57 protein-coding genes and 1 pseudogene (1 of these 58 only partly in view) are annotated in these 53373 nt (G+C 72.1%); 26 read left to right on the top strand and 32 right to left on the bottom strand.

Going from position 1 to position 53373, the window contains the following annotated elements:
• Positions 1 to 1323 carry the 5' portion of an AMP-binding protein gene (locus tag ACFVTR_RS08710; protein ID WP_387036508.1) on the bottom strand. 267 nt of this gene lie to the left of the window's left edge, so the window shows 1323 of its 1590 coding nt (coding positions 1-1323); it begins with the start codon at positions 1321 to 1323; its stop codon lies beyond the left edge, outside the window.
• A 76-nt stretch (positions 1324 to 1399) separates the two neighbouring features.
• Positions 1400 to 2098 (bottom strand): DUF1345 domain-containing protein, encoded by a 699-nt coding sequence (locus tag ACFVTR_RS08705; protein ID WP_387036506.1) that lies wholly within the window; start codon positions 2096 to 2098, stop codon positions 1400 to 1402.
• A gap of 129 nt (positions 2099 to 2227) precedes the next feature.
• On the opposite strand from ACFVTR_RS08705, the gene ACFVTR_RS08700 reads away from it, so the two are divergent.
• Positions 2228 to 2668, top strand: coding sequence for a Fur family transcriptional regulator (locus tag ACFVTR_RS08700; protein ID WP_387036504.1), 441 nt, complete (start codon positions 2228 to 2230; stop codon positions 2666 to 2668).
• Positions 2669 to 2800: 132 nt separating this feature from the next.
• The gene (locus ACFVTR_RS08695) at positions 2801 to 4270 is read left to right on the top strand and encodes a catalase (protein WP_387036503.1); all 1470 of its coding nucleotides are present in this window, start codon (positions 2801 to 2803) and stop codon (positions 4268 to 4270) included.
• 181 nt (positions 4271 to 4451) lie between these two features.
• On the opposite strand, the gene ACFVTR_RS08690 is transcribed toward ACFVTR_RS08695, so the two are convergent.
• Together ACFVTR_RS08690 and ACFVTR_RS08685 are read right to left on the bottom strand one after the other, a co-directional pair.
• Positions 4452 to 6095 carry a glycerol-3-phosphate dehydrogenase/oxidase gene (locus ACFVTR_RS08690; RefSeq protein ID WP_387036502.1) on the bottom strand — a complete coding sequence of 548 codons (1644 nt, stop codon included), beginning with the start codon at positions 6093 to 6095 and terminating at the stop codon, positions 4452 to 4454.
• Entirely contained in the window at positions 6062 to 6658 is a 597-nt protein-coding gene (locus ACFVTR_RS08685) for a TetR/AcrR family transcriptional regulator (protein WP_387036500.1), read from the bottom strand. Before ACFVTR_RS08685 ends, ACFVTR_RS08690 begins: the two co-directional genes overlap by 34 nt.
• Before the next feature lie 20 nt (positions 6659 to 6678).
• Here ACFVTR_RS08685 and ACFVTR_RS08680 point away from each other — a divergent pair, with 20 nt between their 5' ends.
• From ACFVTR_RS08680 to ACFVTR_RS08670, 3 genes are read left to right on the top strand one after another with little or no spacing between them, the layout of a single operon-like run.
• Complete coding sequence (locus ACFVTR_RS08680; protein ID WP_387036499.1) at positions 6679 to 8346, top strand: FAD-binding oxidoreductase; 1668 nt, start codon at positions 6679 to 6681, stop codon at positions 8344 to 8346.
• A gap of 1 nt (position 8347) precedes the next feature.
• Complete coding sequence (locus ACFVTR_RS08675; protein ID WP_387036496.1) at positions 8348 to 9316, top strand: YegS/Rv2252/BmrU family lipid kinase; 969 nt, start codon at positions 8348 to 8350, stop codon at positions 9314 to 9316.
• Positions 9313 to 10950, top strand: coding sequence for a GMC oxidoreductase (locus ACFVTR_RS08670; protein WP_387036494.1), 1638 nt, complete (start codon positions 9313 to 9315; stop codon positions 10948 to 10950). Before ACFVTR_RS08675 ends, ACFVTR_RS08670 begins: the two co-directional genes overlap by 4 nt.
• Before the next feature lie 81 nt (positions 10951 to 11031).
• Here the strand turns inward: ACFVTR_RS08670 and ACFVTR_RS08665 are convergent, their stop codons facing one another.
• Positions 11032 to 11577: an OsmC family protein gene (locus ACFVTR_RS08665; protein WP_376943372.1), complete on the bottom strand. Its 546-nt coding sequence runs from the start codon at positions 11575 to 11577 to the stop codon at positions 11032 to 11034.
• Positions 11578 to 11722: 145 nt separating this feature from the next.
• Here ACFVTR_RS08665 and ACFVTR_RS08660 point away from each other — a divergent pair, with 145 nt between their 5' ends.
• Together ACFVTR_RS08660 and ACFVTR_RS08655 are read left to right on the top strand one after the other, a co-directional pair.
• On the top strand, positions 11723 to 12442 hold the full coding sequence (locus ACFVTR_RS08660) for a flavodoxin family protein (protein ID WP_387036491.1): 720 nt from the start codon (positions 11723 to 11725) through the stop codon (positions 12440 to 12442).
• A gap of 215 nt (positions 12443 to 12657) precedes the next feature.
• On the top strand, positions 12658 to 13806 hold the full coding sequence (locus ACFVTR_RS08655) for a M14 family zinc carboxypeptidase (protein ID WP_387036490.1): 1149 nt from the start codon (positions 12658 to 12660) through the stop codon (positions 13804 to 13806).
• Between the two features lie 118 nt (positions 13807 to 13924).
• On the opposite strand, the gene ACFVTR_RS08650 is transcribed toward ACFVTR_RS08655, so the two are convergent.
• The 3 genes and pseudogenes from ACFVTR_RS08650 to purS form a co-directional block, all read right to left on the bottom strand.
• The gene (locus tag ACFVTR_RS08650) at positions 13925 to 14440 is read right to left on the bottom strand and encodes a tetratricopeptide repeat protein (protein ID WP_387036488.1); all 516 of its coding nucleotides are present in this window, start codon (positions 14438 to 14440) and stop codon (positions 13925 to 13927) included.
• A gap of 68 nt (positions 14441 to 14508) precedes the next feature.
• Entirely contained in the window at positions 14509 to 15207 is a 699-nt protein-coding gene (purQ, locus tag ACFVTR_RS08645) for a phosphoribosylformylglycinamidine synthase subunit PurQ (RefSeq protein WP_376943395.1), read from the bottom strand.
• 116 nt (positions 15208 to 15323) lie between these two features.
• Positions 15324 to 15557, bottom strand: a pseudogene (gene purS / locus ACFVTR_RS08640) (phosphoribosylformylglycinamidine synthase subunit PurS); the annotation flags it as partial.
• 143 nt (positions 15558 to 15700) lie between these two features.
• On the opposite strand from purS, the gene ACFVTR_RS08635 reads away from it, so the two are divergent.
• A complete protein-coding gene (locus tag ACFVTR_RS08635) occupies positions 15701 to 16117 on the top strand; it encodes a DUF1304 family protein (RefSeq protein ID WP_387036486.1) in 417 nt (138 codons plus the stop codon).
• Positions 16118 to 16187: 70 nt separating this feature from the next.
• Here the strand turns inward: ACFVTR_RS08635 and ACFVTR_RS08630 are convergent, their stop codons facing one another.
• Complete coding sequence (locus ACFVTR_RS08630) at positions 16188 to 16571, bottom strand: hypothetical protein (RefSeq protein WP_387036484.1); 384 nt, start codon at positions 16569 to 16571, stop codon at positions 16188 to 16190.
• Positions 16572 to 16765: 194 nt separating this feature from the next.
• Here ACFVTR_RS08630 and ACFVTR_RS08625 point away from each other — a divergent pair, with 194 nt between their 5' ends.
• Together ACFVTR_RS08625 and ACFVTR_RS08620 are read left to right on the top strand one after the other, a co-directional pair.
• Positions 16766 to 17338, top strand: a complete 573-nt coding sequence (locus ACFVTR_RS08625) for a PadR family transcriptional regulator (protein ID WP_387036483.1) — start codon at positions 16766 to 16768, stop codon at positions 17336 to 17338.
• Between the two features lie 37 nt (positions 17339 to 17375).
• Positions 17376 to 18920 (top strand): DHA2 family efflux MFS transporter permease subunit, encoded by a 1545-nt coding sequence (locus tag ACFVTR_RS08620; protein ID WP_387036480.1) that lies wholly within the window; start codon positions 17376 to 17378, stop codon positions 18918 to 18920.
• Positions 18921 to 18953: 33 nt separating this feature from the next.
• Here the strand turns inward: ACFVTR_RS08620 and ACFVTR_RS08615 are convergent, their stop codons facing one another.
• From ACFVTR_RS08615 to kynA, 3 genes are read right to left on the bottom strand one after another with little or no spacing between them, the layout of a single operon-like run.
• On the bottom strand, positions 18954 to 20177 hold the full coding sequence (locus ACFVTR_RS08615) for a kynureninase (protein ID WP_387036609.1): 1224 nt from the start codon (positions 20175 to 20177) through the stop codon (positions 18954 to 18956).
• Between the two features lie 32 nt (positions 20178 to 20209).
• Positions 20210 to 21250 carry a hypothetical protein gene (locus ACFVTR_RS08610; protein WP_387036477.1) on the bottom strand — a complete coding sequence of 347 codons (1041 nt, stop codon included), beginning with the start codon at positions 21248 to 21250 and terminating at the stop codon, positions 20210 to 20212.
• Between the two features lies 1 nt (position 21251).
• Entirely contained in the window at positions 21252 to 22130 is an 879-nt protein-coding gene (kynA, locus tag ACFVTR_RS08605) for a tryptophan 2,3-dioxygenase (protein WP_387036474.1), read from the bottom strand.
• A gap of 198 nt (positions 22131 to 22328) precedes the next feature.
• Here kynA and ACFVTR_RS08600 point away from each other — a divergent pair, with 198 nt between their 5' ends.
• On the top strand, positions 22329 to 22979 hold the full coding sequence (locus ACFVTR_RS08600; RefSeq protein ID WP_387036471.1) for a TetR/AcrR family transcriptional regulator: 651 nt from the start codon (positions 22329 to 22331) through the stop codon (positions 22977 to 22979).
• Between the two features lie 18 nt (positions 22980 to 22997).
• Here ACFVTR_RS08600 and ACFVTR_RS08595 read toward each other — a convergent pair whose 3' ends face one another.
• The 3 genes from ACFVTR_RS08595 to ACFVTR_RS08585 all read right to left on the bottom strand — a co-directional run bounded on the left by ACFVTR_RS08595 (position 22998) and on the right by ACFVTR_RS08585 (position 25238).
• The gene (locus tag ACFVTR_RS08595) at positions 22998 to 23579 is read right to left on the bottom strand and encodes a response regulator transcription factor (RefSeq protein WP_387036468.1); all 582 of its coding nucleotides are present in this window, start codon (positions 23577 to 23579) and stop codon (positions 22998 to 23000) included.
• Positions 23580 to 23676: 97 nt separating this feature from the next.
• Positions 23677 to 24369, bottom strand: a complete 693-nt coding sequence (locus ACFVTR_RS08590; RefSeq protein ID WP_387036466.1) for an MOSC domain-containing protein — start codon at positions 24367 to 24369, stop codon at positions 23677 to 23679.
• A 26-nt stretch (positions 24370 to 24395) separates the two neighbouring features.
• The gene (locus ACFVTR_RS08585; RefSeq protein WP_387036608.1) at positions 24396 to 25238 is read right to left on the bottom strand and encodes a VOC family protein; all 843 of its coding nucleotides are present in this window, start codon (positions 25236 to 25238) and stop codon (positions 24396 to 24398) included.
• 126 nt (positions 25239 to 25364) lie between these two features.
• On the opposite strand from ACFVTR_RS08585, the gene ACFVTR_RS08580 reads away from it, so the two are divergent.
• Together ACFVTR_RS08580 and ACFVTR_RS08575 are read left to right on the top strand one after the other, a co-directional pair.
• Positions 25365 to 25970 (top strand): helix-turn-helix domain-containing protein, encoded by a 606-nt coding sequence (locus ACFVTR_RS08580; protein WP_387036463.1) that lies wholly within the window; start codon positions 25365 to 25367, stop codon positions 25968 to 25970.
• 47 nt (positions 25971 to 26017) lie between these two features.
• Positions 26018 to 26857 carry a DMT family transporter gene (locus ACFVTR_RS08575; RefSeq protein ID WP_387036607.1) on the top strand — a complete coding sequence of 280 codons (840 nt, stop codon included), beginning with the start codon at positions 26018 to 26020 and terminating at the stop codon, positions 26855 to 26857.
• A 412-nt stretch (positions 26858 to 27269) separates the two neighbouring features.
• On the opposite strand, the gene ACFVTR_RS08570 is transcribed toward ACFVTR_RS08575, so the two are convergent.
• From ACFVTR_RS08570 to purD, 4 genes are all read right to left on the bottom strand, one after another.
• Positions 27270 to 27683 (bottom strand): VOC family protein, encoded by a 414-nt coding sequence (locus ACFVTR_RS08570; protein WP_387036461.1) that lies wholly within the window; start codon positions 27681 to 27683, stop codon positions 27270 to 27272.
• 10 nt (positions 27684 to 27693) lie between these two features.
• Positions 27694 to 28068 (bottom strand): helix-turn-helix transcriptional regulator, encoded by a 375-nt coding sequence (locus ACFVTR_RS08565; protein ID WP_376944625.1) that lies wholly within the window; start codon positions 28066 to 28068, stop codon positions 27694 to 27696.
• Positions 28069 to 28159: 91 nt separating this feature from the next.
• Complete coding sequence (locus tag ACFVTR_RS08560) at positions 28160 to 29116, bottom strand: phosphoribosylaminoimidazolesuccinocarboxamide synthase (protein WP_387036459.1); 957 nt, start codon at positions 29114 to 29116, stop codon at positions 28160 to 28162.
• A gap of 19 nt (positions 29117 to 29135) precedes the next feature.
• Positions 29136 to 30479 (bottom strand): phosphoribosylamine--glycine ligase, encoded by a 1344-nt coding sequence (purD, locus tag ACFVTR_RS08555; protein ID WP_387036457.1) that lies wholly within the window; start codon positions 30477 to 30479, stop codon positions 29136 to 29138.
• Between the two features lie 61 nt (positions 30480 to 30540).
• Here purD and ACFVTR_RS08550 point away from each other — a divergent pair, with 61 nt between their 5' ends.
• From ACFVTR_RS08550 to ACFVTR_RS08540, 3 genes are read left to right on the top strand one after another with little or no spacing between them, the layout of a single operon-like run.
• Complete coding sequence (locus ACFVTR_RS08550; protein ID WP_387036456.1) at positions 30541 to 30921, top strand: sterol carrier family protein; 381 nt, start codon at positions 30541 to 30543, stop codon at positions 30919 to 30921.
• Between the two features lie 30 nt (positions 30922 to 30951).
• On the top strand, positions 30952 to 32025 hold the full coding sequence (locus ACFVTR_RS08545; RefSeq protein ID WP_387036454.1) for an epoxide hydrolase family protein: 1074 nt from the start codon (positions 30952 to 30954) through the stop codon (positions 32023 to 32025).
• A gap of 57 nt (positions 32026 to 32082) precedes the next feature.
• A complete protein-coding gene (locus ACFVTR_RS08540) occupies positions 32083 to 32508 on the top strand; it encodes a hypothetical protein (RefSeq protein WP_376943435.1) in 426 nt (141 codons plus the stop codon).
• Between the two features lie 115 nt (positions 32509 to 32623).
• Here the strand turns inward: ACFVTR_RS08540 and purF are convergent, their stop codons facing one another.
• Both purF and ACFVTR_RS08530 read right to left on the bottom strand, forming a co-directional pair.
• Positions 32624 to 34081 carry an amidophosphoribosyltransferase gene (gene purF, locus ACFVTR_RS08535; protein WP_376943437.1) on the bottom strand — a complete coding sequence of 486 codons (1458 nt, stop codon included), beginning with the start codon at positions 34079 to 34081 and terminating at the stop codon, positions 32624 to 32626.
• A 100-nt stretch (positions 34082 to 34181) separates the two neighbouring features.
• Entirely contained in the window at positions 34182 to 34691 is a 510-nt protein-coding gene (locus tag ACFVTR_RS08530; protein WP_387036451.1) for a carboxymuconolactone decarboxylase family protein, read from the bottom strand.
• A 47-nt stretch (positions 34692 to 34738) separates the two neighbouring features.
• Here ACFVTR_RS08530 and ACFVTR_RS08525 point away from each other — a divergent pair, with 47 nt between their 5' ends.
• Positions 34739 to 36157, top strand: coding sequence for a PLP-dependent aminotransferase family protein (locus tag ACFVTR_RS08525; RefSeq protein ID WP_387036449.1), 1419 nt, complete (start codon positions 34739 to 34741; stop codon positions 36155 to 36157).
• Between the two features lie 49 nt (positions 36158 to 36206).
• Here the strand turns inward: ACFVTR_RS08525 and ACFVTR_RS08520 are convergent, their stop codons facing one another.
• Both ACFVTR_RS08520 and ACFVTR_RS08515 read right to left on the bottom strand, forming a co-directional pair.
• Entirely contained in the window at positions 36207 to 36641 is a 435-nt protein-coding gene (locus ACFVTR_RS08520; protein WP_387036448.1) for a PaaI family thioesterase, read from the bottom strand.
• A gap of 29 nt (positions 36642 to 36670) precedes the next feature.
• Positions 36671 to 37282, bottom strand: a complete 612-nt coding sequence (locus ACFVTR_RS08515) for a zinc-binding alcohol dehydrogenase (RefSeq protein WP_387036446.1) — start codon at positions 37280 to 37282, stop codon at positions 36671 to 36673.
• A gap of 85 nt (positions 37283 to 37367) precedes the next feature.
• Here ACFVTR_RS08515 and purM point away from each other — a divergent pair, with 85 nt between their 5' ends.
• Together purM and ACFVTR_RS08505 are read left to right on the top strand one after the other, a co-directional pair.
• Positions 37368 to 38480: a phosphoribosylformylglycinamidine cyclo-ligase gene (gene purM / locus ACFVTR_RS08510; RefSeq protein ID WP_387036445.1), complete on the top strand. Its 1113-nt coding sequence runs from the start codon at positions 37368 to 37370 to the stop codon at positions 38478 to 38480.
• Positions 38481 to 38488: 8 nt separating this feature from the next.
• Positions 38489 to 39295 carry an LLM class flavin-dependent oxidoreductase gene (locus ACFVTR_RS08505; protein WP_387036443.1) on the top strand — a complete coding sequence of 269 codons (807 nt, stop codon included), beginning with the start codon at positions 38489 to 38491 and terminating at the stop codon, positions 39293 to 39295.
• 41 nt (positions 39296 to 39336) lie between these two features.
• Here ACFVTR_RS08505 and ACFVTR_RS08500 read toward each other — a convergent pair whose 3' ends face one another.
• Positions 39337 to 39546: a DUF3073 domain-containing protein gene (locus tag ACFVTR_RS08500; protein WP_386942265.1), complete on the bottom strand. Its 210-nt coding sequence runs from the start codon at positions 39544 to 39546 to the stop codon at positions 39337 to 39339.
• A gap of 188 nt (positions 39547 to 39734) precedes the next feature.
• On the opposite strand from ACFVTR_RS08500, the gene ACFVTR_RS08495 reads away from it, so the two are divergent.
• Entirely contained in the window at positions 39735 to 40910 is a 1176-nt protein-coding gene (locus ACFVTR_RS08495; protein ID WP_387036441.1) for an FAD-dependent oxidoreductase, read from the top strand.
• Positions 40911 to 40932: 22 nt separating this feature from the next.
• On the opposite strand, the gene ACFVTR_RS08490 is transcribed toward ACFVTR_RS08495, so the two are convergent.
• Positions 40933 to 41349, bottom strand: coding sequence for a DUF1801 domain-containing protein (locus ACFVTR_RS08490; RefSeq protein WP_387036440.1), 417 nt, complete (start codon positions 41347 to 41349; stop codon positions 40933 to 40935).
• A gap of 9 nt (positions 41350 to 41358) precedes the next feature.
• The gene (locus ACFVTR_RS08485; RefSeq protein WP_387036438.1) at positions 41359 to 43485 is read right to left on the bottom strand and encodes an APC family permease; all 2127 of its coding nucleotides are present in this window, start codon (positions 43483 to 43485) and stop codon (positions 41359 to 41361) included.
• Positions 43486 to 43579: 94 nt separating this feature from the next.
• Between ACFVTR_RS08485 and ACFVTR_RS08480 the strand changes: the two genes are divergently transcribed.
• The 4 genes from ACFVTR_RS08480 (at position 43580) to ACFVTR_RS08465 (ending at position 46787) form a co-directional block, all read left to right on the top strand.
• Positions 43580 to 44203 carry a hypothetical protein gene (locus ACFVTR_RS08480; RefSeq protein WP_387036436.1) on the top strand — a complete coding sequence of 208 codons (624 nt, stop codon included), beginning with the start codon at positions 43580 to 43582 and terminating at the stop codon, positions 44201 to 44203.
• Positions 44204 to 44309: 106 nt separating this feature from the next.
• The gene (locus tag ACFVTR_RS08475; protein ID WP_387036434.1) at positions 44310 to 44981 is read left to right on the top strand and encodes a copper resistance protein CopC; all 672 of its coding nucleotides are present in this window, start codon (positions 44310 to 44312) and stop codon (positions 44979 to 44981) included.
• A gap of 16 nt (positions 44982 to 44997) precedes the next feature.
• Positions 44998 to 45531 carry a copper chaperone PCu(A)C gene (locus tag ACFVTR_RS08470; protein ID WP_387036432.1) on the top strand — a complete coding sequence of 178 codons (534 nt, stop codon included), beginning with the start codon at positions 44998 to 45000 and terminating at the stop codon, positions 45529 to 45531.
• A complete protein-coding gene (locus ACFVTR_RS08465; RefSeq protein WP_387036431.1) occupies positions 45531 to 46787 on the top strand; it encodes a Dyp-type peroxidase in 1257 nt (418 codons plus the stop codon). The genes ACFVTR_RS08470 and ACFVTR_RS08465 overlap by 1 nt, the downstream gene beginning before the upstream one ends.
• 125 nt (positions 46788 to 46912) lie before the next feature.
• Here the strand turns inward: ACFVTR_RS08465 and crcB are convergent, their stop codons facing one another.
• The 5 genes from crcB to ACFVTR_RS08440 form a co-directional block, all read right to left on the bottom strand.
• Positions 46913 to 47293: a fluoride efflux transporter CrcB gene (gene crcB / locus ACFVTR_RS08460; RefSeq protein WP_387036430.1), complete on the bottom strand. Its 381-nt coding sequence runs from the start codon at positions 47291 to 47293 to the stop codon at positions 46913 to 46915.
• Entirely contained in the window at positions 47290 to 47724 is a 435-nt protein-coding gene (locus tag ACFVTR_RS08455; RefSeq protein WP_387036428.1) for a CrcB family protein, read from the bottom strand. Before ACFVTR_RS08455 ends, crcB begins: the two co-directional genes overlap by 4 nt.
• A gap of 9 nt (positions 47725 to 47733) precedes the next feature.
• A complete protein-coding gene (locus ACFVTR_RS08450; protein ID WP_387036426.1) occupies positions 47734 to 48270 on the bottom strand; it encodes a GNAT family N-acetyltransferase in 537 nt (178 codons plus the stop codon).
• 185 nt (positions 48271 to 48455) lie between these two features.
• Positions 48456 to 49142 carry a PadR family transcriptional regulator gene (locus ACFVTR_RS08445; RefSeq protein WP_387036425.1) on the bottom strand — a complete coding sequence of 229 codons (687 nt, stop codon included), beginning with the start codon at positions 49140 to 49142 and terminating at the stop codon, positions 48456 to 48458.
• Complete coding sequence (locus ACFVTR_RS08440) at positions 49139 to 50041, bottom strand: DUF4097 domain-containing protein (protein WP_387036423.1); 903 nt, start codon at positions 50039 to 50041, stop codon at positions 49139 to 49141. The genes ACFVTR_RS08445 and ACFVTR_RS08440 overlap by 4 nt, the downstream gene beginning before the upstream one ends.
• Before the next feature lie 200 nt (positions 50042 to 50241).
• Here ACFVTR_RS08440 and ACFVTR_RS08435 point away from each other — a divergent pair, with 200 nt between their 5' ends.
• Entirely contained in the window at positions 50242 to 51000 is a 759-nt protein-coding gene (locus tag ACFVTR_RS08435; protein ID WP_387036421.1) for a MerR family transcriptional regulator, read from the top strand.
• A gap of 64 nt (positions 51001 to 51064) precedes the next feature.
• Here the strand turns inward: ACFVTR_RS08435 and ACFVTR_RS08430 are convergent, their stop codons facing one another.
• Entirely contained in the window at positions 51065 to 51703 is a 639-nt protein-coding gene (locus ACFVTR_RS08430) for a YitT family protein (RefSeq protein ID WP_387036419.1), read from the bottom strand.
• 62 nt (positions 51704 to 51765) lie between these two features.
• Between ACFVTR_RS08430 and ACFVTR_RS08425 the strand changes: the two genes are divergently transcribed.
• A complete protein-coding gene (locus ACFVTR_RS08425) occupies positions 51766 to 53223 on the top strand; it encodes a PLP-dependent aminotransferase family protein (protein WP_387036417.1) in 1458 nt (485 codons plus the stop codon).
• Positions 53224 to 53373: the final 150 nt, after the last annotated feature.

Raw genomic sequence — 53373 nt, 5'->3', positions numbered from 1 at the left:
GAGCACGGCCGGCGCGACCTGGTAGCCCTTGTACTTGATGAGCTCCTTGAGGCGGTCGACGATGCGGAACACCCCGTCGGCCGTCACCGTCGCGACGTCGCCCGTGTGCAGCCAGCCGTCGGCGTCGAGCATCTCGGCCGTCGCGTCGGGCCGGTTGAGGTAGCCCGCCATGACCTGCGGCCCGCGGATGAGCAGCTCGCCCGGCGCGCTCGCCTCGTCGCCCGCCGGCACCGCGACGTCCTGCCCCGACTCGTCGAGGAGGCGCGCCTCCGTGTTCGCGAGCAGCAGGCCGATCGTCGACCGGTCGAGATCGTCTCGGTCGATCGGGATGACATGCGTGACGGGGCTCGTCTCGGTCATGCCGTAGCCCTGGCACACGATGCAGCCGAGCCGCTTCGCGACGAGTTCGGCGAGCGCCCCGTCGAGCGGGGCGGCCCCCGAGAACACGACCTTCACGCTCGACAGGTCGTACTGGTCGACGAGGGGATGCTTCGCGAGCGCCACCGCGATCGGCGGCGCGATGAACACCCAGCTCGCCCGGTGCTCGCTCACCACCCGGAGGAACTCGGTGAGGTCGAACCTCGGCATCGTGACGAGCGCGGCGCGCTGGCGCAGCGCGAAGTTGAGCAGCACCGTCATGCCGTAGATGTGGAAGAACGGCAGCACGGCGAGCACGCGGTCGCCGTCGGTGAGTGAGATCGTGTCACGGCACTGCGCGACGTTCGCGACGAGGTTGCGGTGGGTGAGCATGACGCCCTTCGGCCGCCCCGTCGTGCCGGAGGAGTACGGCAGCACGGCGAGGTGCGTCGCCGGGTCGAAGCTCACCTCGGGCGCGAGGCGCCCCTCGCCGAGCAGTTCGGCGAGCGAGGGATGCCCCGGCGCGCCGTCGAGCACGATGATCTGCTCGCTCGGGATGCCGAGCCCCGTCGCCGCGGCGGCCGCACCCGGCAGCAGCGGGCTCACCGTCACGATCCACCGCGCGCCTGCATCGGCGAGCTGGTTCGAGATCTCGTCGGGGGTGTAGAGCGAGTTGATCGTGGTCGCCGTCGCGCCCGCCTTGAGGATGCCGTGGAACACCGTCGCGAAGGCCGGCACGTTCGGGCAGAGCACGCCGACGACGTCGCCGACGCCGATGCCGCGTGCCGCCAGCGCGCCCGCGAAGAGGCCGATGTGGGCGACGAGCTGCCGGTAGGTCGTCGTCTGCCCGTTCGATCCGTCGATGATCGCGATCTCGTCGAGCCGCGATTCGTCGAGCGCTCCGAAGAGGTAGTCGTACACGGGGACATCCGGAATGACGACGTCGGGCCGGGCGCTCGAAACCATGCGATCTCCTTCGATCAACGGGTGGCACCCATCATGCCCCGCCGGGGGCCGCAGCGACAGTGGCGGGCGAGGCGGATCAGTCGATCAGCGCAGGGTCGACCTGGATGCCGGTGATGGTGTTGATCGCGAGCACGATGATGAGCGCGTTGAAGAAGAAGCTGAGGGTGGTGTGCCAGACGACGCTCCACCGCATCCGGGTGGTCGTGACGACGACGTCGGAGACCGAGAAGTTCGTGGCGTTGGTGAAGGCGAAGTACACGAAGTCGATCAGCGTGGGCTCGGGCGTGCGCGGGAACTCGAGCGGCGCCCGGCCCTCCGCGGTGTGCTGGCGGGAGTAGTAGATGCGCGCCCAGCCCCAGTGGAACAGGCACCAGGCCACCAGCATGGCCCACACCGCGAACAGCTCGACGAACGGACCCCACTCGGGGTCGTTGCGCAGCACGATGAGCTCGATCGCGGCGAACACGCCGACGGTGCTCGACGAGAACATGAGCACGCTCGCGACCGTGCGCATCACGGGGTGGGCGAGGAACCGCCGGGTGCGCCGGCGACCGGCGAGCCGTGGACGGCGCACCGCGAGATTGAGGGCGAGCATCGTGGCGCCGAGGTAGGTGGTGCCGATGAGGCACCAGGCGACGAGCGCATCGACGTTCTCGTCGTCGACGATGAACCAGATGCCGAGCGTCACGAGCCCCAGCTGGACGGCGAGCCCGATCGACTCGGCGACGATCGCGACGACGTCGTGCGCGCGCTCGTCGGTGGATGCCTTCGTCACGGTCCCTCCCGTCCGCGCGACCTGCGATGCCCTCAGCATGCCAGAGCGCTCGGCGGGAACGTCGGCACGAGCCGCCCGACTCGCCGCAGTTGATTTGAATCATTCAAAACAACTCGCTACGGTCGAAGCATGGACACCGCGACCGAGCACGACGCCGCTGCGCGCATCCGCGCCGCCGGGCTCAAGGTGACCGCACCGCGGCTCGCCGTGCTCGAGGCGCTCTCGGGCCACGGCCACCTCGACGCCGAGACCGTCTTCGAGCGGGTGCGCGGCGACCTGCCGACGACCTCGCTGCAGGCCGTCTACGGGGTGCTCGCGGCGCTCTCGGGTGCGGGTCTGCTGCGCCGCATCGAGCCCGCCGGGTCGCCCGCGCTCTACGAGGGCCGCACGGGCGACAACCACCACCACCTCGTGTGCACGAGGTGCCACACCGTCGCCGACGTCGACTGCGTCGTCGGGCAGCCGCCCTGCCTCGAGCCGGGCGACGCCGGCGGCTTCGCGATCCACACCGCCGAGGTCACGTTCTGGGGCCTCTGCGCCGACTGCCGATCATCGGAGCCGGCGGCCTAGCCGCGGCATCCCACCACCGCTTCCGCCGGCCCTACCCGGCGGAAGGCGAACGCGCACCCTCGGGGCGCGCTCGTCGCCGCGCCCTGCCGCGGCATCGTCACCCGCCCGCCACCGAAACAGAAGGACGAACGAATGACGAACACCACCACCACCCAGACCGGAACCCCGGTCGCGAGCGACGCCCACTCGCTCACCGTCGGCGCCGACGGTGCGACGGTGCTGCACGACCGCTACCTCGTCGAGAAGCTCGCGCAGTTCAACCGCGAGCGCATCCCCGAGCGCATCGTGCACGCGAAGGGCGGCGGCGCGTTCGGTCGCTTCGAGGTCACGGCGGATGTCTCTCGCTATACCCGCGCCGCGCTCTTCCAGCCCGGAGCGAGCGTCGAGACGCTGCTGCGCTTCTCGTCGGTGGCCGGCGAGCAGGGCTCGCCCGACACCTGGCGCGACGTGCGCGGCTTCTCGCTGAAGTTCTACACGTCCGAGGGCAACTACGACCTCGTCGGCAACAACACCCCGGTGTTCTTCATCCGCGACGGCATCAAGTTCCCCGACTTCATCCACTCGCAGAAGCGCCTGCCGGGCTCGGGCCTCCGCGACGCCGACATGCAGTGGGACTTCTGGACCCTCTCGCCCGAGTCGGCCCACCAGGTGACCTACCTCATGGGCGACCGCGGCCTGCCGACGTCGTGGCGCGAGATGCAGGGCTACGGCTCGCACACCTACCAGTGGATCAACGCCGAGGGCGAGCGGTTCTGGGTCAAGTACCACTTCCGTTCGCGGCAGGGCGACCTGCACCTCGACGCCGCCGAGGCCGAGGCGATCGCCGGGGCCGACGCCGACTACTACCGTCGCGACCTCCACGAGGCGATCGAGCGCGGCGACTTCCCGCAGTGGGACGTGTTCGTGCAGGTCATGCCCTACGAGGAGGCGAAGAGCTACCGCTTCAACCCCTTCGACCTCACGAAGGTGTGGCCGCACGCCGACTACCCGCTCATCGAGGTGGGTGTGCTCACGCTCGACCGCAACCCGCAGAACTTCTTCGCCGAGATCGAGCAGGCGGCGTTCTCGCCGGCGAACACGGTGCCGGGCATCGGCATCAGCCCGGACAAGATGCTGATGGCGCGTGTGTTCAGCTACCCCGACGCGCAGCGCTACCGGGTCGGCACGAACTACAACCAGCTGCCGGTGAACGCCCCGCACGCCGCCCCCGTCGCGAACTACTCGCAGGACGGCGCGCAGCGCCATCACTACAACGCGCCGTCAGTGCCGGTGTACGCGCCGAACTCCTTCGGCGGGCCGACCGCTTCGGCCGACGCCGCAGGCGAGGGCTCGTGGGAGGACGACGGCGAGCTCGTGCGCACGGCGTACACGCTGCGCGCCGACGACAGCGACTTCGGTCAGGCCGGCACCCTCTACCGCGACGTCTACTCGGTCGAGGCGAAGCAGCGCCTGCAGGCGACCCTGCTCGGCCAGGCGCAGGCGATCACGGTCGACGAGATCCGCGAGCGCTTCTTCCAGTACTGGACGAACGTCGACGCCGGGCTCGGCGAGGCGCTCCGCGCGGCGTATGCGACGGTCGCCGCGGACGGCGCGGCCGCCTAACCCGCCTCACCGCGAACACGAAGGCGGATGCCTCGGGGTCGGCCCCGAGGCATCCGCTCGTTCGTGCTGAGGGCCGTCGAACCGTCGCGAATCGCGACGTCGGGGCCGGGAGGTCGACAGTCGCGACGGTTCGACGGCGCCTGGGCGGCGACTGGGCGCGCGGGGATGACGGGAGCTGCGGTCAGGCGAGGCGGGCGAGGCCCTCGTCGACGAGCTCGGCGACCGCGTTCTGCGCGCGCTCGCGGTCGGCGGTCACGAGGCCGATGCGGGTGCGGCGGTCGAGCACGTCGTCGACGTCGAGCGCGCCCTCGGCGCGCACCGCGAACTCGATCTCGGCGCGGGTCACGTCGAGGCCGTCGGCGATCTGCGCGGCCGGGTCGACGCAGCGCGCGAGACCGAGCACGGTGGATGCCTCGGCCCCGAAGCGGGCCGTGAGCGAGGCGGGCGGCTCGTGGTCGCCGGGCCCGGAGCGCGCGCCGTGCGTGCCCGGGGTCGCGAAGGGCGCCGCCGAGCCCGCCGCCCCGACGAGCGCGAGCTCCGCCGTGCGGCAGCCGGGGTCGTCGAGGCCGGCGTGCCGGCACGCGAGGTCGACCGCGTCGCGGGCCATCGCCCGGTAGGTCGTGAGCTTGCCGCCGAGCACGTTGACGACGCCCGAACCTGAGACGGCGACATGGTGCCGGCGGGAGATGTCGGCGGTCGACCCGTCGCCGCCCGTGTCGATGAGGGGTCGGAGCCCCGCGAACGCCCCGAGCACATCGCCCCGGCCGAGGGGTCGCTCGAGCGCCGACGACACCGTGCGCAGCAGGAAGTCGATCTCCTCGTCGTGGGGCTGCGGCACGTCGGGCACGGGGCCCGGGGCATCCTCGTCGGTGAGCCCGACGACGACGCGGCCGAGCTGCTGGGGCAGCGCGAAGACGAAGCGACTGATCGAGTCGGGGTGCGGCACGGTGAGTGCCGCGCTCGGGTGGCCGAGGGCGGCCGCGTCGAGCACGAGGTGGGTGCCGCGGCTCGGGCGCATGCGGATGCCGGGGTCGATCTCGCCCGCCCACACGCCCGCCGCGTTCACCACGGCGCGCGCGTCGACGCGCAGCGAGCCGCCGCCGAGCGCGTCGGTGAGGGTCGCGCCGCCGCCGTAGGCCTCGGACACCCGCACCCGGGTCAGCACCGTGGCGCCGTGCGCGGCCGCGGTGCGCGCCAGGGCGACGACGAGCCGGGCATCGTCGACGAGCTGCCCGTCGTGGGCGAGCACGCCGCCGCGCAGGCCCTCGCGCCGGAGGGCGGGTGCGAGGCGCAGCGCCTCCTCGCGGCCGATGCGCCGGGGGTGCGCGAGCACCGAGGCCGGGGTGCGGGCGAGCATGCGCAGCCCGTCGCCGAGGCCCATGCCGAGCCCGCCGAAGACACGCTGCTTCGTCGACACGGAGGGGACGAAGGGCAGCAGCTGCGGCAGGCTCCGCACGAGGTGCGGGGCGATGCGGGTCATCAGCAGGTGCCGTTCGTCGGCGCTCTCGCGGGCGACCGCGACGTCGCCGGTTGCGAGGTAGCGGAGACCGCCGTGCACGAGCTTCGAGCTCCAGCGGCTCGTGCCGAAGGCGAGGTCGTGGGCTTCGGCGAGCACGACCGAGAGGCCGCGGCTCGCGGCATCCAGCGCGACGCCCGCGCCCGTGACGCCGCCGCCGATGACGAGCAGGTCGACCGGCTCGGTGCGGGCGGCGAGGGCGTCGAGCTCGCGCGTGCGGCGGCTCGCGTTCAGAGCCGAGGAGTGCCCGGCGTGCACCGGGGCCGCCGAGGGGTTCAGGGGCGCAGGTGCCCGTCGAGTGCGTGCCAAAGTTCGCTGCTCCAATGCGGCTCGTCGATGAGGGTGGAGACGGTGTTGTGCGAGAGGATCGCCGACTGCGCGATGAGCAGGAGCATCACCGCGAGATCGTTCGGATTGCCGGCGCGCACCGTGCCGCCGCGCTGGGCGTTCTGGATCGCCGCGGCGATCCACTGCAGGATCACCCGCTGGCTCGAGCCGATGCGCTGCAGGGTGTAGCGGGTGAACACCTCGGGCTCGCGCTCGAGCAGGCGCCCGTAGAGCGGGTCGGTGCGGAACAGTTCGGAGAAGCGCAGCACGTCGCGCACGATCTCGTCGCGCGTTCGCGCGGGCTCGGGGAACTGCGCGATGAGCGAGACGGTCTGGCGGTGCAGCACGGCACGCACGATTTCGTCGGCGCTCGACCAGCGGCGGTACACGGTCGGCCGGCTCACCCCGGCGTCGCGGGCGACCTCGGCGACGGTGACGCCGCCGACCCCGCGTGCGGCGATGAGTGCCGCGGCCGCGTCGAGCATGCGCGTCTCGGCCTCGCTCCACGTGGGGCGGTCGAGCTCGAGTGCTTGACGATCTTCCATGATGTGTCACACTGTAACGCATGGTCGACGAAGACGGCACCGCCCCCTCCGCCACGACGCCGGGCGACGAGACATCCGCCCCGATGCGCTGGAACGGCTGGGGCGACCCAGCGAAGGCGAAGGAGCTGCCGCTCGCGGTGCGCACCCTGCTGCCGATGCTGCTCGGTCGCACGCCGAAGCCGGCTCCGGCCGCCGCCCTCGACGAGGTCGCGCTCGCGCCCTCGCGCCTCGGCGATGACGATCGCGCCGCGCTCGCCGCGATCGTCGGCGACCCGCACCTCACCGTCGACGCCGAGGCCCGCGTGCGCCACGCAGGCGGCAAGTCGACGCCCGACCTCCTGCGTCGGCGCGCGCAGCATCAGGATGCCCCCGACGCCGTCGTCTCGCCCGCCGATCACGCACAGGTGCTCGCGGTGCTGCGGCTCGCGAGCGAACGCGGCATCGCGGTCGTGCCCTTCGGAGGCGGCACGAGCGTCGTCGGCGGACTCGACCCCGAGCGGGGGACGCATGACGAGGTGATCGCGCTCGACCTGCGCCGCCTCACGGGGCTCGTCTCGCTCGACGAGACGAGCGGCGAGGCCGTGCTCGGCGCCGGCACGACCGGCCCCGAGGCCGAACGCCTGCTCGGCGCCCACGGCTTCGAGCTCGGCCACTTCCCGCAGAGCTTCCGCTACGCGACCCTCGGCGGTTTCGCCGCCGCCCGCTCCTCGGGCCAGAACTCAGCCGGCAACGGCCGCTTCGACGCAATGGTCACGGGCCTGCGCGTCGCGACGCCGACCGGTGAGCTCGAACTCGGCCGGGCGCCGGGCTCGGCCGCGGGCCCCGACCTCCTGCGCCTCTTCCTCGGTTCCGAGGGCGCCTTCGGCGTCATCACCGAGGTGCGGCTGCGCGTGCACCCGGTGCCCGCCGTGCGCCTCGCCGAGGCGTGGACCTTCCCCGACTTCGCCACCGGCGCCGCGGCGCTGCGACGCGTCGCCCAGCTCGGCACCGGGCCCACCGTCATCCGCCTCTCCGACGAGGCCGAGACGGGCGTCTCGCTCGCCCAGGTCGGCCGCATCGGCAAGGCGCTCGCGAAGGGCGCGAGCGCGATCACCGTGTTCGAGGGCGACGCCGAGCTCGCCGCCGACCGGCACGCCCGCACCGCGCAGGTGCTGCGCGAGGCCGGCGGCACCTCGGCCGGGCCCGCCGCCGCCGAGGAATGGGTGCACGGCCGCTTCAACGCCCCGTACCTGCGCGACGCGCTGCTCGACCACGGCGTGTTCTGCGAGACCCTCGAGACGGCGACGACCTGGTCGAACCTCGAACGGCTGAAGCGCGAGGTCACCGCCGCCATCTCCGACGGCTTCACCGCGCGGGGCGCGAAGTCGCTCGTGCTGTGCCACGTCTCGCACGTCTACCCGACGGGTGCCGCCCTCTACTTCACGATCCTCGCGGGCGTGAAGGGCGAGCAGCTCACCGAGTGGGAGCCCGTGAAGGCCGCGGTGAACGACGCGATCATCGCGGGCGGCGGCACGATCAGCCACCACCACGGCGTCGGCCGCGACCACGCCCCGTGGCTCGAGCGTGAGATCGGCCCCGTGGGCGTCCGCCTGCTGCGCGCCGTGAAGGCCGAGCTCGACCCGGCCGGCGTCATGAACCCGGGGGCGCTCGTCGCGACGGGCGAACGCTCCGAAGCCGGGAGCCGCTGACATGACCGGGCACATCGTCGTGCTCGTGAACCCGAGCTCGGGCCGCGGCCGCGGCGCCGAGGCCGCGCAGCGCGCCGTCGCCCGGCTCCGCGAACTCGAGGCGCACGGCGCGCACGCCGCCGAGCTCCGCGTGCTCTCGGGCGACTCGGTCGACGACACCCGTCGGCTGGCCGGTGAGGCGGTGGCCTCGAAGCCGCGCGCGCTCGTCATCGTGGGCGGCGACGGCACCCTCTCCTCGGTGCTCGACGCCGTCGTCGGCTCGGGTGTGCCGATCGCCCTCGTCCCCGCGGGCACCGGCAACGACCTCGCCCGCGCGCTCGGCCTGCCCTTCGACGCAGCCGACGCCGCGGCGGAGGCGGCCGAGCTCGCCGTGCACGGCACGCCCCGAGCGATCGACGTCGGCGAGGTCGAGTCGGCGACGGGCACGAGGCGCTTCCTCACCGTCGCGGCACTCGGCTTCGACGCGCACGTCAGCGAGCGCACGAATCGGCTGCGCTGGCCGAGCGGCCGTGCCCGCTACTACCTGGCCCTCGTCATCGAGCTCGCGCGCCTGCGCCCGATGCCCTTCGAGTACGGCCTCGATGGGCAGGCGCTGCGCGCGGCGCCGGGCACCCTGATCGCCGTCGGCAGCACCCGCAGCTACGGCGGCGGCATGCCGGTGTGCCCGGCGGCGGTGCCCGACGACGGGCTGCTCGACGTCACGCACGTCGGCCCGCTCGGGAGAGCGAAGCTCGCCCGGCTCTTCCCGCTGCTGCTGCGCGGCGCCCACGTCGAGCGGCCCGAGGTCGCGACCGCGCAGGCGAAGCTCGTCGAGGTGGATGCCCCGGGGCTCGTCGTCTACGCCGACGGCGAGCGGGTCGGGTCGGGGCGGGCGCGGATCAGGGTCGTGCCGGGCGCGCTCACCGTGCTCGTGCCCGCCGCGAGCGGCGGCGTCGTCACTGCAGAGGCCGGCCGCGAGGCATCCGCATGACCGCCTTCGACCACGACGTCGTCATCGTCGGCTCGGGCTTCGGCGGCTCGGTCGCGGCCCTCCGGCTCGCGTCGAAGGGCTACGGCGTGCACGTGTACGAGGCGGGGCGGCGCTTCGCCGACGAGGACTTCGCGAAGACCTCGTGGAACCTCAGGCGGTACCTCTGGGCGCCCGCGATCGGATGCTACGGCGTGCAGCGCATCCACAAGCTGCCGCACGTCATGATCCTCGCCGGGGCGGGCGTCGGCGGCGGATCGCTGAACTACGCGAACACGCTCTACGAGCCGGGGCCGGCGTTCTTCGCCGACCCGCAGTGGGGCGCGCTCGCCGACTGGCAGCACGAGCTCGCGCCGCACTACGCGACGGCGAAGCGCATGCTCGGCGTCGTGCCGCAGTACCCGCACGACGGGCCGGTCGAGCGCATCATGGCCGATGCCGCGAACGACCTCGGCGTCGGCGACACCTTCCGGAGGGCGCCCGTCGGCGTGTTCTTCGGCAAGCCCGGTGAGACCGTGCCCGACCCGTTCTTCGGCGGCGAGGGCCCCGATCGCACCGGGTGCACGCTCTGCGGCAACTGCATGGTGGGCTGCCGCGTCGGCGCGAAGAACACGCTCGCGAAGAACTACCTCCCGCTCGCCGAACGCCTGGGCGCGACGATCGAGCCGCTGCGCACGGTCACCGAGGTGCGCGCGCTCGACGGCGGCGGGTACGCCGTGACGACCGAGCGCAGCGGGGCGATGCTGCGTCGCGCACGCCGCACCGTCACCGCCGAGCAGGTCGTGTTCGCCGCCGGCACCTGGGGCACCCAGCGGCTGCTGCACCGCATGAAGGACTCGGGCGCGCTGCCCGGCCTCTCCGACGCGCTCGGCCGGCTCACCCGCACGAACTCCGAGGCGCTCGACGGCGCCGTCGCCGTGTCGGTGCCCGAAGAGCTCGGCCTCGCGCGCGGCGTCGCGATCACGACCTCGTTCCACGTCGACGAGCGCACGCACGTCGAGAACGTCCGGTACGGCCCGGGGTCGAACCTCATGGGCGCCCTCGCGACCGGGCTCGTGCCCGGCGGCCGCCCCCTCCACGTGCGGCTCGGCGCCCTCCTCGGCGGTGCGCTGCGGCATCCGGTCACGACCCTGCGACTGAGCTCGCTCCGGCGATGGAGCGAACGCGGCATCATCGCCCTCGTCATGCAGACCGCCGACAACTCGCTCACGCTCTCGCTGAAGCACCGGTTCGGGCGACGGGTGCTCACGAGCGCCCAGGGGGAGGGCGAGCCGAACCCGAGCCACCTGCCCGGCGCGCACCTCGCGGCGCAGGCGATCGCGGCGCGCATGCAGTCGGCCGGCGGAGTGCCCGCCGAGGCGCGCGGTTCGTGGCCCGAGGTGTTCGGCATTCCGCTGACGGCGCACTTCCTCGGCGGCGCGGTCGTCTCGGGCTCGCCCGAGCATGGGGTCGTCGATCCGTACCACCGCGTCTGGGGGCACCCCGGGCTGCACGTCGTCGACGGGGCCGCGATGCCCGCGAACCCCGGCGTCAACCCCTCGCTCACGATCACGGCGATGGCAGAGCGGGCGCTGTCGTACTGGCCGCGGAGCAGCGCGGCCGACGCCCGGCCGGCCCAGGAGGAGCTGCTCGTCTGACGCTGCTTCTGCAGGAGATCTGCGCTCGCACGCCCGGCGGGAGCGTCTCAGCGCACATCTCCTGCAGACGCGGGCGGCGGATCAGCCCAGCGTGACCGTCGTCGGTACCGGGTTCTGGAAGAGGTCGAGCACGGGGCAGTGCGCGTCGACCGCGGCCTGCAGCTCGGCGTAGCGCTCGGCCGATTCGGGCCCGCGCAGCTTCACGTTCAGTCGCACCGCCGAGAACCCGGCGCGACCCGACTCGTCGATGCCGAACAGCTTCCGCACGTCGAGGTCGCCCTCGGCGTCGATCTCGACGTCGTCGAGCACGATGCCGAGCGCCTGCGCGTAGAGCCGGTAGACGACGACCTGGCACGAGATGAGGGCGCCGAGCGCGAACTCGACGGGGCTCGCAGCGAGGTCGTCGCCCGCGAGCGCGTCGGGCTCGTCGACGAGGAAGCGGTGCCGGCCCGCGGTGATCTCGGTCGCGACCGAGCCCGTGCCCCGGCCCGACACCCGATAGCTCAGCTGCGCCGAGCTCGGGGCCGACGCGATGCGCTCGCTCCATGCGGTGCCGGCGGCGGTGAGGCGCGCGGCCCGTTCGGCGGCGAGGTCGGCGGTGGTGGGGGAATCGTCGATGAGGGTCATGTCCGGAGCGTAGGGGCGGCCGCCGCCCCGTCGCGAACCGCCCCCGTCACACCCCGTCACCGGGTGTCGCACGACGCAATGGCATGCACTCGAGACATCCGCGACCCCCTGTCGGCGCCGTCTCGTCGCGAGTACCATCGCGCCCATGGCCGAGCTGCCGGACTTCTCAGACCTCCGCGCCCTCTTCGTGAACTGCACGCTGAAGCGAAGTCCCGAGGTGGGCCACACGCAGGGCCTCATCGACGCGAGCGTCGCGCTGATGCGCGAGCACCGCGTGCGGGTCGACGACCTGCGGTTCGTCGACCTGGACGTCGCGACCGGCGTCTATCCCGACATGCGCGAGCACGGATGGCCCGCCGACGACTGGGCCGACGAGGTCTGGCCGCGCGTCGAGGCCGCCGACATCCTCGTGGTGGGCGGGCCGATCTGGCTCGGCGACAACTCGTCGATCACGAAGAAGTTCATCGAGCGGCTCTACGCGATGAGCGCGCTCGTGAACGATCGCGGGCAGTACGTCTACTACGGCAAGGTGGGCGGTGCGATCATCACCGGCAACGAAGACGGCATCAAGCACTGCGCGCAGAACATCCTGTACAGCCTGCAGCACATCGGCTACTCGATCCCACCGGGTGCCGACGCCGGGTGGATCGGCGAAGCGGGCCCGGGCCCGAGCTACCTCGACCCGGGATCGGGCGGGCCCGAGAACGACTTCACCAACCGCAACACGACGTTTATGACGTACAACCTGCTGCACCTCGCGCGCCTGCTGAAGGACGCGGGCGGCTTTCCCGTCGGCGGCAACGTCCGCTCGGAGTGGGACCGCGGCGAGCACTTCGGCTTCGAGGCGAACCCCGAGTACCGCTGAGCGGCGTCCAGCGTACCGGCTGTCCGAGGCCGGCGGGAGGGCCCGCGCGAAGCAGGGACGAACGGGTGCAGATCGTTGAACAATCCGGACGCCCGTCTCTTGAGAAGCGGTGACGGCGCTCCATAGGCTGCCAATACGTCTCGGGGGAAGCGGTTGCACCGACTCCCTCGGATTCGTGTCGCAGAAGCGCCATGCCCATCTCGAAGAGGAGAAGTATGACCAACGGCTCGAAGTCCCAACCGCGCACCCGACGCTCGATCACGCTCGCCGCCACGGCAGCGCTCGCGCTCGCCGCCCCGCTCGCCGCGGGGTCCCCCGCCCTCGCCGACGCGAACTTCCCGTCGCCGAACGGCAACACCAACCTCTCGAGCATGCTCGACTACGCCGACCTCGTGTCCGAGCTCGAGAAGCTCGAGAAGACCTCGCGCTTCGGGCTCGACGCCTTCACGCTCGCCGAGGCGGGCACGGCGGTGAACACCTCCGAGACGGGTCGCGACCTCTACGTCGCGACCGTGGGCAACGGGCCCGAGGCCGTCTGGCTTCAGGGTCGGATCCACGGCAACGAGCCCTACGGTACCGACTCCCTGCTCGCCGTGCTGAAGGAGCTCGGCACCAACGGCTCGCCCGAGTGGAAGCTGCTGCGCGAGAGCTACACCTTCCACGTCATCCCGATGTACAACCCCGACGGCTCCGAGCTGAACATCCGCCACACGGTGCTGCAGGACGGCACGGAGAAGCGGATCGACCTCAACCGCGACTGGGGCGTCGGCAAGTTCGAGGCGGCCGAGTCGGAGGGCTACTACGAGTACTGGACGATGGTCGACCCGGCGTTCGCCGTCGACGTCCACCACCAGGGACTCAAGACCGAGCGCGGCGACGGCGACGAGGTCACCCTCTCGCTCGGCGTCTCGCTGGCGCCGGGCGGTCCGACGCTGCCGGGCATCCAGGGCGGTGCCTACGACGTGCTCACGCGTCAGATGCAGGTGCACGTCTACGACGAGCTCTCGAAGTACGGCTTCATCAACATCGACCGCTACGACGTCGGCCGCGGCGTCGAGATCGACATCAAGGGCGGTGTCGTCTCGGCGATGATGCTCGGCCTGAACCACGACGGGCTGAACCCCGAGGGCCACAGCAACCCGGCGATCTTCTTCGAGACGAGCGGCAACACGAGCGACGGCAGCCTCGGCCAGAAGGCGCGCGGCAAGTCGATCAAGCAGAACGTGCTCGCGCTGCAGGAGCTGCTCGTCGGCATGGCGACCGGCGAGGTGCAGCAGGAGGACCCGGCCCGTTGGGACGAGATCCCGCACGCGCCGGTGACCGCCTACCAGACCGACTCCGGGGTGATCCCGGCGTCCTTCTGACGCAGCGCGTCTCCGACGCATGATCCGGCGGCGGCCGGTCCCTCGGGACCGGCCGCCGTTCGCGTGCGTGCGCAGGTGTGCGCCGGCCGCGTCGTGCGTCGCGGTGCCGCCCGCTCGCTCAGTGCCGGGCGTCGCGCCCGGCGAGGAACGCGGCGTTGCCGCGGAGCGCCGCCTCGTAGCGCAGCAGCTCGTCGGTGCGAAGCCGGTCGGCCACGAGCTCGAGCATGATCGCGAAGGCGGCGTCGTTGCGCCCCGCCTCGTGCAGGCTCGTCGCGTGCCACACCTTCAGGGAGTCGGACTCGGGGAACTCGCCGCGCGCACGTTCCAGCACGTCGAGGGAGTCGTCGAGCCGGCCGAGGTTGCGCAGCGTGCTGCCGTACTGCAGCAGGCACCGCCGGAGCGCGTCGCCCGAGAGGCCCGCCGCCATCGCCCGCTCGTAGTAGCCGGCGGCGACGGCCTCCTCGCCGGCCGTGTCGTAGGCGCCGCCGACCTCGTAGAGCACCTCGGGCTCCTCGGGGTGCTCGGCGAGTACCTCGAGGAAGGCAGCGATCGTGGGCTGCATGTTCGCACGGTCGCGCGCGGCGAAGACGGCGGCGAGGCGGGCCTGGAGTTCGTGCGGCGTCTGGTGGGGCATCCGACCATCATGCCGGTCTGGCGCACCGGCGAACGACCCCGGTTCGTGACGGGGTCGTTCGTGTCAGCTCACGCCTCGACGAGCGCCCGCTTCACGACGCTCGTGAAGAAGCCGAGTCCGTCGACGCCCGACCGCATCGCGGCCGCGGTGTCGGGGCCGAAGCCGGGCTCGACCGCGTGCTCGGGGTGCGGCATGAGGCCGACGACGTTGCCCCGGGCGTTCGAGATGCCGGCGATGTCGCGGAGCGACCCGTTCGGGTTCACGTCGACGTAGCGGAACACCACGCGACCCTCGCCCTCGAGGCGGTCGAGCGTCTCGTCGGAGGCGATGAACCCGCCCTCGCCGTTCTTCAGCGGGATCGTGATCTGCTGGCCGGCCTCGAACTCGGCGGTCCACGCGGTCGAGGTGTTCTCGACGGTGAGCACCTGGTCGCGGCAGATGAACGAGCCGTGGTCGTTGCGGATGAGCCCGCCTTCGAGCAGGCCCGCCTCGGTCAGCATCTGGAAGCCGTTGCAGATGCCGAGCACCGGCATGCCGGCGTTCGCGGCCGCGACGACCTCGGTCATGATCGGCGAGAGCGAGGCGATGGCGCCGCAGCGCAGGTAGTCGCCGTAGCTGAACCCGCCGGGCAGGATGAGCGCGTCGACGCCCTCGAGGTCGTGCGAGCCGTGCCAGAGGGCGACGGGCTCGCCGCCCGCGAGTCGCACCGCGCGCTGCGCGTCGCGGTCGTCGAGCGAGCCGGGGAAGGTGATGACGCCGATGCGCATGCGATCGCTCCCGGAGCTCAGTGGGTCTCGCCGGCGGGGGCGCCGAAGCCGTCGCCCGCGACCGACGCGGCCGAGGAGGCCTCTTCGGCGAGTTCGGCGTTGGTCACCTCGTAGTGGATGCCCACGACGTCCTCGATGACCTGGTTCGAGAGGATCTCCTCCGCGATCTGCTGCACGTTCGCGCGGAGCGCGTCGTCGACGGGTCCGTCGACGGTGAGTTCGAATCGCTTGCCGATGCGCACGCCGCTGAACGCGGTGTGGCCGGTGCGGGCGAGGGCGCCGGCGACGGCCTTCCCCTGGGGGTCGAGCAGTTCGGCCTTGGGCATCACGTCGACGACGATGGTGGGCACCGCGGTTCTCCGTCCGGTGTCGAGGGTGTGGATGCCTCGATTCTAGCCTGCGGTCGACCGCCTCCCGGTTGCGGGCTGTCCACACCCCCGGGGGTGGGGGAGGCCCCGATGCGGCCGGCACCGGGAGCGACGAGAATCCGCCCATGAAACCCGTCGCGCAGGTGCTCGCAGGCCTCGAGGCGCTGACGCTCGTCACCGTCGGCGTGCTCGAATCGTTCTTCTTCCGCAGCCCCGAGCTGTATCCCATCTTCCTCATCGAGGCCGACGAGTACGAGGCCGTCGCGCTGTGGACGCGCAACGTCGGCGTCTACAACATGCTCATGGGCCTCGCCATCGTCGTGGCACTCGTCCTCGTGCATCGCTCCCAGGAGGTCGCGGGTCGCGCGATCATCCTGACGATCTCCGCGATGCACCTCGTGCTCGGCGTCTCGCTCGTGATCACGGCGCCCGAGCTGTGGCTCTCCGCCGTGTTCGAGTTCGGGCTCGCGCTCGCGGTCGTCCTCGCGATCGTGCTCGGTGGACGGCGGCACGCATCCGAGTCGCACGCCGCCGCGATGTAGGGGCGACTCGCACGACGCGGTGTGCCGCATGCGCCCCGCCGCGAGCGGTCCGGCGGGGCATCCGTGGGGCTCAGTGCCGCGTGAGCGCCCTGATGACGAGGCAGACGCCGACGACGGCGGCCGCGGCGATCGCGATGACGACGGCGGGGTGCTCGCGGTACCGCGCGCTGACGTACGCGACCCCGTCGTCGAGCGCTTCGCGTGCTTCGCCGGCGGCGGCGCCCGCCTGGGCGGTGATGGTCTCGACGGCGTCGGCCGCGGTCTCGCGCGCGTCGCGGAGGACCTCGCCCACCGCGTCGGCGGCATCCTCGACCCGGTCGCTCAGGTCGTCGAGGTGCTCACCCGCCTCGTCGGCGAGGTCGTCGGCCAGGTCTTCGGCGCGATCGGCGGCGCGCTCCGCCGCGCGTCGGGCGGCGACGACCGCCTCATCGAGGTTGCTCTCGGTGCCGGACATGGGGGCTCCTTTCGCGAGATGTTGCGCCATCGTACGCTCGCGGTCGGCGAGCGCCCTGAATCGGGCGAGGGGGTTGCCCCCGGCCGAATCGCTTGCTATCGCCGGTGAGCGGCGTCGACGACGGGCGGGTTGCGGCAGGGATATTCCGGACGTATTATTCCGGGCGGAATAGTTGGATGCCTCGGAGGAACGACATGGCCACGCTCTCGCCGCTCGGCGTCTCGGTGCTCGCGCTGCTCGCCGAACGCGACATGCACGCCTACGAGATGTACCAGCTCATGCTCGAGCGCTCGGAGGACAAGGTCGTCAAGGTCTCGCCCGGCTCGCTGTACCGGGCCGTCGAGCGCTTCGCTGCGGACGGCCTCATCGCGGAGGTGGCCGTCGAGCGGCAGGGAAATCGCCCTGAGCGCACCGTGTACGCGATCACCGACGACGGGCGCGAGCAGTTGCGTTCCACGATCGCGGGGATGCTCCGTCGCTACGTGAACGAGTACCCCGAGTTCCCCGTCGCCATCGGCGAGGCGCACCACCTTCCGGCCGCCGAGGTCGCCGAGCTGCTCGGAGAGCGGCTCGCATCGATCCGCGAGCTCCTCGGTTTCATCGACGGCGCGCTCGAGAAGATCGCCGCCCGCAGCCTGCCGACGGCGTACATCCTGAACGTCCACTACACCCGAACACTGCTCGTCGCCGAGGCGACGTGGCTCGACCAGACCATCGGCGACCTCCGGTCGGGCGAACTCGCCTGGCCCGAGGCATCCGCCCGTTGACCGGGGCGACCGCCCCACCGACCGGAAGGTTCCACCCATGGAACGCACCCTGAAGCCATGGCCCGCCCTGTGGGCGCTCGTCATCGGGTTCTTCATGATCCTCGTCGACTCGACGATCGTGTCGATCGCGAACCCCGCCATCCTCGAGGACCTCGACACCGACCTCACGGCCGTCATCTGGGTCACGAGCGCCTACCTGCTCGCGTACGCCGTGCCGCTGCTCATCACCGGGCGCCTCGGCGACCGCTTCGGCCCGAAGCGCGTCTACATGATCGGCCTCGTCGTCTTCACGCTGGCCTCGCTCTGGTGCGGCCTGTCCGACGACATCACCATGCTCATCGCCGCCCGCGCGGTGCAGGGCCTCGGCGCCGCGCTCATGACGCCGCAGACCATGGCCGTGATCACCCGCATCTTCCCGCCGAACCAGCGCGGCAAGGCGATGGGCCTCTGGGGCGCCGTCGCCGGCGTCGCGACCCTCGTCGGCCCGATCCTCGGCGGCGTGCTCGTCGACTCGCTCGGCTGGGAGTGGATCTTCTTCGTCAACTTGCCCGTCGGCGTCATCGCCTTCGTCGCCGCGTGGCGGCTCGTGCCGAACCTCGAGACCCACTCGCACCGCTTCGACTGGCTCGGCGTGGTGCTGAGCGCCGTCGGCATGTTCCTCGTCGTCTTCGGCATCCAGGAGGGCGAGACCTACGACTGGGGCACGATCACCGGCCCGATCACGGTCTGGGGCATCATCATCACGGGCCTCGTCGTGCTCGCCGGGTTCGTCGTCTGGCAGGCGCTCAACAAGGCCGAGCCGCTGCTGCCGCTCGGGCTCTTCCGCGACCGCAACTTCTCGCTCTCGAACGTCGCGATCACCTTCGTCGGCCTCGCGATCGTGGCGATGCCGCTGCCCCTCGCGTTCTACTACCAGATCGCCCGCGGGCTGACCCCGACGCAGGCGGCGCTCATGCTCATCCCGATGGCCGTCGTCACGGGTGCGATGGCGCCGATCGTCGGCCGGCTCGTCGACCGCGTCGACCCCAAGTGGATCGCCGTCACCGGATTCGCGATCACCGCGGCGGCCCTCGCCTGGACGGCGACGCTGCTCCGGCCCGACACCGAGCTCTGGGTGCTGCTCATCCCCTCGGGGCTGCTCGGACTCGGCCTCTCCGGCGTCTGGGCGCCGCTCGCATCCTCGGCGACGCGCAACCTGCCGCAGTCGCAGGCCGGCGCGGGCTCGGGCGTCTACAACATGACCCGCCAGGTGGGTTCGGTGCTCGGCTCCGCGGCGATCGCGGCGCTCATGAACGCGCGCCTGACCGCCGAGCTGCCCGGGTTCGACACGAGTGCCGTCGAACAGGCCGGCGGCGGGTCCGGCGGCATGCCGCCGCAGGTCCTCGACGGCTTCACCGCGGCCATGTCGCAGTCGATGCTGCTGCCCATCATCGGCTTCGCCGCGGGCGCCATCGTCGTGCTCTTCTTCGCCAAGCCGAAGGTCACGGTCGCGTGGGGTGCGAGCGGTTCGGCACCGGCGGCCGCCGCCGATTCGACGAGCGGGGATGCCGCGGCCGACGCTGCTCGACAGCCGGCGGAGTAGCCCGGCAGCGGGTCGGCGTCGGTTCGCGAGAACCTACGCCAGCCCCGCCCGCTCGGTGAGTACCTCGCGCAGCACCTCGCGCGTGGCATCCAGACCGCGGTGCACCTCTTCGAAGCTCGTCGACAGCGGCGAGAGGCCGATGCGGAGGCCCCCCGGGTCGCGGTAGTCGGGGATGACGTCGCGCTGCCAGAGCCGGGCGGTGACCTCGCGCATCGCGTCGTGGTGCAGGGTGACATGTCCGCCCCGCTCCTCGGCGTCGGCTGGCGAGGCGAGCGTCACGCCGAGCGGGGCGAGCCACTCGTCGGCGAGGGCGATCGCGAACTCGGTCAGGGCGACCGACTTCGTTCGCAGCGCCGGCATCCCGGCCTCTTCGATCATCGCGAGGGTCTCCTCCATCGCGAGCATCCCGACGATGGGCGCCGTGCCGCTGATGAACCGGCGGATGTCGGGCACCGGCTGGTACTCGGGTCCCATCGTGAACATGTCCTTCGTGCCCCACCAGCCCTGGATCGGCTGCTCGAGCACGCCCTGCAGGTCGTCGCGCACGTAGGCGAACGCGGGCGAGCCGGGGCCGCCGTTGAGGTACTTGTACGTGCAGCCGACGGCGAGGTCGAAGCCCCAGGCGTCGGCCTTCACCTCGACCGAGCCTGCCGAGTGGCAGAGGTCCCAGAGGATGAGCGCGCCGGCGTCGTGCGCGATGCGGGTGAGCTCGGGCGCGTCGGCGAGGTACGCCGAGCGGTAGGCGACGTGCGAGACGACGACGAGCGCGGTCTCGGGGCCGACGGCCTCGGCGAGCTGCTCGGGCGTGACGCCCGAGGAGGTGTCGACGTCGATCCAGCGCAGGCGCATGCCCTTCTCGCGGGCGATGCCGTCGACGATGTAGCGGTCGGTCGGGAAGTTGTCGGTGTCGATGACGATCTCGCGACGGGCGGGGTCGCGGGCGAGCTGCGCGTCGACGGCGGCGCGGGCGAGCTTGTAGAGCAGCACCGTCGTCGAGTCGCCGATGATCGTCTGGCCGGCCTTCGCCTCGATGACCGCGCGGCCGATGCGGTCGCCGATCTCGGTGGGCAGCTGCAGCCACGACTCGTCCCAGCCGCGGATGAGGCGCCCGCCCCAGTCCTGGCGGAGGAACCGCTCGACCCGCTCGACGGCCGAGACGGGCGGGCGGCCGAGCGAGTTGCCGTCGAAGTACACGAGGTCGGTGTCGGCCCCGACGAAGCGTTTGCGGTAGTGGGCGAGCCCGTCGGCGCGGTCCATGCGGCGGGCGAAGGCGAGGTTCGGGTCGAGGGTCACAACAGCTCCAGGTCGTCGTCGGGCACGACACGCGCGTGCGCGAGCCAGTCGGGCAGGGATTCGTCGGCGGTCGGAGGTTCGCCGGGCACGAAGCTCGCGACGCCGTCGAGGGCCCAGTCGTCGCGCGCGGCGTGCGGCCACGGGTCGGTCAGGGCCGCGATGAGGTCGGATGCCCCGAGCCCGGCCTCGACCAGCGCGGCGAGTTCGGCGGCGTGCACGCCGAGCCCCGCGCCGGGCTCGCGTTCGCCGTTGCCGAGGTCGGTGCCGTAGAGCACCCGCCCGCCTGCGGCGCGGAAGCGTCGCAGGTTGTCGACGGCGCAGTCGAACTCCGCGCCGCCGGCGCCGTAGCCGTTGATCCAGAGCGTCGAGATCCAGACCTGCCCCGCCGCGACGGCGCGGGCGATGAGCGCGTCGTCGACCCGCTCGGTGAACGGGGTGTGCGCGAGCGCGTCGATGCCGGCGTCGATCGCGAGCGCGGCCATGCCGGCGCCCTCGACGTGCGCGACGACCGGCAGGCCCGCGGCGTGCGCCTCGGCGACGAGCTCGTCGAGCGCCTCGGGGTCGAGCACCGGCCCGTGTTCGGCGTGCAGGGTGGTCTTGATGAGGGATGCCCCGAACGCGAGCTGCTCCTGCACTGCCGAGGCGACGGGGCTGGGCAGCGCGCGGTGCGTGTCGGCGACGGGCCCGGCTGCCGGGGCGGAATCCCGCTCGACCTCGCGCACGCTGCCGGGTGCCGCCCAGGGCCGCCCGCTCGGGTAACCGCCTCGGGCGGTGACAAATGCGCCGGCATGCGCGATGCGGGGGAGGCCCTCGCGCTCGGCGGCATGCGCGACGAACTCGGGCGGCGCGCCGAGGTCGACGACCCCCGCGAGGTCGCGGCCCGCGAGCGACTCGGCGCCGACGAGCATCAGGTGCACGTGGTGGTCGATGAGGGGCGGCAGCACGACGCCGACCTCGCCGGCGTGGTCGCCGTTCAGCGATCGCCGTGCTCGGCGCGCGAGCGGGCCGAGGCCGAGGTCGTGCGGGGCGGTGCTCATCTCAGCCCGGGATCTCGGTGCGCACCGCGTACAGCTCGGGGAAGAAGGTCAGCTCGAGCGCCCGCTTGAGGAACGGCGCCCCGCTCGACCCGCCGGTGCCCGTCTTCGAGCCGATGATGCGCTCGACCGTCTTCAGGTGGCGGAAGCGCCAGAGCTGGAAGTTGTCCTCGAGGTCGACGAGCTCCTCGCACGTCTCGTACGCCGACCAGTTCTCGGCGGTGTCGCCGTAGATCTGCGCGAACACAGGCACGAGCTCGGGCGTGAAGGTCCACGCGAGGGTCACGTCGCGCTCGAGCACGGAGGCCGGGATCGGGTAACCCGCCCGAGCGAGCAGCCGCAGGAACTCGTCGTAGAGGCTCGGCGACTCGAGGGCGTGGCGCAGCAGGGCCGTGGCCGCGCCATCCGCCTCGAAGATCTGCAGCATCTTCGCGTTCTTGTTGCCGAGCACGAACTCGACCGCGCGGTACTGGTACGACTGGAACCCGCTCGCATTGCCGAGCACCCCGCGGAACTGCGCGTACTCGGCAGGCGTCAGGGTCGCGAGCACCGACCACTGCTCGGTGAGCGTCTTCTGGATGTGCTTGACCCGGGCGATGCACTTCAGCGCCTGGCCGAGCTCGTCGGCGCGCAGCAGGTCGCGGGCTGTCTCGAGCTCGTGCAGCACGAGCTTCAGCCAGAGCTCGGTCGTCTGGTGCTGGATGATGAACAGCAGCTCGTCGTGGTGCTCGGGTCGCGAGATCGGGCGCTGCGCGCTGAGCAGGGTCGGCAGGTCGAGGTAGCCGCCGTAGCTCATGCGATCGCTGAAGTCGGTGACGACGGATGCCTCGATGGTGCGGGTGTTGGCTTCGATGCCGGCGTCGCCGCCCTCGTGTTCAGTCACGGCTCAAGCCTAACCACGCGCGGTCGTTCCGCCGCCGTCGCACGGGGTGACCGGCGCGACGGGCGCCCCCGCCCCGGTCGAACCGGCTCGTGCCCGTCGCGCCGCGATCCTTCTTCCCCCGAAGGAACGTCGATCCGCTTCGGGTAAACGGAGGCGACTCTCCGAATCATACGCGATGATTCCGCGTACAGTGAAGCGATGACGTCGTCGGTGTCGTCGCGCCGTGACGCGCGGCGCAATCACGAGAAACTGCTCCGCGAAGCGCGGAGGCTCTTCGCCGAGCGCGGGATCGATGCGCCGCTCGACGAGCTCGCCGCGCGCGCGGGGGTCGGCGCCGGCACCGTGTACCGGCATTTCCCGAACCGTGATGCGCTCGTGCGCGAGATCTACGACACCGCGGTCGCCGAACTGCACGACTTCGCACCCGAGATCCTCGGCGCCGAGACGGGGTGGCGGTCGGTCGAGCTCTACATCGAGCGGCTCGGCGGCTGGGTCGCCGACTCACCGTACCTGCCCGCCGTCATGCGGCGAGTCGCCGAGGTCGATCCGTCGCATCGGCCGGGCATCGAGTTCGAACCGCTGGTCAACGGCATGATCGAGCGCGCCCAGGCCGAGGGTTCCCTGCGCGCCGACGTCACGGCGGTCGACCTCAGCATCCTCGTCGACATGCTCGGCTCGCTCGGTCAGTACGGCGGCGAGTACCTGCCGTTCTGGCGCCGCCAGCTCACGATCGTGCTCGACGGGCTCCGGGCCGGGCCCGGTACGACGCCGATGCCGGGGCCGGGTCAGGAATTCGCGGCCTTCCACGACATGTCGCACGCGAAGGGGCCGAAGCCCGGCTCCCACTGAGTCGCAGGCGACCGGGCGCTACACGACCACCCCGCTGGCGCGTGCCCGGTTCACCGCCTCGAGCCTCGAACTTGCCCCGAGCCGGGCGAAGATGTCGCGCACGTGCTGCTTGACGGTCGGCAGGCTGATGACGAGCTCTCGCCGGATCTCGTCGTTCGAGTACCCCCGTGCCACGAGCGCGAGCACCTCGATCTGCCGCGGGGTGAGGCAGGGCAGTCGGTGCGCGCCCCGGCCGGTGCAGAGGGCCTGCACGGCGTTCGCGAGCTCGGCCGGCGAGGCGTCGGGGTCGAGCAGCAGGACGCCGCGGTCGCGGCCGGTCTCGCCGGGGGCGGAACCGCGGTGCAGTGCGAGCACCCGCGGGTTGCCGCCCGTCGCCCGGAGCTCGTGCAGGAACCCCGCGCCGTGCTCGGTCGAGAGCTCGAGATCGACGACGACGAGCTGCGCGCGATCGGCGTCGGCGGCGATGATCGCCTCGGTGTACCCGGCGGCTTCGCCGACCGAGCTGATGCCCTGCGCCCGCAGCAGGTTCGAGAGCGCGATGCGCATCAGGCGGCGCGGCGACACGACCACCGCTCGTACGTCGCTCCGGTCGTGGTGCATGTCGGGCTCCCTCGCAGCGGCCGTCGGGTACGGCCTCTGTAAGGAATATGTCCGGAATGCCCGTCTTGGTTCCAGATTTCCCAGATCGCTCGGCGAATCAGCCCCGCGCGACCCGGTCGCCGACGCGGATGACGCCGGGCTCGACGACGTCGGCGTAGACGGCGAGCGACATGTCCCGCGCCTTGGTGAGCGGCTTCAGCAGGCGGCCCTCGGCCGCCGTTCCGTCCTGGGCGACGTCGACGGTGCGGCACCGTTCGACGCGTTCGACGAGTTCGAGTCGGGTGTCGCCGACCGTGATGACGCCGCCGAGCCAGGTCTCCTCGATGAACGGCTCATCGGTCTCGACGACGAGATTGACGCGCAGCCGTCGGGGGTCGGCGTCGATGCCGAAGTGCTCGGCGCACCACGCGAGCGACGCGGTGCCGACGATCGAGACCTGCCCGCCGTCCTGCAGGGAGACGTCGCCCTCGCGGATGATGCGCACGCTCGCGCCCATGCGCTCGGTGAGGTCGGCGTCGAGGTCGTCGTCGCCGACGAGCCAGAGCCCGTGGTCGCCGCGCTGCACCTGCACCGAGCCGTCCGCCGTCGTCGAGGCCGAGTACTCGAAGACCGCGTCGCGCCGCCGGAACCGCCGGGTGTTCTTGCCCGAGGCGAACCTGCCGTCGTCGTCGGCCACGGCGAAGCCGCGGTCACCCGTGAGCCCGCGCGCATCGAGCTGCACCTCGGTCAGCGCCTCGCCGCCCATCGCCTTGACGGGGTAGCGGCGGATCGAAGTCAGGGTGAAGCTCATCGCGGCAGCCTATCGGCCGGCACCGTTCATTCGGCTGTGCGCACCTCGACGAGGTTCGCCCACGGGTCGTCGAACGCGAGGGTGCGGCCGTCGTCGCGGGCGCCGACCCCGTAGTGCGCCATGCGCTCGCCGAGTTCGCCGAGGTCGTCGGCGGTCGGAACGACGATCTCGACCTTGCCGAGGCCGAGCGCGAGTCCGCGGCGGCCCGCGCCGCGGCTGTTCCACGTGTTCATCGCCATGTGGTGGTGGTAGCCGCCGGCCGAGACGAAGAGCGCCTGGTCGCCCATCTCGGCGGTCGTCTCGAAGCCGAGCCGCTCGACGTAGAACTCGCGCGCGCTCGCGACGTCGCCGACCGAGAGGTGCACGTGCCCGACGACCGCGTCGCCGAGCTTCGCGCCGCTCGCGACCGCCGCAGTGCCGGCTTCGCCGAGGTGGTCGCGCAGGTAACCGTTGGGGTCGAGGTAGATGGTCGCCATCTCGACGGTGCCGTGCACCCAGCTCCACGTCGAGCGGTCGCGGTCGAAGTACAGTTCGACGCCGTTGCCCTCGGGGTCGGTGAAGTAGAAGGCCTCGCTCACGAGGTGGTCGGCGCTGCCGGTGAAGGTGCCGGGGTAGCGGGTCGCGACCGAGGCGATCGCAGTCGCGAGCGCCTCGCGGGTGTCGAAGAGGATGGCGGTGTGGAAGAGCCCCGCGTCGCGCGGCGACGCGTGCTTCAGCTCGGGCGCGTGCTGCAGGATGACGATCGGCGTCGTTCCGCGGCCGAGCACCGCGACGGGGCCGTCGTGGCTCAGCAGTTCGAGCGTCACGCCGTCGCGGTAGTAGCGGATCATGCCGTCGAGGTCGGCGACGCGCAGCGTCACCGCGCCCATGCCGGTGTCGGCCGCGAGGAGTCCGGCGCCCTCGGGCGCCCCATTGGTTGTAAGCACAACTAATCATAACGGATGCCTCGGCGAATGTATTCCGACCGGCTCGCCACAGTGCACTATCATGCACTCATGGATGACGAGACGGAATCGCTCGCTCTCGCGATCGGCCACCGCGTGCGCGAGCAGCGGCAGGCGCGCGAGTGGACCCTCGATCGGCTCGCGGCCGAGGCCGGGGTGAGCCGTCGCATGATCGTCAACGTCGAGCAGGGCGCCGTGAACCCGAGCGTCGGCACGCTGCTGCGGCTCAGCGACGCCCTCGGCGTGCGCCTGCCCGCGCTCGTGCACACGCGAGGCGCGGCATCCGACCTCGTCGAGGTCACTCGGCGGGGCGAGGGCGCCGTCCTCTGGACGGGCGAGCACGGCGGCCGCGGCGTGCTCGTCGCGGGCATCGAGTCGCCCGACGTGGTCGAGCTCTGGGACTGGACCCTCGAGGCCGGCGAGCGCCACGCGAGCGAGGCGCACTCCACTGGCACGCGCGAGCTGCTGCACGTGATCGACGGCGAGGTCGTCATCGAGGTCGCGGGGGTCGCCCACGGGCTCGCCGCCGGCGACGCGCTCACCTTCGCGGCCGACGTCGACCACGCCTACGCGAACCGGTCGTCGAGCACCGCCCGATTCTCGCTCGCGGTGTTCGAGCTCGGCGTCGGCTCGTCGCATCGGACGGCTGGCTCGTGAACCGCGCGATCGACCGGGTGCCGCCGTGGACGTTGGCGGTCGCCTCGATGCTCCTGATCCAGGCGGGCGCCGCCCTGTCGGTGCCGCTCGTCGAGGAGCTCGGTGCCGGCGGCACCGCCTGGCTGCGGCTGGCGTTCGGCGCGATCTTCTTCATCGCGATCGCGCGGCCCCCGCTGCGCCGCATCCGGCGCGTCGACGTGCTGCCACTCCTCGGGCTCGGTGTCGCCACCGGCGTGATGATGGTGGCGTTCCTCTCGGCCGTCGAGCGCATCCCGCTCGGCACCGCCGTCGCCATCGAGTTCCTCGGCCCGCTCACCGTGGCGGCGATCCGCAGCCACAGCCGCCGCATGCTCGTCTGGCCGGTGCTCGCGCTCGCCGGGGTGGTCCTCCTCACCGAGCCGTGGCACGGCGAGGTCGACCTCCTCGGCGTCGGCTTCGCCGCGCTCGCCGGCGTCGGATGGGGCGTCTACATCCTGCTTACGCAGCGGGTGGGCGACCGCTTCTCGGGCATCAGCGGACTGTCGATCACGATCCCGATCGCCGCGGTCGTGACGGCGTTCGTCGGCGTTCCGCAGGTGATCGGCGAGCTCGATTGGCGGGTGCTGCTCACGGCTGCGGCACTCGCGCTGCTCGCCCCAGTGATCCCCTTCGGCCTCGAGATGCTGGCGCTGCGCCGCATGACCCACACGGCCTTCGGCACGCTCATGGCGCTCGAGCCCGCCTTCGGTGTGCTGCTCGGCCTCATCGTGCTCGCGCAGATTCCGTCGGCGGTACAGGTGGCCGGCATCGTGCTCGTCGTGCTCGCGGGGGCGGGCGCGCAGCGTGGAGGGATCCGCGCACGCCCGAACGACGACCCCGATCTCGCGCCCCTGGAGGAACGGGTCTGAGGCCGGCCCGCGGGAGGGCGGCGCCCCCGAGGGGCTCCCGTGCAGGTTCGAGGGTGCGCATTCGGCAGCGCATGCTTGCGCGTGCGTCGCCCGGGAGCGGGTGCTGCTCCTCACCGGGCGACCACATGGCCACATGACCACACCTCGGTCGGCCGCATGGCCACTCGACCACACTTGGGTGGGCGACATGACCACATGGCCACACCTCGTGCGGCCGCACCGCCACATGGCCACACCTTCGGCGGCCACATGGCCACACCCTCAGCAGAGCGGACGTCGCCCGCCGGCGGAATCGCGCCCGGCGGACGTCGGACGCGATTCGGTACCGGGGCTCGCGGTGGCGTGTTCGACTCGCGTCGGCACGGCCCGCACGACCCGCACGACCCGCACGGCCCCCGCGGCGCGAGCCGGACTACGCGCGCGGCTGGCTGAAGCGCAGCATGTTGCCCGCCGGGTCGCGGAAGGCGCAGTCGCGGACCCCGTAGAACTGGTCCATCGGCTCCTGCAGCACGTCGGCGCCCGCGGCGCGGATCGTCTCGAACGTCGCGTCGACGTCGGAGGTCATGAAGTTCACGCCGCGCAGCAGCCCCTTGGCCAGCAGCTGCGCCGCGGCATCCTTGTCGGCCTGGGTGGCGTTGGGGTCGGCGATCGGCGGTTCGAGCACGATGTTCACGTCGGGCTGCGAGGGTGAGCCGACCGTGACCCACCGCATGCCCTCGTAGGCGATGTCGTTGCGAACCTCGAGGCCGAGCACGTCGCGGTAGAACGGGATCGCCGTCTCGTGGTCGTCGACGGCGATGAAGCACTGGGAGAGTGAGATGTCCATGACCCCGACGCTACCGAGGCGCGATCTTGCCCGCTTCTCCATTTCTGACGGGTCGCGTCTGGATCTTCACGATGCACGCCGGGATGGGCGCCGCGACGTCGTGCGAGCGGGCCCGGTAGGCGCTCGGGCTCTCGCCGACGAGCTCGGTGAACCGCGAGCTGAACGAGCCGAGCGAGGTACAGCCGACCGCGAAGCAGACCTCGGTGACGCTGAGGTCGCCCCGGCGCAGTAGCGCCTTCGCCCGCTCGATGCGTCGGGTCATCAGATAGCCGTAGGGCGTCTCGCCGTATGCCTCGCGGAAGCTGCGCGAGAAGTGCCCCGACGACATCAGCGCGACGCGCGCAAGCGCCTCGACGTCGAGCGGCTGCTCGTAGTCGCGGTCCATCGTGTCGCGGGCCCGGCGCAGGCGCACCAGATCGTCGAGGTTCACGTCACCACTCTGGCACAGGGCGGCGCGAACCGGTCGGGATGCCCCGTCAGCCGCCGGTCGGCTGCTCGAGCCGCTCGAGCAGCTCGCGGTAGCGCGCCGCGGTCTGCTCGACGATCTCGTGGGGGAGGGTCGGCGGCGTCTCCGAGACGTCCTGGTCCCAGTTGGCGCTCAGCCAGTCGCGCACGATCTGCTTGTCGAAGCTCGCCATGCGCAGCTCGGGCGTCGCCGCCGAGGCGAACGCCGCGGCATCCCAGTAGCGACTCGAATCGCTCGTGAGCACCTCGTCGGCGAGCGTCACGATGCCCGTCGCGCGGTCGGCGCCGAACTCGAACTTCGTGTCGGCAAGGATCACGCCGCGGGCCTCGGCGATCGCCGAGGCGCGGGCGAAGATGTCGAGCGAGAGGGCCCGCAGCTGCTCGGCGACGACCTCGCCGACGAGTTCGACCGTGCGCTCGTACGTGATGTTCTCGTCGTGCTCGCCGAGCGGGGCCTTCCACGCGGGGGTGTAGATCGGCTCGGGCAGGCGGTCGCCGTTCTCGAGGCCCTCGGGCAGCGGGATGCCGCCGATCGCGCCCGTCTCGACGTACTCCTTGTAGCCGCCGCCGGTGAGGTAGCCGCGCACGACGCACTCGATCGGGAACATGTCGAGCGTGCGGCACAGGGTCGCCCGATCGGCGACCTCGGCCGGGACCTCGGGCAGCTCGAGCGCCTCGAGCCGGTCGTCGAGCGGGTGCGCCAGGTGGTTCGGCACCTCGGGCAGCTGGTCGAACCACCAGTGGGTGAGCGAGGTGAGCAGCGCCCCCTTGCCGGGGATCGCGGGCTCAAGCAGGTGGTCGTACGCGCTGACCCGATCGCTCGCGACGACGAGCACGACGGGCGAGACGGCGAGCGGGTCGCCCGTCCAGCTGTCGTCGTCGGTCATCAGCTTCGTCGGCACGTAGAGGTCGCGCACCTTGCCCGAATAGACGTGGGTCCAGCCGGTCAGTTCACCGGTCTCGCTCATGCTCGCTCCTCGTGCTGGATCACTCGGCGACGCGCGCCGCGATGTCGGTGCGGTACTGGCCGCCGTCGAGGCGGATTCGCCCGAGCGCCTCGTAGGCGCGGCGCCGGGCGTCGGCGAATCCGTCGCCCACGGCCACGACGTTGAGCACGCGGCCGCCCGTCGAGAGCAGCGGAGCCTCGTCGCCGGCCTGGGCGTCGTCGGCCAGTGCGCCGACAGCGGTGGCGGCGTGCGCGAGGTGCACCCCGGGCACGGATGCCGCGGCATCGAGCCCGTCGATGACCCGGCCCGTCTCGGGGGACTCGGGATAGCCCTCGCTCGCGAGCACCACGGTCACGGCGGCCTCGTCGCTGAACACGGGGCGGTCGAGCTCGCCGAGCCCGCCCGTCGCCGCCGCGAGCAGCAGGCCCGAGAGCGGGGTCTCGAGGCGGGGCAGCACGACCTGCGTCTCGGGGTCGCCGAAGCGCGCGTTGAACTCGATCACGCGGATGCCGCGCGAGGTGAGGATGAGCCCCGCGTAGAGCAGGCCGATGAACGGGGTCTGCTCGTCGGCGAGCTGCCGCACCGTCGGCAGGGCGATGGTCTCGATGACCTCGTCGACGAAGGCCTGCTCGCTGCCGAAACGGCCGCCGCGGCCGTCGACCGCGTCACCGAGCCATGGCAGCGGCGAGTACGCCCCCATGCCGCCGGTGTTGGGGCCGGCGTCGCCGTCGAGGAGGCGCTTGAAGTCCTGCGCGGGCGAGAGCGGCAGCACGTTCGTGCCGTCGGAGAGGAGGAACAGCGAGACCTCCTGGCCGTCGAGGAACTCCTCGACGAGCACGGGGCCCTGCTGCAGGTAGTGGACGGCGTGCGCGAGCGCGGCGTCGCGGTCGTCGGTGACGAGCACGCCCTTGCCCGCCGCGAGGCCGTCGGCCTTCACGACGTACGGGGCGCCGAACTCGTCGAGCGTCGTCGCGACCTCGTCGAGCGTCGTCGCGAGGGTCGCGCGCCCGGTCGGCACGTTCGCGGCCTCCATGATGCGCTTGGCGAAGGTCTTCGAGCCCTCGAGTGCGGCGGCCTGCCGGCCCGGGCCGAACACGGGGATGCCACGGGCGCGAAGTGCATCGGCGACGCCGGCGACGAGCGGCGCTTCGGGACCGACGACGACGAGCTCGATGCCGTTGTCTGCGGCGTAGCCGGTGACGAGCGCGGCGTCGGTCGCGTCGAGGCCGACGGTCGTCACGCTGCCGCGGGCCGAGGAGGTCGGCGAGGCCGCGATGCCGGCGTTGCCGGGGGCCGCGACGATCTCGTGCCCGGCCTCCTCATCGAGGAGCGCGAGGATGATGGCGTGCTCGCGCGCGCCCGAGCCGAGGACGAGGATTCTCACCGCATCAGGCTACCCCGTTCGGCCGGCCCGGCTCGTCGGTGCCCCCTGAGAGGATGGAGGCATGGCACGAGCGAGGATCGGCGACGACATCGGACAGGCGGCGCTCGCCACGGTGCGCGCGGTGACGGCCGACGGCGGCGACGCCGCGGCATCCGTCGACCGCTCGACCCTCGCGCTCGCGGTGCGCTATTCGCTGCAGCTGCTCGCCGAGCGCGCCCCCGGCGGCACCCTCGAGGTGCGCGTGCCGCCGTACGCGGCCGTGCAGTGCGTCGAAGGCCCGAAGCACACGCGCGGCACGCCGCCGAACGTCATCGAGACGGATGCCTCGACCTGGCTCGCGCTCGCGACCGGCCGCCTGTCGTGGGCCGACGCGCGGGCGAGCGGGCGGGTGCACGCCTCGGGCCAGCGCGCCGAGCTCGACGGGCTGCTGCCCGTCGTCTGATCCGTCGGCGGCGCGCCGTAGCATCCGAGGATGGAACCCTTCACCATCTCCGTCCGACCCGACGAGCTCGACGAGCTGCGGGCGCGCCTCGAGCGCTCGCGATTCACCGCACCGAGCGCACCCGGGTGGGAGGCCGGCGCCGATCCCGAGTTCCTCCGAACGCTCGTCGACCACTGGGCGCACCGCTTCGACTGGCGCGCCGCCGAGGCGCGGCTGAACGCCTACCCGCAGTTCATCGACCGTGGGCAGCACTTCGTGCACCTGCGCCGCGACGCGAACCGCCCGCCCGTGCTGCTCGCGCACGGCTGGCCGAGCAGCTTCCTCGAGATGCTGCCGCTCGCCGAGCTGCTCAACGTCGACGTCGTCATTCCCTCGCTGCCCGGGTTCCTCTGGTCCGAGCTCCCCGAGGGGCCGTTGACGCGCGCCGCGATGGCCGAGCGGTATCACTCGCTCATGACCGAGACCCTCGGATACTCGCGGTACTTCGTGTTCGGCGGCGACATCGGCGGTGTCGTCGCCGGCTGGCTCGGTGCGATCCATCCCGACGAGGTCGCCGGCGTGCACATGATCCACGGGCCGTTCCCCGCCGACTTCGACGCGTCGCCGATCACGCCCGAGGAGCAGGCCTTCCTCGACGCCGATGACGAGCGCGACGAGACCGACTCGGGCTACAGCGACATCATGGGCACGCGCCCCGATACGATCGCGGCCGCGCTCATCGACTCGCCGGTCGGGCTCGCCGCCTGGATCGTCGACAAGCTGCGCGCCTGGAGCGACTGCGGCGGCGACCTCGAGTCGCGCTTCGATCGCGACGCGCTGTGCGAGCTGCTCACCCTGTACTGGGTGACGGGGTCGATCGGCACGTCGTTCCGCCAGTACTTCGACTACTCCGAGAACACCCCGCGCCCGACGATCACGGCGCCGGTCGCGGTCACACTGAGCAGCGAACCGCCGTTCGAGCTCTTCCCGCGGTCGATCGCCGAGCGGGCCGCGAGCGACCTCCGGCAGTACTCGACGCCGGGGCGCGGCGGTCACTTCCTCGCCTTCGAGGAGCCGCAGCTCGTCGCCGATGAGCTCGGCGCGTTCATGCGGTCGGTCGGGTAGTCCGCGCCCTTCGTCGTCCCGGGGCGATCGCACAGCACGATGCGGGACAATGGAAGGGTGAGCGACACCCACGATCAGCCCGAGACCCCCGAGCCCGCCGGGCAGGTGCCGGCCGAGGCATCCGCGACGCCGACCGAGTCGGCGCCCGAGCCGCAGTACCGCACCGAGGCGAGCCGCGACGAGGTCGTCGTTCGCCGTTCCCCCCGTTACGCCGCGTTCATGCTCGCGGGCGCCGTCGTCGGCGCGATCGTCGCCCTCGTGCTCTCGTTCTCGTTCGCCCCCAGCGACGCCGAGCTCGCGAGGCGCGTGGCCGACGACTTCACCTACAGCCAGGGCCAGGTGTTCGGCTTCCTGCTCGTCTGCGGCGTGGTGGTCGGCGGCGGCCTCGGCGCGCTCGTCGCGCTCGTCGTCGACCGGTCGATGTCGCGACGGACCACCCGTGCGCTCGCCGAGCACGACGAGACGCACCGCGTCGACGGCTAGGACCGAGACGAGCCGGGGCGCCTCTCGGCTCGGGCACCACGTCACTGATACCTGAGACGGATCAGTGACGTAGCAGCGCGACGGGCACACCCCCGGGGGCGTGCCCATGCGCCGATCAGCTCAGCTGCGTGCGCTCCACCCAGCCGAGGTACTCCTCGGTGACCGTGCCGGTGACGTACTCGCCGGTGAAGCACGAGAGATCGAGCTGCTCGATCGAGGTGCCCTCGGTGATCGCGGCCTGGAGGTCGGCGACCTCCTGGTAGATCATGTGGTCGGCGCCGAGCTCGGCCGCGATCTCGGGGATCTTGCGGCCGTGCGCGATGAGCTCCTGCCGGCTCGGCATGTTGATGCCGTAGACGTGCGGGTAGCGCACGGGCGGAGCCGCCGAGGCGAAGGTCACCTTGTTGGCGCCGGCGTCGCGGGCCATCTGCACGATCTGCTGCGACGTCGTGCCGCGCACGATCGAGTCGTCGACGATGAGGATGTTCTTGCCGCGGAACTCGGTGCCCATCGCGTTCAGCTTCTGGCGCACCGAACGCTTGCGCTCGGCCTGGCCCGGCATGATGAAGGTGCGGCCGACGTAGCGGTTCTTGTAGAAGCCCTCGCGGTACTCGATGCCGAGCTTCTGCGCGACCTGCATCGCCGAGGGGCGCGACGAGTCGGGGATCGGCATGACCACGTCGATGTCGCCGAGCGGCATGTGCGTCGCGACCGTGTCGGCCAGCCGGTCGCCCATGCGCAGGCGCGACTCGTAGACCGAGATGCCGTTCATGACCGAGTCGGGGCGGGCGAGGTAGACGTACTCGAACGAGCACGGCACGAGGGTCGGGTTCTTCGCGCACTGGCGCGAGATCATCTCGCCGTCGAGGGTGATGAAGATCGCCTCGCCGGGCTCGACGTCGCGCACGATCTCGTAGTCGCCGTTCTCGAGCACGAGCGACTCGGAGGCGACGATCCACTCGTCGCGCCCGGCGTCGGTCACGCGCTTGCCGAGGATGAGCGGACGGATGCCGAAGGGGTCGCGGAACGCGAGCAGGCCGTAGCCGGCGATCAGCGAGATGACGGCGTACGAGCCCTCGACGCGCTCGTGCACGTTCGCGACGGCCTGGAAGATCTGGTCGGGGTCGAGCTCGAGGCCCTTGATCTGCCCCTGCAGCTCGGTCGCGAGCACGTTGAGCAGCATCTCGGTGTCGCTCGTCGAGTTCACGTGGCGGCGGTCGATCGAGAACAGCTCGCTCGAGAGCTCGCGCGTGTTCGTGAGGTTGCCGTTGTGCACGAGGATGATGCCGTACGGCGCGTTCACGTAGAACGGCTGCGCCTCCTCCTCGCGCTCGGCGGCGCCCTTCGTCGTGTAGCGCACGTGGCCGAGGCCCATGTTGCCGATGAGCGAACGCATGTCGCGGGTGCGGAACGCCTCGCGCACCTGCCCCCGCGCCTTCGCCATGTGGAAGACGGGGCCGTCGGCGGTGGCGATGCCCGTCGAGTCCTGCCCGCGGTGCTGCAGGAGGAGCAGGCTGTCGTAGATCTGCTGGTTGACGGGCTCGGTGGAGACGATGCCGACGATGCCGCACATGCGAGCGATGGCTCCTCGTGGGGGTGTGGTGAGCGACCGGATCCGGCCTCGTCGATTCTCCCACACTGCGCGGGTGAGCCCGCCGTGCGCGGGCGGTCGCTCAGATGCGCAGCTTCGGCCGCCAGCCGCGGGTCGAGACCGCGAGCTCGTTCCACGCGTTGACCGACACGATGAGCGCGAGCAGCGCCGCCAGCTCGTCGTCGGAGAAGGCGCCGGATGCCTCGTGCCAGACGTCGTCGGGAACGTGCGTCTCGGACAGCCGGGTGACGGCGTCGACGAGGGTGAACGCCGCCCGCTCGCGCCCCGTGAAGAAGTTCGACTCGGGCCAGACCGCGACGGCGTAGAGCCGCTGCACGGGCTCGCCGGCCGTCACCGCGTCGCGCGAGTGCAGGTCGACGCAGTAGGAGCAGCCGTTGAGCTGCGAGGCGCGCAGCCGCACGAGCTCGCGCAGGCCCTTCTCGATGCCCGCGCGGTCGGCCTCGGCTTCGGCCGCCTCGTCGAGTGCGGTCACGGCGCGCACGAACGCGGGGGCGACCCCGTCGAGGTCGAGGCGGCGAGCCGGCGCGACGGGGGCGGCGGGAGGGGCGGAATCGGTGATCGTCGTGGTCATGGGAATCACGCTACGGCGGGCTCGTCGCGCTGGTAACGTCCAATCCCATGGCACAGGACTGGGCCGATTCCGGATTGGATCTCCACGTCGAGCTCGACCCCCGGCGCAAGGTCGCCTCGCTCGAGGAGGCGCTGCGCGCCGCGGTCGTCGACGGCCGGCTCGAACCGGGCACCCGGCTGCCGCCGACCCGCACGCTCGCGGTCGACCTCGGCATCGCCCGCAACAGCGTCGCCGAGGTGTACGCGCGGCTGGTCGGCGAGGGCCGCCTCGAGGCCCGCGTCGGATCGGGCACCTGGGTGCGCGAGGTCTCCGCGCCGGCACCCGGCGCGCCGGTCGACCGTTCGACCCGGTTCGACCTCGACCTGCGGGGCGGGCTCCCCGATTCGTCGGGCTTCGCCCGCTCGGCGTGGGCGCGGGCCGTCGCGCGGTCGATCGCCGATGCACCGGCGGCCGCCTTCGCCTACGGAGCGCCCGAGGGGGCCGTCGAACTGCGCCGGCCGCTCGCCGAGTACCTCGCCCGCACCCGCGGTGTGGTCGCCGGCGCGGACGACGTCGTGGTCACCCACGGCTTCGGCGAACTGCTCTCGCTCGTGGCCCGGGCGATCGCCGCCCGTGGAGGCCGGCGCATCGCCGTCGAGGCCTACGGTCACGCCTCGCACCGCGCGGTGCTCGCCGCCGCCGGGCTCGAACCCGTGCCGGTCCCGCTCGACGCGGACGGCCTCGTGGTCGGGCGTCTCGACGGCCTCGGCGTCGACGCCGTGCTCGTGACTCCCGCCCACCAGTTCCCCACCGGGGTGCCGCTCTCGGCTCCGCGCCGTGGGTCGCTCGCCGAGTGGGCGCGTGCGGCCGGGGCGATCGTGATCGAAGACGACTACGACGGCGAGTTCCGGTTCGACGGGCGGGCGATCGGGGCGCTCCAGGCGATCGCGCCCGAGCAGACCGTCTACGGCGGCACCGCGAGCAAGTCGCTCTCGCCGGCGCTCGGCATCGGCTGGGGCGTCGTGCCGACGGGGCTGCGCGACGAGGTGCTCGAGCAGCGACGGCTGAGCGGCGCGGCGACCGACGCGATCTCGCAGCTCGCGCTCGCCGCGCTCATCGCCGCGGGCGACCTCGACCGGGCGGTGCGCGGGGCGCGCCTGCGGTACCGGGCGCGGCGCGAGCGGTTCGAGCGTCTCATCGCCGAGGGGCTGCCCGGCACCCGGGTGGCCGGCCTCGAGGCTGGCCTCCACTGTCTGCTCGAGCTGCCCGCCGGAGTCGGCGAGCTCGACGTCGAGCGGGCCGGCGCGGCCATCGGCCTGCGCTACGGAGGCCTGGCCGGGTACGCCGCGGATGCCGTGACGGCGGACTCTCGGCCGCCGACGATGGTCGTCGGCTACGGCGCGCCGCCCGAGCACCGCTTCGACCGGGCGGTCGCCGCGGTGGTCGCGTCGGTCGAGGGCGCTCGCGGGTCGAGGTCGTCGGGGTGAACGGATGCCTCGGCTCGCCGCCGAGGCATCCGCCCATCGCCAGCCGGGGTCAGTACTCCGAGGGCTTGGGCAGCACCGCCATCGTGCAGCGCGAGATGCAGACGAGCTTGCCGTCCTCCTGCGTGATCCTGATCTCCCACACCTGGGTCGTCCGCCCGCGCGTCAACGGCGTCGCCTCGCCGTAGACCCAGCCGTCGGCGATGGGGCGCACGTGGTTCGCGTTGATCTCCATGCCGACGCAGTAGAACTGCGCGGGGTCGACGGTGAAGGTCGCGCCCCAGCTCGCCAGCGTCTCGGCGAGGGCGACGGATGCCCCGCCGTGCAGCACCCCGCCGGGCTGGCGCGTGCGCCCGTCGACCGGCATGCGGCCCTTCAGGGAGGTCTCGGTGATCTCGGTCATCTCGATGCCGAGCGCGCGGAGGGCCGTGCCCTCGCTGCGGGTGTTCGCCCACTCGACCTGCGGTTCGCCGTGCCAGATGCTCATGCCCCCGAGTCTGTCACCGGCACCCGATCTCAGGCGAGTTCGGCGATGATCGGGTGGATGGCGTCGTCGAACGCCGAAGCATCCGATCGCAGCGTGTCGGTGACCGCGACGGTCATCGCCCCGATCCACCAGACCCCGACCCCCGCGAGCGGCAGCACCTCGACGTTGAGTTCGAAGGAGTGCGCCCGCCGGCCCACCTCGCGCTCGTGCTCGGCGATCGTGCCGGCGTACGCACGGTACGAGTTGCCGAGTCGCGCGGCCGAGACGCTGCGGTAGTTCTCGTGCGCCCACTCGGCCCAGGCCCTGGCCGCCTCGGCGTGCGGCACCACCGCGGACGCGAGCACCTCGGCGCCCGACGTGGGCAGCGCCATCTCGGTGTCGAACGCCGGCACCAGTTCGAGCGGCACGGGCGAGGGATGCCCCTCGGGCTCGACCGTCATCGCCCACCAGGCGCGCCACTGGCGCTCGAGCAGGTCGTGCTGGTCGATCTCGAGCCGCTCGCCGACTGCGCCGACATCGCGCAGCCGCGGCAACTCCACGGGCGAGGCGATCGCGAGCACCTCGCGCAGGTAGAGGGCGAGGAGTACCGGGCGACTCGCGTTCTCACGGATCACCCACGATGGTGTGGCCCCCGGTGCCATGGTCGAATTCTACGCTCGCGTGCTGCGCCGCGGCCCGGTGCGACGGGGCGACACGCCGTCGTCCCAGCACGGGTACCCTTGACGGGTGAGCGCGAACTCGTCATATGCCGCTGCCGGAGTCGACACCCGGGCGGGGGATCTCGCCGTCGAACTCATGAAGGAGGCGGTCGCCGCCACCCACGGGCCCAACGTGCTCGGCGGGGTCGGCGGCTTCGCGGGCCTCTTCGACCTCTCGTTCGTCAAGGACTACGAGAAGCCGCTGCTCGCCACCTCGACCGACGGCGTCGGCACGAAGATCGCGATCGCGCAGGCGCTCGACAAGCACGACACCATCGGCCAGGACCTGGTCGGCATGGTCGTCGACGACATTGTCGTCGTCGGTGCGAAGCCGCTGTTCATGACCGACTACATCGCGTGCGGCAAGGTCGTGCCCGAGCGCATCGCCGCGATCGTGACCGGCATCGCCCGTGCGTGCGCCGACACCGGCACCGCGCTCGTCGGCGGCGAGACCGCCGAGCACCCGGGCCTCATGGGCCGTGACGACTACGATGTCGCGGGCGCAGCGGTCGGCGTGGTCGAGGCCGACCGCCTGCTCGGCGCCGAGCGCGTCGTCGACGGCGACGTCGTCATCGCGATCGAGTCGAGCGGCCTGCACTCCAACGGCTTCTCGCTCGTGCGCCACATCCTCGCGAACGCGGGCCTGCACTACGGCGACACCGCGGCCGAGCTCGGCACGACGTGGGGCGAGGCCCTGCTCGAACCGACCCGCCTCTACACCGGTCCGCTCGTGCAGCTGCTCGCCGGTGCGAACGGCACCGCGGTGCACTCCCTCTCGCACGTCACGGGCGGCGGCATCGCCGCGAACCTCGCCCGCGTGCTCCCGATCGGGTCGCGCGTCGAGCTCGACCGCGCGACCTGGTCGCCGGCGCCCGTGTTCCGCGTGCTCAACGAGCTCGCCGGCACCACGCTCGAGTCGACCGAGGGCACCTGGAACCTCGGCATCGGCTTCTTCGCCGTCGTCGACGCCGGGTCCGCGGCCGCGATCATCGCCGAGCTCGAGACCCTCGGGCTTCCCGCATGGCAGGCCGGCACGGTCGCCTTCGGTGACGCGGCCACCGCCGCGGCCGACGGCTGGGAGCAGGGCGCCAAGGGCGTCGACGGCGGCGCGGTGCGCCTGGTCGGTTCGTACGCGAGCTGAGCCGTCGCATGCGCGCGCGGGTCTCGTTCGGCATCATCGGCACGACGGAGGTCGGCGCCGTCGCCGCGCTCGCCCCGCGCCTCGAACGGCTCGGCTTCGAGACCCTGTGGGTGAACGACGTGCCCGGGGGAGACTCCCTCGCACGCCTGCGAGCGGCCGCCGAGGTCACCGAACGCCTGCGCCTCGCCACGGGGATCATCCCGATCGACCGGCGCCCGGTGGCGACGCTCGACCTCGCGGGCATCCCCGCCGAGCGCACGGCGCTCGGCATCGGGTCGGGGCGTGCCGAGAGGCCCCTCGGCCTGATGCGAGCGGGGATCGCCGAACTCCGGGGGCGGAGCGAGGCATCCATCGTGCTTGGCGCCCTCGGACCGCGGATGCGCCGCCTCGGCGCCGAGCTCGCCGACGGCGTGCTGCTCAACTGGCTGACGCCCGCCGCCGCGGTGGCCGCGACCGCCGAGCAGCGCGCCGCCGCAGCGCTGGCCGGCCGCTCGCCCGAGGACGGGCGCGTCGTGACGTACGTGCGCACCATCGCCGACGAGGCGGCCCGCCCGGCCCTCGAGATCGAGGCGCACAAGTACGAGCAGGTGCCCGCGTACGCCGCGAACTTCGCGCGGCTCGGCACGGGCGCGCTCGACGCCACCATCTCGTCGGCCGCGAGGCTCGCCGACTATCTCGCCGACGGCGTCGCCGACGAGGTCGTCGTGCGAGCGATCACGCCGACGAACTCACTCGCCGAACTCGAACGGTTCGCCGAGACGACGGCCGGATGGGTCGACGACGCGGTCGCGGACGCACGCTTCAGCGAGGAGTGACGAGAGTCGATGAGGTGCGTCGGTGACCGTGACGGTGGCGACTACGCGCGCTGCTCGCGCTGTTCGTCGCCCGCGACATAGGTGTCGTCGTCATCGGCGTACTCCGCCCACTTCGACGCCTCATCGCTGTAATCGTCATGCTGCGAGCTGGTGAGCTCGCGCTCAAGCGCGTTGTAGTCGGTGTTCGGGCTGAAGTACTTCAGCTCCCGAGCGACCTTGGTGTGCTTGGCTTTCTGACGGCCGCGCCCCATGCGTGACCCCCTTACGACATCTGGCCGGGTGGGATTTGGTCTTCACCCGGCGCTCATCTGATAAATGAATTCGTCCAGCCGCCAGTTTAGCACCGGCCGATCGCACCCGACGGCGGTCTCCACAGCGCGGCTGTATGCCTTCAGCGGACATGCTGCGAGCACACAGCCAGACATGCTGAGATTGGGGTGTGAACACGAGCCCCGAACGCGTCAAGGTGGTCGTGATCGGGGCCGGTCAAGCGGGTCTCTCGGTCGCGTACTACCTCCGTCGCTTCGAGCTCGTCGCCGGGCAGGACTTCGTCATGCTCGATCGCGCGCCCGGCCCCGGTGGCGCCTGGCAGCACCGCTGGTCGTCGCTCCGGCTCGGCACCGCGCACCGGGTGAACGACCTGCCCGGGCTCGGCGAGCTCGGCCTCAGCTTCGACACCGCCGACCGCGCGCTCCCGGCGAAAGACGTCGTCGCCGACTACTACGGTCGCTTCGAGGAGCATTTCGACCTGCAGGTGCGCCGACCGATGAACGTGCGTTCCGTCTCGAACGAGGGCGTCGATCTCCTCGTCCGCTACGAGGACCTGAGCCCGCAGCCCGTCGAGGAGCTGAAGACCCGCGGGCTCTTCGGCCGCCGGCGCAAGACCTTCGAGGCGCCGCAGACCGTCGGGGCGCCGCAGCTCGAGCTCTCGACCCAGTTCCTCGTCAACGCCACAGGCACGTGGGGCTCGCCGTTCGTGCCGTTCTACCCGGGCATGGGCGAGTTCGCCGGGCGCCACCTCCACACCTCCGACTTCAGCTCGGCCGAGGACTTCCGCGACCAGCACGTCGTCGTCGTCGGCGGCGGCACGAGTGCGATCGGGTTCATGCTCGAACTCGAAGACGTCGCCGCGGGCCTCACCTGGGTGTCGCGTCGACCCATCGACTGGATCGATCGCCAGGAGCTCGACCTCGAGGGCGCCTCTGCGGCCGTCGCCATGCAGGACGAGGCGGCGCGCTCGGGGCGAGCGCTGCCGTCGATCGTGAGCGGCACCGGCGTGCCGAAGAGCCGTCGCATCGCCGCCGGCATCGAGCGGGGTCTGCTCGTGGCCCGGCCCATGTTCGACCGCATCGAGGGCGACCGCATCGTCTGGGACGGCGAGCAGCAGGGCACCGCCCGTGCCGACGCGATCATCTGGGCGACGGGGTTCCGGCCCGAGCTGCGCCACCTCGCGCCGCTGAAGCTCCGCGAGAAGGCCGGTGGCGTGACGGTCGGGCAGGGCGCGGCGTGGAGCGACCCGCGCGTCTTCCTCGCCGGTTACGGGCCGCAGGCCTCGACGATCGGTGCGAGCCGGGCCGGCCGCATGATCGCCCGCCAGATCATGGCGATGCTCTAGCGCGAGACGCTCGCGCCGCCCGCTACTCGGCCGAGGCGTCAGGCGGGGTGACGGCCTCGTACGACTCGCGCACGAGAGCCTCGAGCACCCCGAGGTCGACGTCCTCGAGGTTCTTCATGTAGAGGCATCCGACGCCCGTCGAGTGCGGGCCGAGCCGCTCGAGCAGTTCGGGATGCTCGGTGAGCCCGGGCACGAGGTACACCGTCATGGCCGTCTTGCGCGGCGAGAACGCCGCAGCCGGGGTCACGCCCTCACGGCCGCTGTCGTACGTGTAGTGGTACTCGCCGAACCCGACGATCGACGGGCCCCACATGTAGGCGGTCTCCCCGGTCACGCGTTCCATGAGGGCGAGGAGCGTCGCGGCGTCGCGGCGTCGCACCCGATGCGTCACCCCGTCGAGGAACACCTCCACCGGGACATCCGTGCGCCCTGTCGCCATGCGTGCAGCCTACCGCCCGCGCTTCGACTCGCTCTCGGCGAGCGGGCGGCGCGGCACCGGTCGGCGCGGCTCGCCGCGGCGGTCCTGGCCCGGCAGCGGGCGCGAACGTCGACCGTACAGCAGGTCGGAGGAGTCGAGCAGCCAGGGCACGAGCGCGACTGTGACGCCGTGCACGAGCATGACCTTCTGCCGGATGCGACGGGCCTTGTGGTTGTGCAGGATGTTCTCCCACCAGTGCCCGACGATGTACTGCGGCATGTAGACCGTGATCACCTCGGAGCCGTGCTCCTCGCGGTGCTGCTTGATGTACTGGATGAGCGGGTGGCTGAGGTCGCGGTACGGCGACGACAGGATGCGCAGCTTCACATGGATGTTCATCTTCACCCACTCCTTCTTGAGCTGCTTCGTCTGCGCCTCGTCGATCGAGACGTGCACGGCCTCGATCGAGTCGTGGCGCGCGGCGATCGCGTAGTCGAGCGCCTTCAGCGTGGGCTTCTGCATGCGGCCCACCAGCACGATGGCGTGGTCGCCCGCCGATCCGAACGTCGTCGTCGGGTCGACCTCGATCTCCTTCTCGACGTCGCGGTAGTAGCGGTGCACGCCCATCATGAGGAAGAACAGGATCGGCATGAGCACGAACACGATCCAGGCGCCGTGCGTGAACTTCGTGACCGTGACCACGATGAGCACGACTGCGGTCATCGCCGCACCGATGGCGTTGATCACGAGCGCGCGCCAGATCGCGCCGCGGGTGAGGGACTTCGAGCCCTCGGCCTGCGCCTGGGCGTGTGCCTGGGTGGCGGCATGCGGTTTCCCGCCGCGCGAGGGGTGCGAGCGGTCGGGCGCGCGCAGCGCGCGCAGCCAGTGGCGGACCATGCCGGTCTGCCCGAGCGTGAACGACACGAACACGCCGATGATGTAGAGCTGGATGAGCACGGTCAGGTTCGCCTGGAACACGATCAGGATGACCGAGGCCGCCAGCGCGAGAATGAGCACGCCGTTCGAGTAGATCAGGCGGTCGCCACGGGTCGAGAGCGACTTCGGCGCATAGCTGTCGCGGGCGAGCACCGAGCCGAGCAACGGGAAGCCGTTGAAGGCGGTGTTCGCCGCGAGCAGCAGCACGAGCGCCGTGGCCGCTTGGATCACGTAGAAGAACAGGGTCGAATCGCCGAAGGTCGCCGCCGCCACCTGGGCGATGAGACTGCGCTGCGGTTCGGTGGCGCACTCGGTCCAGCCGATGAGGTGGCACGGATCCTCGGCGTAGTGGACCTGCGAGATGATCGCGAGCGCGGTGAGGCCCGCGAACAGCACGATCGCGATGCCGCCCATGAGGACGAGGGTGCGTTGCGCGTTGCGCACCTTCGGCACCCGGAACGCGGGGACGCCGTTGGAGATCGCCTCGACGCCGGTGAGGGCGGAGCATCCGCTCGCGAAGGAGCGCAGCAGCAGGAGGATCATCGCCGCCTGTGTCATCTGCTCGGCCTGCACGCCGAAGGCGGCCGACTCGGCGACCGGCGGATCGCCGAGCAGCGTGCGGCCGAGCCCGACGACGACCATGACGAACACGCTGCCGATGAAGAGGTACGTCGGGATCGCGAAGGCCTTCGACGACTCGGAGACGCCGCGCAGGTTGATCGCCGCGAGGATCACGACGAAGAGCACCGCGAGCTCGACGCGGAACGGGTTCAGTTCGGGGATCGCGGAGATGATGTTGTCGACGCCGGAGGCCACCGACACGACCACCGTCATGACGTAGTCGACGAGGAGCGCTGAGGCGACCACGAGGCCCGCCTTCTCGCCGAGGTTGCGATGGGCGACCTCGTAGTCGCCGCCGCCTGAGGGATAGGCGCGGATCAGCTGCCGGTAGCTCGCCACGACGGTCACGAGCAGCACGATGACCGCGAGCGCCACCCACGGCGCGAAGCTGAGGAATGCGAGGCCGCCGACCATCAGGATCATCAGCAGCTCCTGCGGGGCGTACGCCACGGAGGAGAGCGGGTCGCTCGCGAAGATCGGCAGCGCGAGGTGCTTCGGAAGGAGCTGCCCCTCGAGCTTCTCGGTGGGCAGGGGGTCGCCGATGATCCAGTGCTTCGGCGACTTCAGTTCTGCAGGCGGTTCGCCCGCTTCGTTCGTCACGGCGGATGACACTACTCCTGCGCGGGCGCATGTCAAGACAGGCTTGCTACAGTTGAGGCGCTCTGCCCTGAACACCGACCACCAGGAGCCCGATGTGAACCGTGCGACGCAGCTCGCGCGCGGCGCCGCGACGGCCTCGGTCGCGTTGTTCCTCGCGGCGTTCTCGCACGGCGTCGCCGGTGGCGAAGCCCCCGGCGGGGTCGGTCTCGCGCTCGCCGGCATCGTGGCGCTCGGCGCCTCGGTCGCGTTCGTCGGCCGGCGCACCTCGCCCGTCCGCACGGCGCTCGCGGTGCTCGTGAGCCAGGGCGCGTTCCACCTGCTCTTCGGGGTGGGCGCGGGCTCGAGCACCGGGCAGTTCGTCGTGAGCGGCCACGGGCACCACGAGACGGTCTCGTTCGTCGACGCGGGCGGCGCGGCCGCCTCCTCGGCGCTGCACGCCGGGCACGGCGACACGGCGATGCTCGCCGGGCACGCGCTCGCCGCCGCGCTCACGATCGTGTACCTCCTCATCATCGAGCGGGCCGCCTGGTCGGCGCTCGCCGCCGCGACCCGGCGCTTCGTCCTCGTGCTGAGCGGCCGTGCGGCAGAGCCGGTTCCGGTCGCCGCTCCTTCCCGCCTTCTCGGTCTCGGCGCCTCGGCGGTGCCGCGACTGCGCTCGCGTCTTCGCTTCGCCGCCCTCCGCTACCGCGGCCCGCCGTCCCTCCTCGCCTTCGTCTGACCCTCCGCCGTTCGGCGGAACATCACGAAGCCTCCGGATGCCTCGCGCCCCACTCGGCGCGACTCGGCACGCCGTCCGTCCGGAGCACGAGGAGAGAGACTCCCGAATGAACCAACGCACCACCGCCGCGACCGTCGCGGCCCCTGCCAACCGCCTCCGCACCGCACTCGTCGCAGCTGCCGCCGTCACGTTCGCCGCCGCCCTCGCCCTCACCGGCGGCACCGCCGCGCAGGCGCACGACGAGCTCATCGGCTCGAGCCCCGAGCCCGGCCAGGTGTTCGACACCGCACCGACCGAGGTCTCGCTCGAGTTCTCGAACGACATCATCGAGGTCGGCACCGCGGTCGTCGTGGTCGACCACCACGGCGAGGAGATCGAGGTCGGCGACCCCGTCATCGCCGGGGCGAACGTCACCGCGAGCCTGCCGGCCGACCTCTCGGGCGACTACCAGGCGCGCTGGCGCGCGGTGTCGAGCGACGGCCACCCCATCGAGGGCACGATCGACTTCGGCGTCGGCGCCGACGCGACCGGCACCTGGACCGAGGAGGCCCCGCACGACGACGCTGCGAGCAGCGACGCCGACGGCGAGCACGCCGGCGGCGACCACGCCGAGGACACTACGGCGAGCGGCCCCGACGGCTGGGCCGTCGCCGGGTTCGTGGTCGGCGGCCTCGGGGTCATCGCCCTCATCGTCGCGGTCATCGTGAACGCACGTCGCAAGAGCGCCGGTCCCGGTGCGGGCAACGGCACGGACGCCGGCAACGGCCCGACCGCCTGAGCGCGAGGACACGATCATGCAGCGACACCCCGCGATCACCCCTGCCCTCGGGGCGGCCCTCGCCGCCCTCCTGCTCCTCTCGGGATGCGCCGGCACCGCCGGCGCCGCCACGGGCGAGACCGCCGCACCGACGGCCGCGGCCGAGGCCGCGGCATCCGTCACCGTCGAGGAGGCCTGGGTCAAGGCCGCCGATGACGGCATGACCGCCCTCTTCGGCAACGTCGTGAACGACGGCCCCGACGCCACTCTCGTCGGCGCCTCGACCGATGCCGCCGAGATGGCCGAACTGCACGAGACCGTCGAGTCCGACGGCACCATGCAGATGCGCCAGAAGGAGGGCGGCTTCGAGCTGCCCGCGGGCGAGACCCTCGCGCTCGAGCCGGGCGCGAACCACGTCATGCTCATGGGGCTCACCGGCCCCGTGCAGGCGGGCGACGAGGTCACCGTCACCCTCGAGTTCGACGACGGCTCGACGCTCGAGGTCACCGCGCCCGTGAAGGACTACGCGGGCGCCAACGAGCAGTACGACGACGGGCACGAGGCGCACTGATGGCCGGCGAACCCGGCGGTTCCGGGTTCTCGCGGCGGCAGCTCCTGTTCGGAGGTGCCGCCGCGGCCGGAGCCGGTGCGGTGAGCGTGCTCGGGGCGCAGACGATCGGCGGCGCGCTCGCGGCTGCCGCGAACGCCGACGCCGCGGCGACCGCTGCGGCGGAGGCGGCCTCGGCGCTCGAGACGGCCGTCGGTGAGGCGATCGTGCCGTTCCACGGCGCCCGCCAGGCCGGCATCGAGACCCCGCCGCAGGCGCACGCACGGTTCATCGCGCTCGACCTCGTCTCCGAGGTCGACGCCGCGGCGATCCGCCGCATGCTCCGAGTGCTGAGCGACGACGCGGCGCGCATCACGCAGGGGCGCGCGCCGCTCGCCGACACCGAGCCCGAGCTCGCGCTCATGCCCGCCCGGCTCACCGTCACCTTCGGATTCGGCCCGGGGCTCGTCGAGCGCGCAGGCGGCACGGCGCCCGAGTGGCTGCGCCCGCTGCCCGCCTTCGGCATCGACCGGCTGCGGCCCGAGTTGAGCGGCGGCGACCTGCTGCTCCATCTCGGCGCCGACGACCCGGTGACCATCGCCCACGCCGCCCGCATGCTGCTGAAGGACGCCCGCTCGTTCGCGAGCGTGCGCTGGTCGCAGCAGGGATTCCGCCGGGCGGCGGGCGCCGAGGCATCCGGTTCGACGATGCGGAACCTGTTCGGGCAGCTCGACGGCACCGTCAACCCGGTGCCGGGCACCGCCGACTTCGACGAGCTCGTGTGGCACGCCGGCGACCCCGACTGGCTCGCCGGCGGCACCTCGATGGTGCTGCGCCGCATCGCGATGGACCTCGACGGCTGGGACCGCGTCGACCGGCCCGGCCGCGAGGCCTCGGTCGGTCGCAAGCTCGGCAGCGGCGCGCCGCTCACCGGGGAGCACGAGCACGACGAGCCCGACTTCGAGGCGCTGACCCCGGTCGGCTTCCCCGTGATCGGCGACTTCTCGCACCTGCGTCGCTCGCGCACGGACGTGCCCGGCGAGCGCATCTTCCGGCGCGGCTACAACTACGACGAGTCGCCCGCCGACGGTGCGGTCTCGGACGCGGGGCTGCTGTTCGCCTCGTACCAGGCCGACGTCGACCGGCAGTTCGTGCCCATCCAGCGCCGGCTCGACGAGCTCGACCTGCTCAACGAGTGGACGACGCCGATCGGCTCGGCGGTCTTCGCCATCCCGCCGGGCTGCGCCGAGGGCGGGTACGTCGGCGAGACGCTCGTCTGACGCACGAGGCGAGTGGATGCCACGGGCGCGCGCCGCTGCTCGTGCAGGAGAATCGCACTGAACTGCTCTGTCGGGCAGTGATTGGGACCCATTCTCCTGCACGAGCAGCAGGAGGGGCTCGAGGGTCAGCGGAACGCGAGGTACGCGGCCGCGGCCGCACCGAGGCCGAGCACGAGCGTCACGACGACGTTGAGCACCGCCGCGCGCCACCGGCCGCCCGCGGCGAGCTCGACCGTCTCGACGCTCCAGGTACTGAACGTCGTGAGGCCGCCGCAGAACCCGGTGACGAGCACGAGTCGCAGGTCGCCGTCGAGCGCCGCCCGTTCTGCGAGACCGATGAGCGCTCCGGCGACGCCCGAACCGATGACGTTGACGATGAGGATGCCGCCCGGCAGGTGCCCCGGTCGCACCGGGAAGGCCTTCGAAAGCAGGTAGCGCAGCACGGCGCCCACGGCGCCCGCGCCCAGCACCGCCGCGACCACGAGCGGACTCAGCGAACCGCTCACAGCGTGGACCCCGCGTCGCTGACCTCGTGCGGCATCGGGCGGTGCGCGAGGCGCGAGCCCAGCTTCAGGCCGAGGGCCGCGAGCAGCAGCCCGCCGACCACTGACACGAGCAGATAGAGGGCGCCGAGCCACGCCTCGCCTTCACGGGTGAGCACGAGGAGCGACGCCATCACGGCCGAGAGCGTGGTGAACGAGCCGATGAGCCCCGAACCGAGCCCGGCCTTGAGCCAGGTGGGCGTCGTCGGCCTCGTCCAGAGCCCGCCGACGAGCCAGCCGAGCGCGAGCGTGCCGAGCAGGTTCACGACGAGCGTCTCGAGCGGGAACTCGGCGTCGCCGTGCGGGAACGCGAGATCGAAGCCGAGCCGCAGGCCCGTGCCGACCACGCCGCCGACCGCGACGGCGACGAGCGTCAGGGCGGGGGAGGAGCGCACGAGTCGAGGTTACGCCCCGCGGTCGTCGCCGGGCGGCCGCCGGGGGGCGTGTGCGAGCTCGGCGACCCAGTCGTTGGTGCGCAGCACCCCGCCGCCGACCTCGAAGTCCTCCTCGCCGAGGAGCGTGAAGCCCGCCTTTCGGCAGACGGCGTTCGAGGCGGGGTTGTCGATGCTCGGGTACGCGTGCACAGGCAGCGTCGCGCCGGCAGTGCGCGCCGCCTCGAGCATCAGTCGCACGGCCACCGGCGCGATGCCCCGGCCTCGATACGCCGACTCGACCGACCACCCGCTCTCGAGGGCGGGCGCGCCCTTCCATTCGTGCTGCCAGTAGCCGACGATGCCGACGCCCTCGGGGTGTCCGGCGATCGTGATGCGGAACTGCTGCCCCCGCCCCTCGCCGGCGAGGCGCAGGTAGCGCTCGTGCCGGGCCTGCACCTGCTCGTCGGTCTCGACGCCGCCGACCCAGTCCATGAGCTCGGGCGTGTTCGCCCGGCGCAGCAGGTCGAGGTCGCCTTCGGACCACGGGTGCAGTTCGACGTCGTCCATGCGGACATCGAATCACGGCCCTCCGACAGCGACAACGGGAGCACGACGGGAGGAGATCGCACGATCGGGAGGACCCCTCGCGGGATCCGCTCCTCCCGATCGTGCGATCTCCTCCCGAGCCGCAGAGCGGCAGCGCCGCAGCGCGGCAGCGCGGCAGCGCTGCAGCGCTGCAGCGCCGCAGCGTGTCAGCGGTCGAGCGTGGCGACCACGTCGGCGTGCACCTGGGCGAGGCGAGCCTTCAGCAGGGTGACCGTCTCCTGCGGCACGAGCCCGCGGTGGGCCTGCGTGCGCAGCTCGGTGCGCACGCGCTGGCGGAACTCATTGAGCACGAGATCGGCCTCGTGCACCGCCCGCGTCGACTCGACCCGGGCGTCGACGCCGGCGGCCCGGGAGTCGTCGGCGTCGCCCACGGTGGTCGTCGAGCCGGCGCCGGAGTCGGACGCCGACCCCGCCCCGGAAGCCGTCGTGGTGTTCGCGGCGCGCTTGGCCTCGCGCGCGGCGCTCGCGAGCTCGGCGCGCAGCGAGCGCATCGCGTCGTTGACCTCGGCGCGCACGCCCTCGGCGAGGCGCCTGACCGAGTCGGTCACTTCGTCCTCGATGGCGTCGAGCTCGTGCCGGCGGGCGTCGAGCTCGGTGCGCCCGGCGTCGGTGATCTCGTACACGGTCTTGCGGCCGTCGCTCGACTTGGTGACGAGCCCCTCCTCCTCGAGCTTCGAGAGCCGGGGGTAGATCGTGCCGGCGCTCGGCGAGTACGTGCCGCCGAAGCGGTCGGAGAGCGCCTGGATCAGCTCGTAGCCGTGCCGCGGCCGCTCCTCGAGCAGGGCGAGCAGGTAGAGGCGCAGGCTGCCGTGGGCGAAGACGGGCGGGGTCATGCGGAGGCCTCGTCGCCCGATTCGCTCGACGACCCGGCGCCGGCCGCCGCTGCACCGGCAGTGGCCGAGGTCGGCTGAGAGGCCGGCTGCGCGGCGGGCTCGCGGCGGATCACCGAGATCGAACCCGAGACGCTGTTCGCGCCGAGGTCGAGCCAGCGGCCCGCGAGCTCGCCGGTGACCCGCTCGAAGCCCTTGCCGAGCACGCCCTTGATGGTGGTGTCGTCGATGAGCACGGTGCCGCCGACGGTGTTGACCCGGTACCGGGCGCCGCTGCCGCCCTCGAAGCGCACGGTGAGGTCGCCCGCGACCGTGTTGGTGTCGATGCGGTCGGGCGTGCCGAACGCGTCGAGCATCATGTTGCCCGAGACGGTGTCGACGTTGAACGACCGCACGTCGCCCGTTGCGACGATGTCGCCCGAGACCGTGTGGCCGGTGATGCGGCCGGTGTGGTTGCCCGCCGAGATCTCGCCCGAGACGCTCGAGAGCTCGACGTCGCCCTCGTGGTTGTCGAGCACGAGCTCGCCCGAGACGGTGCTGAGCTTGGCGTCGGTCGTGAAGCCCGAGACGAGCGCGTCGCCCGACACGACGCCGAGCTTCAGTGCCACGTCGTGCGGCGCGAGGATCGAGACCTGCGCCTTCGCGTTGCCGGCCCAGCCCTTGAACGCCTCGATGAAGTTGTCCCATCGGAGCTGCGGGTGGTCGATCTCGAGGGCGTCGCCGTCGATGCGCACCATCAGGTCCTTGCCGGTGACGCCGGAGATCTCGACGCGGGCGCCGGGCTCGTCGTGGGCGATGACGTCGACCTTGCCGCCGATGAGGCTGACCTTGAGCTTGCGGACGAGCTCGAGGTCGATGACCCGTGATTGCCCGGGGGTGATGACCCACTTCTCGATCGTCATGTCGTGTGCTCCTTCGTGTTCGAGGGGATGCCCGCGGCATCCGACCCTCTGAAATCCCTGTATCGCGATATATCGCGTTCGCGACAATCTCACGATATATCGCGTTTGCTCGAGATGCAAGCGCAATCGGATGCTCCGTGCTTGACATTGACGCAACGTCAAGTTCTACCGTGGAGAACACGAGAGAGAGGAGGCCGCACATGGACTGGTCGATCCAGGAGATCGCGAAGCTCGCCGGCACGACGAGCCGGACGCTGCGTCACTACGACGACCTCGGCCTGCTCGCGCCGAGCCGCATCGCGGCGAACGGGTACCGCCACTACGACGAGCGCGCGCTCGTGCGCCTGCAGCGCATCCTGTTGCTGCGCGAGCTCGGGCTCGGGCTGCCCGCCATCGGCGAGGTGCTCGAGGGCGACGCCGTCGAGGCGCACGCCCTGACGGCCCATCTCGGCTGGCTCCGCCAGGAGCAGCAGCGGCTGGCGCGGCAGATCGCGTCGGTCGAGACGACCATCGAACGACTGGAAGGAGGTGAACGACTCATGGCAGAGGAGATGTTCGACGGATTCGACCACACCGAGTACAAGCAGGAGGTGGAGGAGCGCTGGGGCACGGAGGCCTACGCGTCCGGCGATCGCTGGTGGCGCGGCCTCGGCGAGGCCGGACAGCGCGAGTGGAAGGCCCGGCTGGCTGAGCTCAATCGCGACTGGATCGCGGCCGCGGAGTCGGGCGTCGCGCCCGACGGCCCCGAGGGGCAGGCGCTCGCGAAGCGCCACGTCGAGTGGCTGACCGCGGTGCCCGGCACGCCCACGGCGGTGCCCGTCGGCGACGTCAAGGCGTACGTCGTCGGTCTCGGCGAGATGTACGTGGCCGACCCGCGCTTCGGCGCGAACTACGGCGGTGCAGAGGGTGCCGAGTTCGTGCGCGACGCACTGCGCGTGTACGCCGAGCGCGAGCTCTAGGCGAGAGTGCTGCGGCTCCCGAGGTGTCCCTCCCTCGGGAGCCGCAGCCGTCGGTGCGACCCAATCAGGCGGTGGATGCCACGGGGTCGGGCTCGGCCGCGACCTCGTCGCGCGGCATCCGCTTCGCCTTCTCGGGCACCGCGAAGAACGGCAGCGTGAAGCCGCAGAGCGGGCCGATGAGCAGCGCGAATGCGAGGGTGCCGAAGCCGACGTCGCCGCCGAGCACCCAGCCGATCGCGAGCACGGTGACCTCCACGATCGTGCGGCCGACCCAGATCGGCCAGCCGGTGCGTGCGTGGATGCCCGTCATGAGGCCGTCGCGCGGGCCGGGGCCGAAGCGGCTGCCGATGTAGAGGCCGCTCGCGACGGCGAGCAGCAGCAGGCCGCCGGTGAAGAGCAGGATCTGCTGCCAGAGCTCGGGCGGCGTCTGGATGAACCAGAGGCCGAGCTCGATGCTCGGCCCGATGAGCAGGATGTTGAGCACGGTGCCGACGCCGGGCTTCTGCTTCAGGGGGATCCAGAGCAGGAGGACCGCGAGGCCGATGAGGTTGGTGAGCCAGCCGATGCCGATGCCCGTGAGGTTCGAGAATCCCTGGGCGAAGACCGTCCACGGGTCGACGCCGAGGGCGGCGCGGATCAGCATCGCGTCGGCGATGCCGTAGAGCACGAGCCCGATGAGCAGTTGGGGGATACGGCGGAGCATAGAGACATCCAATTTCACGATTGGACTGTTGGCAAGTAGCCAATTCATCTAAAGTGGCTCGCATGTCGGATGCCACGCTCAGCGCCCGTGCGCTCGAGAACCTCCTCGGCGACTGGCGCGGCGCTGCCCGCGGCGCCGCCTACCTCGCGCTCGCGGAGCGGGTGCGCCTCCTCATCCTCGACGGGCGGGTGAGCGTCGAGACGCGCCTCCCGGCCGAGCGCGAGCTGGCCGACCGGCTGGGTCTCAGCCGCACCACCGTCACCGCCGCCTATCGTCACCTGCGCGAGCAGGGCCTGCTCAGGAGCCTTCGCGGCTCGGGCAGCGTCGCCCGCCTGCCCGGGGCGCCCGCCGCGATGCCGGCGCCGCCCGCCGCCCTCCAGCTCGACCTCTCGAAGGCGGCCCCGGCCGCGCTGCCCTGGCTCGCGGAGGTCGCCCGCGAGGCCGCCGAGGAGCTGCCCGCCCACCTCGGGGACTCGGGCTTCGACCCCATCGGCACCCCGGCCCTGCGGCAGGCGATCGCCGACCGCTACGCCCTTCGCGGCCTGCCGACCTCGCCCGACCAGATCATGGTCACGATCGGCGCCCAGCACGCGATCGCCCTGCTCTCCCGGGTGCTCGTCGGCCGCGGCGATCGCGCGGTCATCGAGGCGCCGACCTACCCGCACGCCTACGAGGCCCTGCGAGTCGCCGGTGCCCGCCTCGTGCCGGTGCCGGTCAGCCCGCACGACGCGATCGACACGCTGACGTCCGCCGACGACGAGGTCGAGGCGCTCGAGCGGGCCTTCGTCCGGGCGAACCCCTCGACCGCGTACCTGATGCCCGACTTCCAGAACCCCACCGGCCGCAGTTTCGACGAGGCGGGTCGCGAGCGCGTGCTCGACGCCGCCGCACGGCAGGGCACGGTGGTCATCGCCGACGAGACGACCGCCGAGCTCGACATCGATCGGCCGTTCGCCCCGCTCCCGCTGGCGGCCTACGGCCCGCCCGGAACGGCCGTGCTCATCGGCTCGGTCGGCAAGACCGTCTGGGGCGGCGTCAGGATCGGGTGGATCCGCGCCGAGCCGACGCTCATCCGCAAGCTCGTGGCGGTGCGCGCGCCGGGCGACCTCGGCACGCCCATCCTCGAGCAGCTCCTCGTCACGCGGCTGATGCCGCGCATGGACGAGATCCTCGCGCTGCGTCGCGCCGAGCTGCGCGCCGGTCGCGACCGCCTCGAGGAGCTCATCGCGGAGGCGTTCCCCGAGTGGCACGTGCCCCATGTCGACGGCGGCATCGCGACCTGGATCGGCATCGGCGCGCCCGTGAGCTCGCAGCTCGCCCTCGCGGCACGCTCGCAGGGGCTGCTCATCGCCGCAGGTCCCAGGTTCGGCATCGACGGCGCCTTCGAGCGCTTCCTGCGCCTGCCCATCTGCCAGCCAGTCGCGGAGACCGAAGCGGCCGTGCAGGCGCTGCGGGTCGCCTGGGAGTCGATGGCGGGGATGCCGGCGGTCGACGCCGGCCTGCTGCCCGCCGTGGTGTAACCGGGGCTCCGGGCGCGCGAGTGCGGGGCGGCGGACGACAGCGCGCGTCCGCCGCCCCCACCCGCCCCCCCCGGGCACGCGCGGCCACACCGGGGCCCCCGGGGGGGGGGGGCCGGGGGCGGGTGGTCCAACGACGCCCCCCGGGGCCGG

The organism is Agromyces sp. NPDC058126, from assembly GCF_042884595.1.
Classification (GTDB): Bacteria; Actinomycetota; Actinomycetes; order Actinomycetales; family Microbacteriaceae; genus Agromyces.
This window is presented reverse-complemented; position numbering and strand designations above follow the sequence as displayed.

Bases quoted from the DNA above. Each gene is read 5' to 3' on its own strand.
- ACFVTR_RS08545 (WP_387036454.1), top strand. From the start codon at position 30,952: ATGGAACCCTTCACCATCTCCGTCCGACCCGACGAGCTCGACGAGCTG.
- ACFVTR_RS08625 (WP_387036483.1), top strand. From the start codon at position 16,766: ATGGCCACGCTCTCGCCGCTCGGCGTCTCGGTGCTCGCGCTGCTCGCC.
- ACFVTR_RS08660 (WP_387036491.1), top strand. From the start codon at position 11,723: ATGGCCGAGCTGCCGGACTTCTCAGACCTCCGCGCCCTCTTCGTGAAC.
- ACFVTR_RS08515 (WP_387036446.1), bottom strand. From the start codon at position 37,282: ATGGCACCGGGGGCCACACCATCGTGGGTGATCCGTGAGAACGCGAGT.
- ACFVTR_RS08680 (WP_387036499.1), top strand. From the start codon at position 6,679: ATGGTCGACGAAGACGGCACCGCCCCCTCCGCCACGACGCCGGGCGAC.
- ACFVTR_RS08685 (WP_387036500.1), bottom strand. From the start codon at position 6,658: ATGGAAGATCGTCAAGCACTCGAGCTCGACCGCCCCACGTGGAGCGAG.
- ACFVTR_RS08610 (WP_387036477.1), bottom strand. From the start codon at position 21,250: ATGAGCACCGCCCCGCACGACCTCGGCCTCGGCCCGCTCGCGCGCCGA.
- ACFVTR_RS08700 (WP_387036504.1), top strand. From the start codon at position 2,228: ATGGACACCGCGACCGAGCACGACGCCGCTGCGCGCATCCGCGCCGCC.
- ACFVTR_RS08550 (WP_387036456.1), top strand. From the start codon at position 30,541: ATGGCACGAGCGAGGATCGGCGACGACATCGGACAGGCGGCGCTCGCC.
- ACFVTR_RS08505 (WP_387036443.1), top strand. From the start codon at position 38,489: ATGCGCGCGCGGGTCTCGTTCGGCATCATCGGCACGACGGAGGTCGGC.
- ACFVTR_RS08620 (WP_387036480.1), top strand. From the start codon at position 17,376: ATGGAACGCACCCTGAAGCCATGGCCCGCCCTGTGGGCGCTCGTCATC.
- ACFVTR_RS08445 (WP_387036425.1), bottom strand. From the start codon at position 49,142: ATGACCCCGCCCGTCTTCGCCCACGGCAGCCTGCGCCTCTACCTGCTC.
- ACFVTR_RS08650 (WP_387036488.1), bottom strand. From the start codon at position 14,440: ATGCCCCACCAGACGCCGCACGAACTCCAGGCCCGCCTCGCCGCCGTC.
- ACFVTR_RS08615 (WP_387036609.1), bottom strand. From the start codon at position 20,177: ATGGACCGCGCCGACGGGCTCGCCCACTACCGCAAACGCTTCGTCGGG.
- ACFVTR_RS08450 (WP_387036426.1), bottom strand. From the start codon at position 48,270: ATGGACGACGTCGAACTGCACCCGTGGTCCGAAGGCGACCTCGACCTG.
- purF (WP_376943437.1), bottom strand. From the start codon at position 34,081: ATGTGCGGCATCGTCGGCATCGTCTCCACCGAGCCCGTCAACCAGCAG.
- ACFVTR_RS08695 (WP_387036503.1), top strand. From the start codon at position 2,801: ATGACGAACACCACCACCACCCAGACCGGAACCCCGGTCGCGAGCGAC.
- ACFVTR_RS08490 (WP_387036440.1), bottom strand. From the start codon at position 41,349: ATGGCGACAGGGCGCACGGATGTCCCGGTGGAGGTGTTCCTCGACGGG.
- ACFVTR_RS08530 (WP_387036451.1), bottom strand. From the start codon at position 34,691: ATGACCACGACGATCACCGATTCCGCCCCTCCCGCCGCCCCCGTCGCG.
- ACFVTR_RS08475 (WP_387036434.1), top strand. From the start codon at position 44,310: ATGAACCAACGCACCACCGCCGCGACCGTCGCGGCCCCTGCCAACCGC.
- ACFVTR_RS08520 (WP_387036448.1), bottom strand. From the start codon at position 36,641: ATGAGCATCTGGCACGGCGAACCGCAGGTCGAGTGGGCGAACACCCGC.
- ACFVTR_RS08665 (WP_376943372.1), bottom strand. From the start codon at position 11,577: ATGACCCTCATCGACGATTCCCCCACCACCGCCGACCTCGCCGCCGAA.
- ACFVTR_RS08470 (WP_387036432.1), top strand. From the start codon at position 44,998: ATGCAGCGACACCCCGCGATCACCCCTGCCCTCGGGGCGGCCCTCGCC.
- ACFVTR_RS08440 (WP_387036423.1), bottom strand. From the start codon at position 50,041: ATGACGATCGAGAAGTGGGTCATCACCCCCGGGCAATCACGGGTCATC.
- ACFVTR_RS08435 (WP_387036421.1), top strand. From the start codon at position 50,242: ATGGACTGGTCGATCCAGGAGATCGCGAAGCTCGCCGGCACGACGAGC.
- ACFVTR_RS08670 (WP_387036494.1), top strand. From the start codon at position 9,313: ATGACCGCCTTCGACCACGACGTCGTCATCGTCGGCTCGGGCTTCGGC.
- ACFVTR_RS08630 (WP_387036484.1), bottom strand. From the start codon at position 16,571: ATGTCCGGCACCGAGAGCAACCTCGATGAGGCGGTCGTCGCCGCCCGA.
- ACFVTR_RS08585 (WP_387036608.1), bottom strand. From the start codon at position 25,238: ATGGGCGCGGTGACGCTGCGCGTCGCCGACCTCGACGGCATGATCCGC.
- ACFVTR_RS08465 (WP_387036431.1), top strand. From the start codon at position 45,531: ATGGCCGGCGAACCCGGCGGTTCCGGGTTCTCGCGGCGGCAGCTCCTG.
- ACFVTR_RS08600 (WP_387036471.1), top strand. From the start codon at position 22,329: ATGACGTCGTCGGTGTCGTCGCGCCGTGACGCGCGGCGCAATCACGAG.
- ACFVTR_RS08595 (WP_387036468.1), bottom strand. From the start codon at position 23,579: ATGCACCACGACCGGAGCGACGTACGAGCGGTGGTCGTGTCGCCGCGC.
- ACFVTR_RS08430 (WP_387036419.1), bottom strand. From the start codon at position 51,703: ATGCTCCGCCGTATCCCCCAACTGCTCATCGGGCTCGTGCTCTACGGC.
- ACFVTR_RS08635 (WP_387036486.1), top strand. From the start codon at position 15,701: ATGAAACCCGTCGCGCAGGTGCTCGCAGGCCTCGAGGCGCTGACGCTC.
- ACFVTR_RS08675 (WP_387036496.1), top strand. From the start codon at position 8,348: ATGACCGGGCACATCGTCGTGCTCGTGAACCCGAGCTCGGGCCGCGGC.
- ACFVTR_RS08560 (WP_387036459.1), bottom strand. From the start codon at position 29,116: ATGAGCGAGACCGGTGAACTGACCGGCTGGACCCACGTCTATTCGGGC.
- ACFVTR_RS08565 (WP_376944625.1), bottom strand. From the start codon at position 28,068: ATGGACCGCGACTACGAGCAGCCGCTCGACGTCGAGGCGCTTGCGCGC.
- ACFVTR_RS08570 (WP_387036461.1), bottom strand. From the start codon at position 27,683: ATGGACATCTCACTCTCCCAGTGCTTCATCGCCGTCGACGACCACGAG.
- ACFVTR_RS08425 (WP_387036417.1), top strand. From the start codon at position 51,766: ATGTCGGATGCCACGCTCAGCGCCCGTGCGCTCGAGAACCTCCTCGGC.
- ACFVTR_RS08655 (WP_387036490.1), top strand. From the start codon at position 12,658: ATGACCAACGGCTCGAAGTCCCAACCGCGCACCCGACGCTCGATCACG.
- ACFVTR_RS08590 (WP_387036466.1), bottom strand. From the start codon at position 24,369: ATGAGCTTCACCCTGACTTCGATCCGCCGCTACCCCGTCAAGGCGATG.
- ACFVTR_RS08500 (WP_386942265.1), bottom strand. From the start codon at position 39,546: ATGGGGCGCGGCCGTCAGAAAGCCAAGCACACCAAGGTCGCTCGGGAG.
- purQ (WP_376943395.1), bottom strand. From the start codon at position 15,207: ATGCGCATCGGCGTCATCACCTTCCCCGGCTCGCTCGACGACCGCGAC.
- ACFVTR_RS08575 (WP_387036607.1), top strand. From the start codon at position 26,018: ATGCTCCTGATCCAGGCGGGCGCCGCCCTGTCGGTGCCGCTCGTCGAG.
- ACFVTR_RS08525 (WP_387036449.1), top strand. From the start codon at position 34,739: ATGGCACAGGACTGGGCCGATTCCGGATTGGATCTCCACGTCGAGCTC.
- ACFVTR_RS08580 (WP_387036463.1), top strand. From the start codon at position 25,365: ATGGATGACGAGACGGAATCGCTCGCTCTCGCGATCGGCCACCGCGTG.